Consider the following 56,186-nt stretch of genomic DNA (forward strand, 5'->3'; position numbering starts at 1 on the left):
GCGCAGCCGCTGCGAGACCGCCGATTGCGTCACATTCAGTCGCACAGCGGCCTTCTCGAAACCGCCTTCTTCAATCACGGCGGCCAGGCATTCCAGCGCGACCGGGTCCAGGTTGCTCATGGGGCTCCAGTATTAGTAGAACTGATGAATCCTGAAGAAGTTTAATTGCACTTTATGTTACAGCCAAGATGCCAGACACTGAGAGCCATGAAAGTCATCATCCTCGGCGCCGGCATCATCGGCACCAGCACTGCCTGGCATTTGCTGCAACTCGGCCACGACGTCACCGTCGTGGACCGCCAACCGGACGCGGCGCTGGAGACCAGCTTTGCCAATGCCGCGCAGATCTCGGTGAGCTACTGCGAGCCCTGGGCGAACAAGCATGCCCCGCTCAAGGCGCTCAAGTGGATGTTCGACAAAGAGGCACCGCTGCTGCTGCGCCCCCATGCCGATCCGCAGCAATGGCGCTGGCTCACCCAGTTTCTGGCCGAGTGCAATGACCGCTCCTTTGCCCGCAATGTGCAGCAGATCGTCGCGCTCGGTGCCTACAGCCACAGCGCGTTGAAGGCCGTGGTGGCGCAGACCGGCATTGAGTTCAACCGGCTCGAACGCGGCATTGCCCACTTCTTCACCAGCGACGAAGCGGTGCAGGATGCACAGATGGCCGTCGATCTGATGCGCGAGTACGGTGTGAACCGCCGCATGGTCAGCACCGAAGAGTTTCTGAAGATCGAGCCCGCCTTCAAGCCCTATGCCGCGCACATCAAGGGTGGCACCTTTACCGAGAGCGATGAAAGCGGCGACGCCCGCGTGTTCACGCAAAAGCTCGCCCAGCTCTGTGCCCAGGGCGGTGTGCAGTTTCTCTACAACCACCGGGTCGAGCGGCTGAATGTGGCGGGCGGCGCGATCGATTCCGTCACCGTGCGCGCCACCGCAGCGGGTGCAGACAGCCGCCCACGCACCTTGCAGGGCGATGCCGTCATCGTCGCCTGCGGCAGCTACACCGCGCCGCTGCTGCGTACCGTGGGCCTGAACGTCGCCATCTACCCCGGCAAGGGCTACAGCGCCACCTTGCCGATCCTCAAGCCCGAGGCTGCGCCCTTTGTCAGCTGCATCGACGACGGCAACAAGCTGGCGATGAGCCGGCTGGGCAACCAGCTGCGCGTGGCCGGCACCATCGAGCTCAACGGTTTTGACAGCTCGCTGGACAGCCCGCTGGCCAAGGCCCGCTGCCACATGCTGGCGCGCCGCATCGAGGAGCTGATGCCCGGCGTCTGCGATACCCGCCTGCCCGAGCAGGGCGGCAACCCGCAGTTCTGGACCGGCCTGCGTCCTGCCACCCCCACGAATATCCCGTTCATTGGCCGCACCAAGATCGGCAAGCTCTGGATCAATGCCGGTCATGGCACCCTGGGCTGGACCCATGGTGCCGGCAGCGGCAAGGCCATGGCCGAGCTGGTGAGCGGTCGCATGCCGGACATGCAGTTTGGTTTCTACGGCTTTGAGGGGGAGGCCCAGCAAATTGCAGCAGCCTATTAGTGCTAAAGGCAAATCCTGGCCGGTTGCCTGCTTACGCTTGCGGTCCTTTGTCTAAGGACCAGCGCAGTTGTCGTATCAGTGGCTCTTCTCCGCTGATGACGCTGATGCATAGATTGCCGGTTGCAACTAGCCACTCTCTCAGTCCGCATCCATAACCTGACAGGCTGTGGATTTCTGCAGACCAGCCTCCCGCCAAAACCTCCAGTACGTTGTAACCGTGAATGAATTCTGGAGAGGCCAGATAATCGGCTATATCTGACTCGTCAAGACATCGGAATTTTCGCGCGCCTGCGAATTCAACGATTAAGCCGGAAATGATGTCCTGATGGTCGCGCTCTTGAGCGATGTAGATACGTAAGCCATCTTGGTCGAAGTGCATAGCTTCAATATCAGAGCTGCCGCTTACCTCAATGCGTTCTCCAAAGCCTCGGGAGACGAACATGTGAATGGCTCCATCAAGATTCGCATGAAAAAACCCGCCTCAGCAAGTGCTGGGCGGGTGTGTATATGCGCGAATGAAACGCTTACGCGTCCAGACGCACCAGCCAGCCGTGGCGGTCCGGGGCGCGGCCGTACTGGATGTCGGTCAGCTCCTTGCGCAGCGCCATCGTGACTTCGCCAGCCGGTGCCGACAGGTCGCCCACCGAGAAGCCTTCGCCCTTGAGCTGGCCGATGGGGGTGATGACGGCAGCGGTGCCGCAGGCAAACACTTCGGTGATCTCACCGGAGGCCACGCCTTGCTTCCACTCGTCAACGGCGATCTTGCGCTCTTCGACCACCATGCCACGGTCGCGTGCCAGTTGCAGCAGCGAGTCGCGAGTGATGCCTTCCAGAATGCTGCCCGACAGCGCAGGCGTGACCAGCTTGTTTTGCTTGCCGTAGACCAGGAACACGTTCATGCCGCCCAGCTCCTCGAGGTACTTGCCCTCGGCAGGATCGAGAAACAGCACCTGCGAGCAGCCGTTGTCCTGGGCTTGCTGCTGGGGCAGCAGCGAGGCGGCATAGTTGCCGCCGCACTTGGCAGCGCCGGTGCCGCCCTTGGCCGCGCGGGCAAAGTCGGTGGACAGCCAGATCGCCACGGGCGCCACGCCCTTGGCAAAGTAGGGGCCTGCGGGGCATGCGATCACGTAGTAGGTGGCCTTGTGGGCGCTGCGCACGCCCAGGAAGACTTCGTCACCGATCATGAACGGGCGCAGGTACAGGCTGGCTTCGTTGCCGCTGGGCACCCAGTCCTTGTCCACAGCGATGATCTGCTTGAGCGATTCCACAAAGATGTCGACCGGCAGCTCGGGCAGGGCCAGGCGGCGGGCGGAGCGCTGCAGGCGCTCGGCATTGGCTTGGGGGCGGAAGGTCCAGACCGAGCCGTCCGCATGGCGGTAGGCCTTGATGCCTTCAAAGATTTCCTGGCCGTAGTGCAGCACGGCGGCAGCGGGGTCCAGCGCAATCGGGCCGTAAGGGGTCACGGCCGCATCGCGCCAGCCACCCTCTTTGTCCCAGTGCACCGAGACCATGTGGTCGGTGAAGTGCAGACCAAAACCCGGGTTGTCGAGAATCTTGGCGCGCTCTTGGACGCTGCGTGGCTGGCTCGATGGGGTGACGGCAAAGCTCAGGGAAGAGGGGGACACGGGACTAATCCTTCAGTTGGCAACAGGGACAGCAGCGTTCTGTGGGGGAGCCGCTGCCGGTCATGGTGGCCGTCCGCCAGCCTGGAGAGGCTCCAGGACAAAGTGACGGGCTGCACGCCAAACCCCATAGCATGCCAGTTTTTTGCCCCGGTGGCGCCAAGCAGGCTGCATTGCCAGCATGGCGAGTCAACCACCTGCAGAGGCAAACGGCCATCGCAGGCGGCCGGCTTACGGGTTTTTCCTAGTGAACCGTCGCACGCTGGGTCGCCAAAAAATCGAGCAGCAGGCCTTCGAAGGCATCCGGGCTCTCCAGCTGGGGCCAGTGGCCAACGCCTTCTAGGCTTTCGTGCCGGGCCTGGGGCAGCAGGTCTGCCAGCGCCTGCATGCGCTGGGGTGGCATGCACACATCCTGGCCGCCGCTCACCAGCAGGCAGCGCTGGCTGAGGTGGGGCAGGCGTTCGGCCAGGGTGCTGGGGCCGGCCAGCATCTCCAGCATGCGGCCATAGGCCAGCGGCTGGATCTGGGTGATCGCATGGCGCGCCAGCTGCAGGCCTTCGGGCAAGGCCTGCTGGCCCGATTGCAGCTGCACCAGCAGCTCGGCAAAACGCTGCATCTGCACCGGCTCGGTGCTGGCCTGCTGCTGGCACTGGGCCAGCAGTTGCTGGCGCGTCTGCACCCAGTGCTGCTGGCTGTCGGCCTCCAGTGCCGGGCCGCCGGCCACCAGGGTCAGGCTGCGCACGCGGGTGGGGTGGCGCAAAGCCAGCTCGGCGGCCACCATGGCGCCCATGCCATGGCCGACGATATGGGCGCGGCCAATCTTCAGCGCTTCCAGCAGGCCATCGGCCGTGGCAGCCAGCGCCTTCAGGCTGTAGCCGCCATAGGGCGGTGGGTTGGCGTGGTAGCCGGGCATGTCCCAGGCGATGGCGCGGTAGCCCTGGCTGGCGAGCAACTCCACCTGTGGGGCAAAGCCCAGATGGTCGGTGTCGGCATCGTGGAGCATCAGCACCGTCGGGCCGCTGCCAAGCATCGCAAAATTGGGAATCAGGGACATAGGTGTGCTTTTCGCCGAGTGTTTCCCTCGCAGATGCGGCCCGTCTGCCTTGTTTTCAAGCACCTACGCCCGCAGGGGCCTCGCCTGCTGGCCGATAATGGCCCTTATCCATGCTTTTGACGGCATGGCATCTGCCCCTGCCGTCTGCCTGCCCCGTGAACCGCTCCCTGCCTCCTGAACACCTGCAATCACCCGCTTCTGCCTCGTTTTCCGAACGTGAGTTTCGCAATGCGCTGGGCCAGTTCGCCACCGGGGTGGCCGTGGTGACAGCGCTGGCGCCCGATGGCAACAAGGTCGGGCTGACGATCAGCTCCTTCAATTCCGCATCGCTCACACCGCCGCTGGTGCTGTGGAGCCTGATGAAGACGGCCAGCTCGATGCCGGTGTTCGAGACCGTCAGCCACTACGCGATCAATGTGATGGGCGCGCACCAGAAGGCGTTGGCCTTGCAGTTCAGCCGCAAGGGCATTGACCGCTGGGCGGGCGTGGAGTTTGAGATGGGCGTCACCGGCGTGCCGCTGCTGGCCGGCGCCATTGCCAGTTTTGAGTGCCGCAACGGCCCCCACCATGATGCGGGCGACCATGTGATCCTCGTCGGCGAGGTGGCGCATTGCCAGCATGTGGCGGGCGTGCCGCCGCTGCTCTACCACGGTGGCAATTTCTACACCGAGCAGCTGATCTGAGCCACGCGTGCTGCAGGCAACAAAAAACGACCCGAGGGTCGTTTTTCATTGGGCGGGCGGGGCGCTGCTTACTTCTCGACGAAGGCGCGTTCCACCACAAAGTCGCCTGGCGTCGAGGTATTGCCTTCCTTGAAGCCCCTGGCTTCCAGCAGTTCCTTGAGCTCGGCGAGCATCGCGGGGCTGCCGCAGAGCATCACGCGGTCGGTGTCCGGGTTCAGTTCGGGCAGGCCGATGTTCTGCGGGAAGGTGCCGGCGGTGATCTGGTTGGAGATACGGCCCTGGTTGCGGAAAGGCTCGCGCGTCACCGTGGGGTAGTACACCAGCTTGTCCTTGACAATTTCGCCGAGGAACTCATGGTTGGGCAGCTCCTCTTCCAGCAGCTTCTGGTAGGCCAGTTCCTGGACCTGGCGCACGCCATGCACGACGACGACCTTTTCAAAGTGGTCATAGGTCTCGGGGTCGCGCGCCACCGACAGCCACGGCGCCAGGCCGGTGCCGGTGCCGATCAGGTACAGGTTCTTGCCAGGCAGCAGGTAGTCGACCAGCAAGGTGCCCGTGGGCTTCTTGCCGACGATGATGGTGTCACCCACCTGGATGTGCTGGAGCTTGCTGGTGAGCGGGCCGTCATCGACCTTGATCGACAGGAACTCCAGGTGCTCTTCGTAGTTGGGGCTGGCGATGGAATAGGCGCGCAGCAGGTTCTTGCCGTCGACCTTCAGGCCGATCATCGTGAAGTGGCCGCTGGAGAAACGCAGCGCGGGATCACGGGTGGTCGTGAAGGAGAACAAACGATCGGTCCAGTGGTGAACAGACAGGACACGTTCTTCGAGAAAGGCGCTCATAGCAGTGCAGTACTCAGTTAGTCTTGTGTATATCTATAAACGCTATTGTTCACTATTCATACAACTTAAACGTCATATGGACATATCGGCGCGTTGTGAACGGGGTTTTTCGGTGAACCAGTGCCTATTTTCGGTCTATCGCAATAAGACCCATGGCCTAGGGACCCTCTGCAAAACTCCCTGCCGTGGTCTGAACGCGGGCTCGGGCGATCCGCGTCCATCCCGCTTGGCGAGGGTTTTGCAGAGCATCCCTAGAAGTTATCCAGGATGTTGGAAATCGAGGTCGCCGCCAGCAGCACATGGGGCAACAGCTCGGCCTCGGCCTTCGCCGTGCCCCAGCGCGTGGAGGGGGCCGAGATGGTGATCGCGCCAATGGGCACACCGCCCCGGCCGGTGATGGCGGCAGCCACCGAGATATCGCCCACCACGGTCTGGTTCTGCACGATCGCATAGCCGTCGCGCTCGGCGTCTTCGATGCGGCGCAGCAGCTCTTCGGGGTCGGTCATGGTCTGGGCGGTGATCTTGACCAGCGGCGTCGATCCGATCAGGCGCAGGCGCTCGTCCACCGGCAGCTTGGCCATCATCGCGCGTCCCGATGCGGTATAGGCCGCAGGCAGGCGCGAGCCCACGGCAAAGTCCGAGTTGTAGATGTAGCGGCCCGGCACCTTGGCGATGAAGACCACCTCGTTGCCATCCATCTCCTGCAGGTTCGAGGTCTCGCCCAGGGTGTGGGTCATCTCGATCAGGTAGGGATAGGCCCGCTCGACGATGCGTTGCGAGCGCAGGTAGTTGTACGACAGGCGCAGCACCTCGGGCGCGAGTGTGTACTGGTTGGAGCCGGGCAGGCGGCGGATGTAGCGCAGGTTCTCCAATGTGAAAACAATGCGCTGGGTGGCGCTGCGGTCGAGCTGGGCGGCCCGGGCAATCTCGGCCAGCGACATCTCGCGGTGGGTGTCGCGAAAGGCTTCCAGCACCTGGAAGGCCTTGGCCAGGGAGCCCACGAACAATGAGGATTCACGGGCGGAGGGTTCAACGCTTGCTACGGGCTCGGCAATGCTGTGGGTGTTTTTAGGCATCGTAAAAAGCGGCTGTCTCGGGTCACTGTCTAATGGTCTTGCATGAAGGTCGCGTTCAGGCTTGTGGCCTGCGGCGCGCCCAGCAGTCTGAGGGTCGTCTCGAACTCGGTGCGCAGTATCTCCAGAACCTCGGCCACGCCCTGGGGGCCGCGTGCGGCCAGTCCGTAGAGCGGCGCACGCCCCAGCAGGACGGCATCGGCCCCCAGCGCCCGGGCTTTGGCGATGTCGCTGCCGCGGCGCACCCCGCCGTCGACAAAGATATGCATCTTGCCATGAACCGCGTCGGCAATCTGCGGCAATTGCGCCATCGGTGCGGGTGCGCACTCCAGCTGCCGCCCGCCGTGGTTGCTGACCACGATGCCGTCGGCGCCAGCCTGCAGCGCGCGCCGGGCATCATCGGCGCTGAGCAGGCCCTTGACGATGACGGGCCCCTTCCAGTGGCGGCGCACCCAGGCCAGGTCTTCCCAGCGCAGGCCCATGTCCATCTCGCGGCTCATCGCGGCGGCCTGCTTCTGGATATTGCTCTCGACCCCGGCGCTGCGTGCCAGGTTGACCAGCTGCGGCGAGCCGCCCTGGCGCAGCATGCGCAGGCACCAGCGCGGGTGGCTGAGCAGGTCGGCCAGCAGCCGGGGCGTCCAGGGCACGGGCATGCGAAAGCCGTTGCGCACATCGTGGTCGCGCTTGCCATGCACCATGGTGTCCACCGTCAGCATCAGCGCGCTGAAGCCCGCTGCCTGCGCGCGGGCCATCATGCTCTGCGCGATGCGGCGGTCCTTTTGCACATAGAGCTGCAGCCACAGATCGCCCGGGCTGGCGGCGCGCACATCTTCCAGCAAGGATGTGGAGGCCGTCGACATCACAAAGGGCAGGCCAGCTGCATGCGCGGCGCGGGCCAGCACCTGCTCGGCCTGGGGCCAGTACAAGCCGTTCAGACCGGTGGGCCCGACAAAGGCCGGCATCGCCTGTTGGCGGCCAAACAGGGTGATGCTGGTATCCACCTGGCTGACATCGACCATGGTGCGCGGCAAGAAGGTGACATCGCCCCAGGAGGCGAGGTTGCGCGCCATGCTGCGGCCGTCTTCCGCGCCGCCTTCGAGGTAGTCAAAAGCGAAGCGGGACAGGCGCCGGCGCGCCAGCTCCCGGTAGTCTTTGATGGCGGGCAGCATGGCGGGTGCTCGCTCAGGCCAGCGCGTGCTCAGCCTGCAGCTGGGCCGTCAGCACCTGGCGCAGGCGGGCGGACAGCTCGGGGTTGCAATCGACCAGCGGGGCCAGCAGGTGCGGCGCCTGCACGCCCACCAGGTCCCAGACCGACTTCATCGGGCCCGGGTTGGTCTCGGCAAAGGCCAGGTCCAACAGGCCGATCAGCTCCTGGTGCAGTGCCAGCGCTTCCTGGGTCTGGCCACTGGTCAGCAGCGCGTACATGCGGGTCCACGTCTTGGGCAGCAGGTTGGCCGTCACGATGATGCCGCCCTGGGCGCCGCAGAGCATCTGCGCGGGGAAGATGGTGTCCTCGCCGCTCAGCACGGCAAAGCTGGCATCCACGCCCTTGACCACCTTGAGGAAGTGGTACATGTCGGTGTTGCAGGCCTTCATGCCGATGATGTTCTCGTGGCGCGAGAGCTCATGCAGCACTTCGGGAGCGATGGAGATGCGGGTGCGGTAAGGGATCTCGTAGATCACCACCGGCAGCGGCGACGCATCCGCATAGCGCAGGAAGTAGTCGCGAATGCCCTGCTGCGACGGCGTGGTGTAGTAGGGCGTCAGCACCATCAGCGCGTCTGCGCCGGCATCGGCCAGCGCCTGGCCGGAGGCAATGGCGTCGTGGTAGCCGGGGTCGAGCACGCCAGCCAGCACCGGCAGGTCAGCGGATTGGTGCTCGCGCACGGTGGCCACCATGCGGGCCCGTTCGGTGCGCGACAGCGCGCCGTATTCGCCGGTGCCGCCCAGCGGCACGGTGCCGCTGATGCCGCTGCCTTGCAGGTGGTCCAGCAGCGCGCGCACGGCCTGGGTGTCGATCTGGCCGTCGGCGGTCACCGGCGTTGCCAGTGCAGGGAAGATGCCGCGGAGTTGCTCAGAGGTGATACGTGTAGTCATGGTTCATCAATTCAAAGAAGCGGCGGAGCGGCGACGCAGCCAGTCCGCACAGGTGATCAAAATGCCGATGAAGGCGAACAGGCAGGTCGAGACGGCGGCGATCACCGGCGAGATCTGCAGGGTCACTTCATCCCAGAACTGCTTGGGCAGGGTGGAGCTCAGGCCACCGGAGGCAAACAGCGAGATGGTCAGCTCGTCAAACGAGGTGGCAAAGGCAAACAGGAAGGACGAGGTCAGGCCGGCGGCAATGATCGGGAAGGTCACATAGCGCAGGGTCTGCCAGGGGCGGGCGCCCAGGCTCTGGGCGGCCATGTCCAGGCGCGTGTCGTAGTTGCGCAGCACGGCCATCATGGTCATCACCACATAGGGGATGGCGATGACGGTATGCCCCAGCACCAGACCCAGCGAGGTGCCCACCAGGCCCACCTTGGAGAAGAAATAGAACATGCCTACGGCAATGATCATGCGCGGGATGATCAGCGGCGACAGCACAAAGGCCAGCAGCAAGGCCTTGCCGCGCATCTGGCTGCGCACCAGCAAAAAGGCCACCGGCGTGCCCACGGCCATCGCCGCCAGCGCGGCAAAAAAGCCCACGACAAAGCTGCGCACCGTGGCGTTGATCCACAGCGGCGAGGCCAGCATGTCCTGGTAGTGCTGCAGGGTGAAGCCCTGGGGCGGCCAGTTCAGGCCCGATTTGTCGGCAAACGAGATCGGGATCATCAGCAGCGCAGGCACGCTCAGGAACACCAGCAGCGCCACCACGCTGGCGCGCAGCACGAACGAATCGCCTTGCTGCAGATCGCGTTTGCGCGAGCGGGGCACCAGCGCAATCAGGCGGTCGCTGATGCTGCCCAGCAGGCCCAGCACCGTCTCGGACAGCTGGCGCATGAAGCCGCTGCTGTGGTTGCTCTTGTCGGACTGCGCGCCCGTCATCGTCGACAGGCCCAGCACCTTGTCATAGACCGCAAACACGATCAGCACCACGATCAGCAGCAGCACCGAGATGGCGCCGGCAAAGCCCCAGTTCATCACCTGCATCACCTGCTCGATGATGAGCTGGGTGATCATGGTCTCCTTGCGGCCACCCAGCAGCTGGGGCACGATGAAGAAGCCCACAGCGGTGACAAACACCATGATGGCGCCCGCTGCCACACCGGGCATGGACAGCGGAAAGTAGACGCGCCAGAACGCGGTGCCTGGGCGCGCACCCAGGGTGAGCGCCGCGCGCGGCAGGTTGCGGTCGATGTTCTCCATCACCGACAGCATGGTCAGCACGGCCAGCGGCATCAGCGCATGGACCATGCCCACCAGCACGGCGCCAAAGCTGTAGAGCATGTTGGAGGGCGCATCCTGCAGGCCCAGCGCCAGCAGCAGCTGGTTGGCCAGGCCATTGCGGCCCAGCACCACGATCCAGGCAAAGGCGCGCACCAGAAAGCTGGTCCAGAAGGACAGCAGAATCCAGAACACCCAGCGGCTCTTCTTGTCCTTTTGCAAGGACGAGACCAGATAGGCAATCGGGTAGCCGCCGACGATGGACAGCAGCGCCGTGACCAGCGAGATCTTCAACGTGATCCACATCGTGTCCAGGTAGACCGAGGAGCTGAACAGCTGGCTGTAGTTGTTCCACTTGAAGCTGCCATCGCTGTAGATGCTCAGCAGCAGCAACTGGCCGACCGGGTAGACCAGCAGCACCAGAAACAGCATGACCAGCGGTGCGGCCATCATCAGCGGCCTTACCCAGGCCGCGCGGGGGGTGGCGGCGCTGTTCATGCGGGCTCCGGAACGGCGACGGCATCGCTGCTGGACCAGCCAAAGTCCACGGTGCTGCCCAGCGCATGGTCATGCTTGGCGATGGAGGTCGGGAAGGACAGCACCACCGGCTCGCTGCTGAGGGCAGGCGCCTTCAGGTAGAGCTTGGTGAGGCTGCCGGTGATCATCGTGTCGAGCAGCTGGCCGCTGAAGCGTTCGCTGGCGCCCTGGGCGGCTGCAGCGGCCGCCATGTTTTGCGGGCGCACCATCACGCAGACCTTGGCGCCGGTGGTCAGCGGCTGGTCGGCCGATGCCAGCAGTTCGGTGTTGGTGCCGTTCAAGGCCACGCGGGCCTGGCCGCCCTGGCTGGACACCACGGTGCCCTTGAACAGATTGCTCTCGCCCAGAAAATCGGCCACAAACGGTGTGCGCGGGCGGAAGTACAGGTCCGCCGGCGAGCCCAGCTGCTCGATGCGGCCGCCGTTCATCAGGCAGATGCGGTCCGACATGGTCATCGCCTCTTCCTGGTCGTGGGTCACATAGACGATGGTGGTGCCGGCCTCGCGGTGGATGCGCTTGATCTCCAGCTGCATGTGCTCGCGCAGCTTCTTGTCCAGCGCGCCCAGCGGCTCGTCCATCAGCACGATGGACGGCTTGTAGACCAGGCAGCGCGCCAGCGCAATGCGCTGCTGCTGCCCGCCCGAGAGTTCCTTCGGAAAACGCTGCGCCACATGGGGCAGGTGCACCAGCTCCAGCGCCTCCAGTGCGCGCTTCATCGCGGTGGCGCGGTCCAGCTTGCGCATCTTCAGCGGAAAGGCGATGTTCTCGGCAATCGTCATGTGCGGGAACAGCGCATAGTTCTGGAACACCATGCCGATGTCGCGCTCATAGGGCGCGCCATAGGTCACGTCCTTGCCGTTGATCAGCAGCTGGCCGCCATCGGGCACGGACAGGCCGGCGATCATGCTCAGCAAGGTGGTCTTGCCCGAGCCCGAAGGGCCCAGCAGGGTCAGGAACTCGCCCTCAGGCACTTCCAGGTTGGTGGGGTGCAGCGCGACAAAGGAGCCGTAGCGCTTGGTCAGACCCGCAATCGACAGTTTTATGTTCTTCATTTCAATGGACTCCATTGCACCGCGGTGCAACGAATGAACCTGGGGGTGCCTGTGCGGAGGCCGGCGTGTTGTGCCGCCGCTCCGCAGGGTTCGTCATCAGTGGCGGGCAGTGCTTACTTCAGCACCCAGCCGTTGAACTTCTCGATCACCGCAGCCTGGTTGGCCACCCAGTACTTGGCATCGATCTGCACGCCGTTCTTGATGTTGTCGGGATAGGTGGGCGAGTCCTTGGCCAGCTCGGGCTTGATGTACTTGAAGGCCTCGGGCTGGGTCACGCCAGCGGCAAAGTACTGGCTGAGCGAGCCCATGCGCTGGGGCTCGGACGCGAACTTGATGAACTCGCGGCAGGCGTCTGCATTGGGCGTGCCCGCCAGGATCGACCAGCTGTCCACGCCCCAGATGTTCTGGTTCCAGACGATGCCGATCTTGGCGCCATCGGCATTGGCCGACTGCGGGCGCGACACCCAGGTGGCGATCATGTCCACTTCGCCGGACTTGAGCATCTGCTCGACCTGCGCACCGGAGTTCCACCAGACGTCGATCTTGGGCTTGATCGCATCGAGGGCCTTGAAGGCGCGGTCCAGGTCCAGCGGGTACAGCTGCGCGGCCGGCACGCCCGAGGCCATCGCGGCCTGCTCCAGCGTGTCGAACGGGTGCTTGCGGATGCCACGGCGGCCGGGGAAGTCCTTGACGTTCCAGAAATCGGCCCAGGACTTGGGCGCGGCGCGGCCCTTGAAGGCCTCTTCGCGGTAGGCCAGCACGGTGCTGTAGACATTGGTGCCCACGCCGTAGGGCGACATGTACTGCGCCGGGATGGTCTTGACGAAGGGGTCGTTCTCCAGGCCATGCTTTTCCAGCAGCACCTTGCCGCCTTCGGTCAGCAGCAGGATCGCGGGCTGGCTGATCTTGGCCATGTCCCAGGTGTAGTTCTTGGTCTCGACCATGCTGCGGATCTGCGCCACGGGCTCGGCCGTTGCCTGCACCCCCACCACTTCGATGCCGGTCTTCTGCGTGAATGGCTTGTAGTACACCGCGCCATAGGCCTTGGTGTAGATACCGCCGTCATCACGCACCACGATACGCTTGGACGTGGCACGGGCATAGCGCAGTACGGCAGGTGCAGCAATCAGGCCTGCGCCAGCCACAGCCGCCTTCAGTGCGGTGCGACGGGAGGTAGTGATCTCAGTCATAAAGTGTCCTTTCGAAGGAAGAGGCAGGAGAAGTCAAGGGAGGGAGGGGGTCAGGGAGCGGGCGGCAGCAGGCGCCCGGGGTTGAAGCGCTGCTGCGGATCGATGGCGCGCTTGATCGCATGCATCAAGTCCAACTCGACGGCGGGCTTGAACAGCGCCATCTCGTCGGTCAGCACCTGGCCGATGCCATGCTCGGCGCTGAAGGTGCCTGCCAGCGCGCAGGCCACTTCGTTGACGGCCTGCTTGACGCGGTGCGAGAGCTGGTCCTGCTCGGCGGGGCTGAGCGCCTGCCACTGCGCAAACTGCATCTGCGGGATGAAGTGCACATTGCCGTCGCCCAGGTGGGCGACGATGATGATGGGCGCGCCCGGCACGATGCGGTGCGCGGCAGCCGTGGCCTGGCTGATGAACGCGGGGATGGCCGACAGCGGCACGGCCGGGTCGGTGTTGATGCCGATGCCGGCCTTCTTGTTGCCTTCGGAGACGCTGTGGCGCACCTCCCACCAGTCGGCCTGCTGCTTGCCGTTGGTGGCGATGGCCGCATCCAGCAGCATGCCCTCTTCGGCGGCGGCCGACAGGGTCTCTTCCAGCGCGGCGGCCAGCAGGGCCTCGTCGCAGGTGTCGGTCAGCTCCACCAGCACATGCCAGGGGTAGCCGGGGCTCAGCGGCGCGCGGCGGTCGGCCACATGGTTCAGCACAATGTTCAGCTGTACATCGTTGAGCATCTCAAAGGCCGACAGCGAGGCACTGCAGCGGCTCTGGAAGCGGGCCAGCATGGCTATGGCTGCCTGGGGCGATTCCACCGCCAGCCAGGCCATCGCACGCGCCGTGGGCAGTGGGTGCAGCTTCAGCGTCGCGCCGGTGATGATGCCCAAGCTGCCTTCGGAGCCGATGAACAAATGCTTGAGATCGAAACCGGTGTTGTTCTTGCGCAGGCCGTAGAGCCCTTCCCAGATGCGGCCATCGGGCAGCACCACTTCGAGGCCCAGTACGTTCTCGCGGGTATTGCCATAGCGCAGCACGCCCGTGCCGCCGGCATTGGTCGCAATGTTGCCGCCGATCTGGCAGGAGCCTTCGGCACCCAGGCTCACCGGGTAGAGCCGGCCATGGCTGCGGGCGGTCTCCTGCACGGTCTGCAGCACGCAGCCCGCATCGACCACCATGGAGTTGTTGGCCGGATCGACCGCACGCACCTGGCGCATGCGGCCCAGGTTGATGACCACGGTCTCGGGCAAGTCCGCGCGCGGAATCGCGCCTTCGCAGAGGCTGGTATTGCCGCCCTGGGCCACCACCGGCACCTGCGCGGCATGGCAGAGCTTGACCACCTCTGCGACCTGCGCCGTCGTCGACGGGAACACAACGCACTGGGCCTGGCCCTGGTAGCGCCCGCGCCAGTCGGTCACATGGCCGGCCAGGTCCTGCTGGCTGCGGAGAACTGCGCTATCGCCAAGCAACGCGATGAAGGTCTGAATCAATGCCATATGCCCACGGGTCCAAAGTCTGGGGGAGAGGACTCGATGATGGCTAATTCTTAATAAGATTAGTATTAGATGAAATACGAATACATGTGATCGAATAGCAATTAATACATCGCAGCATACGCCGCCCAGCCTGCCGCAAAACCTGTCGCACCATGCGGTCAAAACTGCGTTGGCATCCATGTGCAGACAGCCCTTTGCCGCCCCGGCTGCGGGCAGCGCGCGGAAGCCGTCACAATAGCGGCCTGAATATCAGCGCCTGCCTCCGCTGCGAGGCCGGTCTCACCTGGAGACTTTTGCATGCGTATTTCTGCCCGCACCCCCCTGTTGTCGCGCACTGTCAGCGCCTTGGTGCTCGCTGGTCTGGGGGCCTCGGCTGCCCAGGCGGCCGGTGTGATCAAGATCGGTGAGATCAACAGCTACAAGAACCAGCCCGCGTTTCTGGAGCCCTACAAGCGGGGTATGGAGCTGGCGGTGGACGAGGTCAACCGCGCGGGCGGCGTGAATGGCAGGAAGCTCGCGCTGATCACCCGCGACGACAACGCCAACCCGGGCGATACGGTGCGTGTGGCCGAGGAGCTGATTGCGCGTGAAAAGGTCGATGTGCTGGCCGGCGGTTTTCTGTCGAACACCGGCATGGCGCTGACCGACTTTGCCAAGCAGCGCAAGTTCTTCTACCTGGCCACCGAGCCGTTGACGGACAAGATGGTCTGGAGCAATGGCAATGCCTACACCTTCCGCCTGCGCCCCTCCACCTACATGCAGGTGTCGATGCTGGTTGAAGAGGCGCTCAAGCTCAAGAAAAAGCGCTGGGCTCTCGTCTACCCCAACTACGAATACGGCCAGTCCTCGGTCGCCACGTTCAAGGCCAAGATGAAGGCAGCCCAGCCGGATGTGGAGTTCGTCACCGAGCAGGCCACGGTGCTGGGCAAGGTCGATGCCGGCAGCGTTGTGCAGGCGCTGGCCGATGCCAAGCCCGATGCGATCTTCAACGTGCTGTTTGCCACCGACCTGACCAAGTTTGTGCGCGAAGGCAATACGCGCGGCCTGTTCAAGGGGCGGGATGTCGTCAGCGTGCTGAGCGGCGAGCCCGAGTACCTCGATACCCTGAAGGCCGAAACGCCCAATGGCTGGATCGTCACCGGCTACCCGGTGCACAGCCTCAAGACGCCCGAGCACAAGGCCTTTTTTGACGCCTACCAGGCGAAGTACAAGGACTACCCGCGCCAGGGCTCGGTCGTTGGCTATGCCGGCATCAAGTCGCTGGCCGAGGGCATCAGGAAGGCCGGCAGCACCGACACCGAGGCGCTGATCAAGGCCTTTGAAGGCTTGCAGGTGGTGTCGCCCTTTGGCCCGATCACCTGGCGCGCGCAGGACCACCAGTCCACCATGGGCGCCTATGTGGGCAAGCTCAAGAACGTGGGTGGCAAGGGCGAGCTGGTGGACTATGTCTACCGCGACGGCAAGGACTACCTGCCCAGCGACGACGAAGTGCGCAAGATGCGCCCCCAATAAGGTGATGGAACGCTGTCTGGCCCCCGCACGCGCCGCCAGCCTGCGGGTGGCGCTGCCCGTTTGGCGGGAGCGGCATGACGGCCAGGCATGGCCACAAGCGCAGGATGCCGCATGAGTTTTTCCGGTCTGCTGGTACAACTGCTCAACGGCCTGGCCGGCGCCTCGTCGCTGTTCCTGGTGGCCGCCGGGCTGTCGCTGATTTTTGGCGTCTGCCGCATCGTCAACTTTGCGCATGGCTCCTTCTACATGGTGGGCCTGTATGCGGCCTATGCGCTGGCCGAGGCCATGGCGCCGCTGGGCGGTGGCTGGGGTTTCTGGCTGTCGCTGCCGTTGTCGGCCATCGCCGTCGGGCTGCTGGGCGGCCTGGTCGAGGTGCTGCTGCTGCGCCGCATCTACAAGGCGCCCGAGCTGTTCCAGCTGCTCGCCACCTTTGCGCTGGTGCTGGTGATCAAGGATGCGGTGCTCTGGCTGTGCGGGCCCGATGAGCTGCTGGGCCCGCGCGCGCCGGGGCTGGGCGGTGCGGTCGATATTCTGGGCCGCGCCTTTCCGAGCTATGACCTGTTCCTGATCGCGGTCGGCCCGCTGGTACTGGGCGCCACCTGGCTGCTGCTGCACCGCAGCCGCTTTGGCATGCTGGTGCGCGCCGCCACGCAGGACCGCGAAATGGTCGGCGCGCTGGGCGTGCGCCAGGCCTGGCTGTTCACGGCCGTATTTGCGCTTGGCGCCGGCTTGGCCGGGCTGGGCGGCGCGCTGCAACTGCCGCGCGAGCCCGCCACGTTGGAGCTCGATCTGCAGACCATCGGCTCGGCCTTTGTCGTCGTGGTCGTCGGCGGCATGGGCTCGCTCACCGGTGCCTTTGTCGCGGCCCTGCTGGTGTCCACCGTCAAGGCGCTGTGCATCTGGCTCGGCGTGGTGCAGATCGCCGGCATCGACATCGCGTTTCCGCAGCTCACCCTTGCCGCTGATTTTCTGGTGATGGCCGTGGTGCTGGTGCTGCGCCCCTGGGGCCTGCTGGGCCAACCGCAGGCCACCAGCCGCAGCCATGGCCTGCGTGAGCAACCGCTGCGTGCGCCGCCGCCCGCTTTGAAAGCGGTGGGCGCCGCCGTGCTGCTGGCCCTGCTGGCGCTGCCCTGGGCGGTGGATGCGCAGTCCTACACCCTGGTGCTGGTGGTGGACCTGGTCATTGCCGCGCTGTTTGCCACCAGCCTGCATTTCCTGATGGGGCCCGCTGGCCTGCATTCCTTTGGCCATGCGGCCTTCTTTGGCCTGGGCGCCTATGGCGCGGCGCTGCTGCTGAACGCGGCCGGCCTGCCGATGCTGTGGGCGCTGTTGCTGGCACCACTGCTGGCCGCCTTGGGCGGCGTACTCACGGGCTGGTTTGCGGTGCGGCTGACGGGCGTGTATTTCTCGATGCTGACCCTGGCCTTTGCGCAGATCATCTGGGCCACCACCTTCCAGTGGGATTCGGTCACCGGCGGCAGCAATGGCCTGACCGGGGTCTGGCCCGCTGCCTGGCTGGAGGATAAGCGCTGGTTCTACCTGCTGACCCTGCTGCTGGCCACCGCCGGCGTGCTGGCGCTGTGGCGGGTGCTGTATGCCCCGCTGGGCTATGCCTTGCGCGCCAGCCGCGATGCGCCGCTGCGCGCCGAGGCCATCGGCATTGCGGTGGCCAAAGTGCAGTGGATGGGCTTTGTGCTGGCCGCGTCGGTGGCCGGGCTGGCGGGCGCCTTGTTCGCGTTCTCCAAGGGCAGCATCTCGCCGGAGACCATGTCGGTGGCCAAGTCGGTCGATGGCCTGGTCATGGTGCTGCTCGGCGGTGTGCAGACCTTGGTGGGCCCGATTCTGGGCGCCTTCAGCTTTACCTGGCTGCACGATGCCGTGGCGCGCAACACCGATTACTGGCGTGCCACGCTGGGCGCGGTGATTCTGTTGCTGGTCTTGCTGTTCCCGCAGGGCATTGCCGGTTACGGCAAGCGCTGGTGGCAGTGGCTGCTGCAGCGGCGCGGAGCGTAAAAAAACCCCGCCAAGGAGCGCGGGGTGGAGTGTGTTGGAGCGGGCCTGATCAGCTGTTGCAGGCCTTGCTGCCCTTGGCGGGCTGGATGCCCTTGGCCTTGGCATCTGCCAGGGTCATGTACTCGCCTTGCTTGGTGGTGCCGTAGTAGCGGTCGCCTTGGCAGTGGTAGATCTTGGAATTGGTATTGGCCCAGACCTTGCCGGCACCGCCGCCTGGGGCGGCGGTCTTGGTCTTGGTTTTGTCTGCCGCCGCTGCAGGCGCTGCTGCAGCAGCAGCGGGGGTCGCTGGCGCGGCCTTGGCGGCGGGTGCCGGTTTGGCGGCCGGAGCCGTGCCTGCTGCCGGTGTTTGGGCAAAGACGGCCGCCGTGCCGCACAGCGCGATACCGCTGATCCAGGCTTTCCAGGTGTTGCGCATAAAACTCTCCTGTCTTTATGTTGGTCGGGTGCCAGGCCTGCGGGGCCCTGGCATCTCCATGCTGCGGCGGGCGTGCGCAAAAAACAAGCGGGTCAATGCGAATTGAAGTTTTATATCGTTGGTTATTTTGTAATTTGTTGTTTTTATTGAGTATTTGTATCAGCACTGGTTGCCGGTCGATCCATGCCGGGGTAGAGGCGGTCCAGCGCCTCGTGCAGGCATTCACCCAACTGCAGCTGCAGCGCCTGCAAGTGGGCGGCGCGCGCCTCGTCGCTCAAGGCGGCGTCGGGCGCCAGGCTGCCCAGCGCCTTCCACTGCTGCTGCCACTGTGTGGCGCGGTGCTGCACGGCAGCCTGCACCGCCTCGCTCCACTGCGCCGGCGCGCTGGGGCTGGTGTAGCGCCCGCGTCCCCGGCCAAAGTGCGAGATCACCAGGTACTTGAGCAGCAACTGGCCGGTCAGCGCGCTCAGGTACTCCGGCGACAGGTGAAAGCGCTGGGCCTGCTGGTCGAACATCTTGTTCGCGCTCCAGGCGGCACCGGCAAAGGTGACGGCGCCCACGAGTGCACCCACCAGCGCACCGGCGCCCAGCGTCATGCCGCCGGCGACCATGTCGGCCCCCAAGCCCGTGGCTGCGCCGGCTGTCAGCGCACCCCAGAGGCTGGCCGTCTGCGGGTCCAGTGGTGTGCTGGTTTTCAGGTGATCCTTGAGCTGCTGCTGGATCTGGCTGGCCGCCTGGCCATCGAGCTGGTGCAGCTCCAGCAGCGCCTGGGTGCTGGCCAGGTCGGCCTGCTGCAGCGCCTGGGTCAGCCGCTGCATCGCGGCGGTCTGCTCGGGGCTGAGTTCGGCGCCCTCAGCACCGCTGCCCCGGATCGCCTGCGCGACCGAGCCGCTGACCTTGTTCCAGGCGCGCTGCCAGAGCTTGTTGTCACTGGCCTGCACGGTCTCCTGCGCGGTGGCTGCCAGCAGCAATTGCTCGGCCAGGGCCTTCAAGCTGGCCGCTTCGCGCTGCTGCTGGCGCGCGGCGCGGCTCTGCAGCAGGCGCTGGTAGGCGGGCTGCTTGGCATCGGGCAGCAGCGGCGCGATGGACTGCATCACCTGCTTTTCATGCCACCAGCTGCGGGTAAAGGCGTCGAGCACCTGCACCGAGCGGACGGTGCCGGCAAACTCGGCCGTCGCGCTGCGCCAGCGCTGCAGGTCGGCGGCGGTCTGCGCGGCGCTGGTGTCGCTGCCAATCTGGTTGAGCAGCACCAGCACCGGCTTTTCCATCCACTGCAGGATGCGCATCTCGCTGGCCCAGTAACCGGCGTCGGCCGGGTCTTCGGCGGCATTGACCAGGTAGAGCATCACATCGGCATGGTCGCGTGCAGCCTGCAACGCGCGCTGGCTCATGTAGAAGGGCTTGTCGCGCCAGCGGTCCCAGACGTTCGACAGAAACCAGCCCAGCGGGTTGCCCTGCTGCTTCAGGCGGTTGTAGAGCCGTACCGAATCGCCAAAGCCCGGCGTGTCCCAGAGCCATAGTTCGTCGCCTTGCTCGGTGCGCTGCAGCAGATAGCGCTGCGATTGGCTGGTGACATGGGCGGCATCCTGCACTTCGCCAATGTCCTCGGCCACCAGGGTGCGGGCCAGGGTGGTCTTGCCGATGTTGGTGTGCGACAGCAGGCACCAGGCAATCGACTGGTCGCCGGCACCGGCGGCATCGGGTGCCAGTGCGGCGGAATGCTGGAGGTCGTTCGTGGTCTCGGTCATCGTGCGGATCTCGTCAGGTGCCGGTGGTGATCAGCTGGGCATGGATGCCATGCTGGCGGGCAAACTCCTGCCACAGCGCTTCGCGCTCCTGCAGGCGGCGGGGGGCGCCGGCATTGCGGGCGGCAAAATCGCTGCCCCAGAGCCAGAGCTGGCCGTTGGCGCCGTGGCGGTTGTGCAGCTGGGTGAGCAGCTCGCCATGTACCTCGGCCTCGGGCGTGGCCGACAGGCTGACCAGTAGCACTGCCTGCGCGCCTGCGGGCACATCGATGCCGGGCAGCGCCGCGCCATAGGCCAGAGTGGGCAGCCAGTCCACATGGGCGCCTGCGCCATAGAGGCTGATCGCATGGTGGCCGATCGCCGCGCGGCGCTCGGGCGTCACATCGATGCTGAAAGGCAGCAGCACCAGGCGCGTGGCCAGGCCGCCAAAGTCGCGCTGCAGGCGGGCAAAGTAGGCCTGGTTCAGCGGCAGCTGCAGGTGCTGGCGGCGCCAGCGTGCGCGCAGCCCCTGCCACAGGGCCAGCAGCAATCGCGGTAGCACCACGGTGGCGCCCAGCAAGGCGGTATAGGCCCAGACCCAGCGCTCGCCCACATAGGTGACCGGCGCGCTGAGCACACCGGGCTGCGGCGCCTGGGCCGCTGCCGATTGGTACTGCGCCGGCATGCTGCTGGTCACCCAGCCTTGCAGCGTCTGGATGTCGGCCAGGCTCCACGGCGTTGTCCACTGCAGCCACTGGGTGGGGGCAAACAGGATGTTGAGCCAGTGCTGCACCTGCGCGGCCGACAGGAAGGTGCTCTCCCAGCCGACCTGGTATTCCTTGGTCAGGCCGGTGAGCCACAGCGAGGCCAGTGCGCCGGCTGCCACCAGCGCCGCACCCAGGTGCAGCCACTGCAGCCACTGGGCGTTGCGCACGCCTTCGCTGGCCTGCCACCAGTTGCGCTCAAAGCGCAGCGCCATCTTGCGCAGGCCGCTGCCGCGCAGCGCGGGCATGGCCTTGCCGCGCAGGCGTGCCAGCCAGCCGGGGTGTTCGTCGGCGGTTGCGGTGGGTGTGTCTTGGCCGCCAACGGGCAGCTGGGCCGGCTCCCAGAGCGCCACCCGGGCGGGCTGGCGCCGCGCCAGGCCCACCATGCTGCGTACCAGCAGCACCGCATACATCAGCAGGTTCCACAGCACGATGCCCATCAGCGACAGCGACAGCAGATCGACCCGGTGCGGATCGGTGATGCGGTGGCTCGCAAAGCCCAGGCACAGCGCCAGCAGGCCGATGGCCAGCGGCGTCCAGCGCGCCAGGCCCGGGGCATGCTGCCACAGCTGGCGCACATCGGCGGGCAACTGGCTGGCCTGGATGATGCGCTGGGCGCGCAGCTGCAAAAACTGGGCAAAGGCGGCCTGGCCGGCCTTGCCACCCAAGGCGGGCTTGCCCAAGGTGTGCAGCACCTCCTGCGTGATGGCCTCGCAGCGCGCAGCGCTGGGCAGGGCCTCATGGGGCGGCGAGGTTTCGATGGCATGGGCCAGGGCGATGTCACGAACGGCGTCAGCTTTCATGGCAGCTATTGTGGCACCGGGAAAACCTGCAAGCTGTAGCCGGGGACGCTGTGGTATCAACGAAGCTTTGCGTTCACAGAGACACCACAGATGACAACAATGATGAACTTTGCTGAGATGCCCGATGCCAACGGTTTCTTCGGTGACTACGGCGGCCAGCTGGTGCCCCCGCATCTGAAAAAGGCGATGGACGATATCGCCGAGGCCTACGAGCAGATCGTGCAACGCCAGGATTTTCAGGACGAGCTCCAGCATCTGTTCCAGGACTATGTGGGCCGCCCCAGCCCCATCTTCCATGCCCGGCGCCTGTCGCAGCAGCTTGGCGGAGCGCAGATCCACCTCAAGCGCGAAGACCTCAACCACACCGGCGCACACAAGATCAACCACTGCCTGGGTGAGGCGCTGCTGGCCAAGTTCATGGGCAAGACCAAGGTGATCGCCGAGACCGGCGCCGGCCAGCATGGCGTGGCCTTGGCAACCGCCTGCGCGCTGGTGGGCATCCCCTGCGAGATCCACATGGGCCAGGTCGATATCGAGAAGGAGCACCCCAACGTCACCAAGATGCGCATCCTGGGCTGCAAGCTGGTGCCGGTGACCTTTGGCCAAGCGACGTTGAAGGAAGCCGTCGACAGCGCGTTTGAGGAATACCTCAAGGACCCGACGAACTACCTCTATGCGATCGGCTCGGTGGTGGGCCCGCACCCGTTTCCGAAGATGGTGCGTGACTTCCAGTCCATCGTCGGGCGCGAGGCGCGCGAGCAGTTCCAGACCCGCCATGGCAAGCTGCCCGACTATGTCGCGGCCTGCGTGGGTGGCGGCTCCAATGCGATGGGCATCTTCAGCGCCTTCCTGGCCGATGCCGGTGTCAAGCTGGTCGGTGTCGAGCCGGCGGGCGAGGGCGTGGACCAGCCGGGCAAGCATGCCGCGACCTTGTCGGTGGGCAAGCCCGGTGCCATCCATGGCATGAAATGCTATGTGCTGGAGAACGCCGATGGCAGCCCTGCGGCCGTGCATTCCATCGCCTCGGGCCTGGACTACCCCGGTGTGGGCCCGCAGCACAGCTACCTCAAGGACCTGGGCCGGGTCGACTACCAGGCGGTGGACGACCAGGCCTGCCTCAACGCCTTCATGACCCTGTCGCGGGTCGAGGGCATCATCCCGGCGCTGGAAAGCGCCCATGCCGTCGCCTGGGCCATGCGCATCGCGCCCCAGCTGGACAAGGGCGTGAACATCCTCGTCAACCTCTCGGGCCGGGGCGACAAGGACGCCGATTACGTGGCCAGGAAGCTGGGGCTCTGAGCGGGCACAGCGCCCACCCAGGCCGAAAGCCAGCCAAAGGGAGCGCAAGCTCCCTTTTTTTGCGTCCGCATTGCGCTGCCGGCGGGCTGCCGCCGCCCCGGTACCCGGGTAAATACGCTTCTGCTATTTGGATATGTCTATTTAGTATTTGTAGATTGCATACTCAATAGCTCAGAATGCGGTTTTCGCATTCAATACCCATGGAACTTCGCCAGCTTGAGGCCTTCGCGGCCGTGATCTCGACCGGCAGCGTGACGGCCGCCGGCCGCATGTTGGGCCGTTCGCAGCCCGCGATCAGCCGCCTGGTGCAGGAGCTGGAGCAAGAGATTGGCTATGCGCTGTTCAGCCGCAACGGACCGCGCATCACCCCGAATGAGCAAGGCTTTCTGCTGTACGAGGATGTGGCCCATGCGCTGCACAGCCTGCAGCAGATCCGCCAGCGCGCCCGCGAAATAGCAGGCGGCAGCCAACGCCCGCTGAACCTGCTGGCCACGCCGGCGCTGGCCGCGGGCCTGGTGCCTGCGGCGCTGGCGCGGCTGGAAGGCGCGATGGCGCAGAGTATTTCGCACATCCAGCTGCGCAGCGCGTCGCCCGAGCAGGTGGCCCAGGGTGTGCTGACCGGTGCCGCCCAGCTGGGCGTGAGCAGCCTGCCGCTGGAGCACCGCGGCCTGCAGGTGCACTGGATTGGCCGCGCCGCCTGCGTGGCGGTGCTGCCCGAGGACGATCCGCTTGCCGCACTGGACGTGGTGCCGCTGGCCGCGCTGGCCGAGCGCCGCATCATCACCATGGCCAACCCGTACCGCTTGCGCGGCCGCCTCGATGAGGCCTTTGCCGCCGCCCGCCCGGGCGCGCAACCCGGGCAGACCCAGTTCATGGAAACCAATGCCTCGGTGAACGCGATGGCTGCGGTGCGCGCGGGCCTGGGTGTCTCGGTGCTGGAGCCGGTGACGGCGCTGGGCCTGCCGCTGCAAGGCGTGGTGGTGCGCCCGCTCGATACCGACATCCCCTTTTTGTTTGGCGTGGTCAGCCAGCAGGCCACGCCTTGCACGCCGGCGATGGATGCGCTGTGCCAGGCCTTGACCGAGGTGGCGCAGGCGCTGCTGCCCGGCTTTGTACTGCATGACGCGCGAGAGCACGCCGCGCTGCTGGAAGAAATGCTGCCAGAGGGCCAGCGGCCCGCTGCTGGCGCGCAAGAACCTTGAGAGAACCACGCATGAACGACGACCGCCAATTGCCGCCCGCCGGGCTGGCTGCACTCGAAGCACGGGTGCGCCAGGACCTGGCCTGGCTGGACCTGCCCGCCAAGGACTGGGTGCCCGAAACCGCGCTCGAGGGCGAACCGGTACTGCCCGTTGCCATCATCGGCGGCGGCATGTCGGGTCTGGCCGCGTGCGCGGCGCTACGCTTCATGGGCGTGCCGGCCGAGATTTTTGACCAGTCGCCTGCCGGCTTTGAAGGCCCCTGGGCGACGACGGCGCGCATGGAAACCCTGCGCTCGCCCAAGCAGCTCACCGGCCCGGCGCTGGGCAAACCGGCGCTGACCTTCCGCGCCTGGTTCGAGTCGCAGTTCGGCCTGGAGGCCTGGGAGGCGCTCGACAAGATCCCGCGCCTGCAGTGGATGGACTACCTGCGCTGGTACCGCCAGGTGCTGGCGCTGCCGGTGCACAACGGCCACAAGGTGCTGGCCGTGCGCCCGCGCGGCGCCGATGGCGTGGTGCAGCTCGATCTGGAGACCCCCGACGGCGCACGCAAGGTGCTGGCGCGCCATGTGGTGCTGGCCACCGGCCGCGACGGCCTGGGCGGCGCCTATGTGCCCGAGATGGCGCGCAGCCTGCCGCGTGACCGCTGGGCCCATTCGTCGGACAGCACCGATTACGCCCAGCTGGCCGGCAAGCGCATCGGCGTGGTGGGCGCCGGTGCCTCGGCGATGGACAGTGCTGCCACGGCGCTGGAGAGCGGCGCTGCCAGCGTTGATCTGCTGATCCGCCGCAGCGATATTCCGCGCGTCAACAAGGGCAAGGGCGCCGGCAGCCCGGGCCTGACCCATGGCCATCTGCACCTGCCTGACGACTGGAAATGGAAGATCCGCCACTACATCAATGTGCAGCAGGTGCCGCCGCCCCGGGGCAGCACCTTGCGCGTCTCGCGCCATGCCAATGCCCGCTTCAACCTGGGCTGCGCGATCGAGCGCATGGAATGGACCGGCGACGAGATCCGCGTGCACACCTCCAAGGGGGTGTTCCACCTGGACTTTGTCGTGTTCTCCACCGGCTTTCGCATCGACTGGAATGCGCGCAGCGAATTTGCCCCCTTTGCCGCCCATGTGCGCAACTGGGGCGACCGCTTCCGCCACCCCGAGGGCGAGGACGACCAGGAGCTGTCCGACTCGCCCGACCTGGGCCCGGCCTTCGAGTTGCAGCCAAAGATTCCCGGCGCCTGCCCGGGGCTGGAGCGCATCCATGCGTTCTCGTATCCGGCGGCGCTGACGCATGGCACCGTATCCGGCGATATTCCTGCGATCAGCGTGGGCGCCGAGCGCCTGGCCCAGGGCATCAGCAGCCGCCTGTATGCGGAAGATGTGCAGTGGCACTTCGAGAAGCTGCAGGCCTTCAGCGACCCCGAAGTGTTTGGCGATGAGTGGACGCCGGCCGACCCCCCCGGCCAGACCGCTGCGTTGCTGGACAAGGCGGACGCACCATGATCGGCTGGCTGTTGCGCCGCCTTGCGCAGGCCCTGGTGGTGGTGCTCTTGATGACGGTGATCGTCTTCGTCGGCCTGCATGCCATCGGCAACCCGGTCGATATCCTCATCGGCCAGGACGTGGACCAGGTCGAGCGCGCGCGCATCATCGCCCAGCTGGGCTTTGACCAGCCGCTGTGGCGCCAGTACCTGGGCTTTGTCGGCGGTGCGCTGCAGGGCAACCTGGGCGTGAGCTTTGTCTACAACGTACCGGCGATCGAGCTGATTTTGCAGCGCCTGCCGGCCACCCTGGAGCTGGCGATTGCCGCGCTGGTCATCGCCGTGGTGCTGGGCGTGCCGCTGGGCCTGCTGGCCGGCCTCTACCCCGAGAGCTGGTTTTCCAAATCCATCATGGCCGGCAGCATCGTGGGCTTTTCACTGCCCACGTTCTGGGTCGGCCTGATGCTGATCATGACCTTCAGCGTCTCGCTGGGCATGCTGCCGTCGAGCGGGCGCGGCCAGACCGTGGAGTTTCTCGGCGCGCAGTGGTCGTTTCTGACGGCTGACGGTCTGCGCCACATGCTGCTGCCGGCGATCAACCTGTCGCTGTTCAAGATCTCGCTGGTGATCCGTTTGACGCGCGCCGGTGTGCGTGAAGTGCTGCCGCTGGACTATGTGAAGTTCGCCCGCGCCAAGGGCCTGTCGCCGCTGCGCGTGGTGGGCCTGCATGTGCTGCGCAATACGATGATTCCGCTGGTCACCGTGCTGGGCCTGGAGCTGGGCTCGACCATCGCCTTTGCGGTGGTGACCGAGAGCATCTTCTCCTGGCCGGGCGCCGGCAAGCTGATTCTGGACAGCATCAATGCGCTGGACCGTCCCGTCATCGTCTCCTACCTGGTGGTGGTGGTCTGCCTGTTCGTCACGCTCAATCTGATCGTGGATATCTTGTACAAGGTGCTCGACCCCCGCGTGCGCCTGGAGGGCGCAGCATGAGCGGCACCAACACCCCTGCGAACACCCCCGTGGGCACGGCCCCGGCAGCGGCGCTGCGCCAGCCTTCGCCCTGGCGCGCGCATGTGGCGGATTTCATGGCCTCGCGTCTGGCGCTGTTCGGCCTTGTCGTCGCCGTGGTGCTGATTCTGGCGGCGCTGGTGGCGCCCTGGATCACGCCGCAGAACCCCTATGACCTGCAGCAGCTCGACGTGCTCGATGCACGCCTGCCGCCAGGCTCGGCCAATGGCATGGACAGCTTCCACTACATGCTGGGCACCGACGGCCAGGGCCGCGATCTGTACTCTGCGATTCTCTATGGCCTGCGCATCAGCCTGCTGGTGGGCGTGGGCTCGGCGCTGATTGCCGGCGTTGTGGGCACCTTGCTGGGCCTGCTGGCCGCCTATGCCGGTGGCAAGACCGACACGATCATCATGCGCGTGGTCGATCTGATCCTGTCCTTTCCCTCGATCCTGGTGGCGATGATGATCCTCGCCTACCTGGGCAAGGGCGTGGGCAATGTGGTGCTGACCCTGGTGATCCTGGAATGGGCCTACTACGCCCGCACCGCACGCGGCCAGGCCCTGGTCGAGCGCCGGCGCGAGTATGTCGAGGCGGCGCGCTGCCTGGACATCCCCAACTGGCGCATCATGGTGCGCCACATCCTGCCCAACTGCCTGCCGCCGCTGATCGTGATCGGCACCCTGCAGATCGCCCGCGCCATTACCTTGGAGGCCACCTTGAGCTTTCTGGGCCTGGGCGTGCCGGTGACCGAGCCTTCGCTGGGCCTGCTGATCTCCAACGGCTACCAGTTCATGCTCTCGGGCCAGTACTGGATCAGTTTTTACCCCGGCATTGCGCTGTTGGTCACCATCGTGGCGATCAACCTGGTGGGCGACCGCCTGCGCGATGTCCTGAACCCGAGGAACACCCGATGAGCAGCGTGCCCACCTTGCAGGTGCGCCATCTGCGCACCGAGTTTGCGACCCGCGCCGGCACCCTGCGCGCGGTCAACGATGTGTCCTTCACCCTGGAGCGCGGCCGCATCCTGGGCCTGGTCGGCGAGTCCGGCTCGGGTAAGTCCGTCACCGGTTTTTCCATCATGGGCCTGGTCGATGCACCGGGCCGCGTGACTGGCGGTGAGGTGCTGTTCCAGGGCCGCGACATCACCAAGATCAAGCCGCGCGAGCTGCGCCAGCTGCAGGGCAACCGCATCGCGATGATCTTCCAGGACCCGATGATGACGCTCAACCCCGTGTTGCGCGTGGACACGCAGATGATCGAAGCGGTGCGCGCCCATACCTCGGCCAGCAAGGCCCAGGCACGTGACCGTGCCCGCGAGACCCTGGCGATGATGGGCATTGCCAGCCCCGACGAGCGCCTGCAGGCCTACCCGCACCAGCTGTCGGGCGGCATGCGCCAGCGCGTGGCCATTGCCACGGCGATGCTGCACCGGCCCGATCTGATCATTGCCGACGAGCCCACGACGGCGCTGGATGTGACCATCCAGGCGCAGATCCTGTCCGAGGTGCAGAAGCTGGCGCGCCAGCAGGGCACCTCGCTGATCTGGATCACGCACGACCTGTCGGTGGTGGCCGGTCTGGCCGACGAAGTGGCCGTGATGTATGCCGGCCGCATCGTCGAGCAAGGCGGCGTCGATGCCGTGCTGGACAGCCCGCTGCACCCCTATACCGCCGGCCTCATCGGCAGCCTGCCGGCCAACAACCGGCGCGGCAGCCGCCTGCAGCAGATTCCCGGAATGACGCCCAATATGCTGCAGCTGCCGCCGGGCTGTGCCTTTGCCGCCCGCTGCGCCCGCGCCACCGCTGCCTGCCAGGCCCAGCCCGAGCAGACCGAGCCGCTGCCCGGCCGCCTGGTGCGCTGCTTCCACCCGGCGCTGGCCGCCAGCGCCCCCAGCAACCTGGGTACCACCGCGCCGCAAGGCCTGGAGGCCCGCCCATGAACGAGATGATGAACACCCCAGCGGACAGCGCAGCAGTCACCCCGGTCGTCGAGCTGCGCCAGGTCAGCAAGCGCTTTGGCGAGCACAAGCCCGGCCTGGGCGGCCGCCTGCTGCAAAGCCTGGGGCTGGAAAAGCCCCACCCGGTGACCCGTGCGGTCGACCAGGTCGATCTGCTGGTGCGCCCCGGTGAGGTGGTGGGCCTGGTCGGCGAATCCGGTTGCGGCAAGTCCACCCTGGGCCGCATGGCGGCCGGGCTGTTGCCACCGTCCGATGGCGAAGTGCGCTTTTCCGGCAAACCGCTGGCTGCGCTCACGCCGGCCGAGCGCCATGCCGAGCGCCTGCGCATCCAGATGATCTTCCAGGACCCGTACGCCAGCTTGAACCCGCGCCTGCGCGTGGACGAGATCGTTGGCGAGGCGGCCCGCATCCATGGCCTGGTGGACCAGGCCGGTTTTGATGACTATGTCTGCGCGCAGATGGAGCGCGCCGGGCTCGACCCCGCTTTGCGCAGCCGCTACCCGCACCAGTTCAGCGGCGGCCAGCGCCAGCGCATCGGCATTGCCCGCGCACTGGCGGTGCAGCCGCACATGCTGGTCTGCGATGAGGCGGTGGCCGCGCTCGATGTGTCGATCCAGGCGCAGATCCTGAACCTGTTCATGGACCTGCGCGAGCAGCTGCACCTGACCTATCTGTTCATCAGCCATGACCTGGGCGTCGTCGAGCACATCTGCGACCGGGTGGTGGTGATGTACCTGGGCCGCGTGATCGAGACTGCGCCGGTCGAAGAGCTGTTTGCCCGGCCCAACCACCCCTATACCCAGGCCTTGCTGGCCGAGGTGCCCAACATGAACGCCCGCCACAAGACCTACTCGGCCATCCAGGGTGAAATCCCCAGCCCGCTGAACCCTCCCAGCGGCTGCCACTTCCATCCGCGCTGTCCGCGTGCGATGCCGCGCTGCACGGTGGAGGCGCCCCAGCTCAAGGGCATCGCCATCCAGCACCAAAGCGCCTGCCATTTGAACGACGCCTGAACGCTCAGCTGAGCGCCACCTTTTATCCGCATTCTTTGCACCGTTTTCACAGTTTCACCAGGAGTTCGCCATGAAACGCATCATCGTCTCTTCCCTCACCGCTGCCCTGATGGGCGCTGGCCTGGCTGCCCATGCGCAGACCTTGAACATCGGCTTTGCCGACCCGGTCTCGTCGATGGACCCCCAGCTCAACAACCACGCCGGCGACCGCTCGGTGGACCTGCACTTCTGGGACCTGCTGGTCCAGAACAACTACAACAAGCTGCAGCCTGGCCTGGCCGCCAGCTGGAAGAACCTGGACCCCAAGACCTGGGAGTTCAAGCTGCGCACCGATGTGAAGTGGCAGGACGGCAAGGCCTTCAGCGCCGAAGACGTCATCTACTCCTACCAGCGCGCGCGCGCCGTGCCCGGCAGCGTGGCCACCTTTGCCGGCTACCTGCGTACCGTCGAATCGGTGACCGCCAAGGACCCGCACACGCTGATCATCAAGACCAATATCCCCAACCCCGATCTGCCGCTGAACCTGGCTTCGGTGCACATCGTCAGCAAGCATGTGGGCGAGAAATCGGCCACCGAAGACTACAACGCGGGCAAGGCCATGGTTGGCTCGGGCCCCTACAAATGGGTGTCCTACACGCCGGGCGACCGCGTGGTGATGCAGCGCAACGATGGCTACTGGGGTGACAAGCCGATCTGGGAGAAGGTCAACTACCGCTACATCAACAATGCCGCATCGCGCACCGCCGCGCTGCTGGCAGGCGATGTGGACGTGATCGACAAGGTCTCGGTCTCCGACCTGGCGCGCCTGAAGAACGCGCCCAACGTCACCGTCTACCCCTACGACGGCCTGCGTGTGATGCTGCTGCAACCGAGCTTCAACCCGGCGCCCAATGCCTTCATCACCGACAACGCTGGCAAGCCTTTGCCCAAGAACCCGCTGCTGGACCAGCGCGTGCGTGAGGCGCTGAACCTGGCGATAAACCGCGGCGCCATCGTGGACCGCATCCTGCAGGACGCAGCCACCGAGGCCAACCAGTGGATGCCCAAGAACACCTATGGCTACAACCCCGACATCAAGAACATTCCGTTTGATGCTGCCAAGGCCAAGAAGCTGCTGGCTGATGCCGGTTTCCCCGAAGGCTTCAAGCTGACCATGCATGTGCCCAACGACCGCTACCCGCAAGGCCCGGAAACGGCCCAGGTGGTGGCCCAGTTCTGGACCCGCATTGGCGTCAAGACCCAGGTGGAGGTGGTGCCATGGGCCGTGTACTCGGGCCGCGCCAACAAGAACGAATATGCGATGAGCATGCTCGCCTGGGGCAATGGCACCGGCGAGGCCAGCTATGCGCTGGTGAACGTGCTGGCCACGGTCGATGCCAAGAAGGGCCTGGGCGCTTCCAACTGGGGCCACTACAGCAACCCGGCGGTGGACAAGGCGCTGACCGAATCCACCGAAGAGTTCGACATGGCCAAGCGCGAGAGCATTCTGCGCCAGTCGGCCAAGGTGGTGTCCGATGATGTGGGCATCATCCCGCTGTTCCACTACCGCAATATCTGGGCCGCGAAGAAGGGCCTGAAGGTCACCCCGTTCAGCAGCGACCGCACCACCGCATCGATGGTGACCAAGGTGGCACCCTGATGGCCCAGCTGTCCATCACGGTTGACCAGGCGGACGCGCTGATCGATGTGGCACGCCACATCCGTATCGAAGGCGCCCAGCCCGGTGAGGCGGTAGAGATCCGTGCCGAGACCCCGCGCAGTGGTGTGCTGTGGCGCGCGCAGGCGCGCTTCATCGCCGATGCGCAGGGGACCGTGGATCTAAACCGCGATGCCCCCGTCTCCGGCAGCTATGCCGGGGTCGATGGCATGGGTCTGGTCTGGTCGCAAAGCCCGGTGCAATCCTCCAGCCGCGAGCTGTTCAACCAGCCGGTGACCGATGCGCTGGTAACGACCTTGCAGGCCAGTTCTGGCACTGCGCAGGCGCAGGCCCGCTTCAGCCAGCAGCTCGCTGCGCCCGGCGTGACCCGCCGCGAGGTGCGCGAGGACGGCCTGGTCGGCACCCTGTACCTGCCCGCCGGCCCCGGTCCGCACCCGGCGGTGATGATCGTCAATGGCTCGGGCGGCGGCATCAACGAGCCGCGCGCCGCGCTCTATGCATCGCACGGCTATGCGGCCTTTGCACTGGCGTATTTCAAGGCGCCGGGGCTGTCGCCCTACATCTCCAACACCCCGTTGGAGTATTTTGAAAAAGGCCTGCAATGGCTGCGCCGCACGGTGCAACCGGCGCATGACTTTGTCGCGCTCAGCGGCCAGTCGCGCGGCGGTGAACTGGTGCTGTTGCTCGGGGCGACCTTTGCGCAGCAGGTATCGGCCGTGGTGGGCTATGTGCCCAGCGCCTTTGTGCACAGCGGCCAGAACGCCTGCGACCCGCAGGTGGGCCGCGAAGGCCCGACCTGGCTGCTGGACGGTCAGCCGCTGACCCACATCTGGGAAAACAACCGCACCGCCAGCTGGGCCCCGTTTGACGAAGGCCCATCGCCCCACCGCCATGAGCGCGCGATGCGCACCGCCTTGCTCGATGCCGAGGCCGTCGCGCGTGCGCGCATCCCGGTGGAGCGCATCCAGGGCCCGGTGATGCTGCTGTCGGCCACCGACGATGGCTCCTGGCCGTCGAGCGTGTATTCGCAGATGGTGCGCGACAAGCTCGCCGAGGTGCAGCACCCGCATGATGTGCAGTGGCTGGACTTCGAGCGCGCCGGCCACGCCATCCTGTTCCCCTATGTGCCGACCACGCAGCTGGTCTATGCGCACCCGGTCTCGGGCAAGGTCAGCACCGGCGGCGGCAACCCGGCCGACAACGCCCATGCCGATGCCGCGTCCTGGCAGGGCGTGCTGCAGTTTCTAGCACGTGCGGTGGCGGCCCATGCCGGCGCTGCAAAAACATAACCAAGGAGTCTTGCATGTCCACATCCCCCAGCGATGACCTGATCGACCGGCTGGTCGGTCTGGCACCGGGCAGCCGCACCTACGCGGCCCGCCACCAGCGTGAAAAGGTGGTGGCTGCCACCCAGGGCAGCTACCAGGCCCTGTTTGACCCGGCGCTGCCGGGCATCAGCCTGGCCGAGCGCCTGCTGGTCGCGCTCTATGCCTGCCGCCTGACCCCCGCCCCCGAGCTGGTTGCCCACTACCGCGAACGCTTGCAGCAGCTGCCGGTGGATGCCGCACTGATCGCCGTGGCCGAGACCGGCCAACCCCAGGATGCGCAAGACCCGCGCCTGGCGGCCATGCTGGCCTTTACCCGCACCCTGATCGAAAACCCGATCGACGGCGACAAGGCCGCGCTGGAAACCCTGCCAGCCGCAGGCATCAGCACGCCAGCCGTCGTGGCGCTGTCGCAGCTGATCGCGTTTCTTTCGTATCAGGTCCGCCTTGTGGCCGGCCTGCAAGCCATGAAAGCATCCGAGGAGGCCACCGCATGAGCACGCCCGCCGCATTCCAACCCGCCCAGGTCATCCGCGCCCACGGCTTCACCAACGAATCGCTGGAGTGGAAGGCCTGGCTCGATGTGGTCCAGCTCGACCAGGCCACGCCCGACCAGATGGCCGTGCTGGAAGAGAGCCACCCCAAGGCCAAGACCTCGGACTACTACCTGTTCCTGGTGCACCAGCCGCAGATCCTGCGCGAGCGCTCCACGGCCTTCAACGCCATCATGTATGCGCCCGGCGGCCTCTCGCGTGCCGAGCGCGAGCTGGGCTCCACGGTGGTATCGCGCATCAACGGCTGCGTCTACTGCGCCTCGGTCCATGCGCAGCGCTTCGAGCAGCTGGCCAAGCGCAGCGACACCATTGCCCAGGTGTTCGAGCAGCCTGCCACCGCCGGCACCACCGCGCGTGAAAAGGCCATCGTGCAGTTCTCGATCAAGATCACCGAGCAGCCCGCCGCCATCAACGCCGCCGACATCGACGCGCTCAAGGCCGAGGGCCTGAACGACGGCGAGGTGCTGGACCTGCTGCATTCGGACGCGATCTTTGCCTGGGCCAACCGCCTGATGCTGAACCTGGGCGAGCCGCTGATGCCGGAAGCCTGAAGCGGCTTAGTGCGCTGATGTAGCAACCCCCATCGCTCTTTGCCGGGCGATGGGGGTTGTTTTATCTGTGGAAGCAGCCTTTGTTCAGGTTGCAAAAGCCTGTGATGACCCAGCAGCGCCCCCGGTTCTGCCCAACCTCGGCCACTGGAAACATGGCCGGGTCGATGTTTGACTGGTTTGAGTATAAAACTTAAAATATTAGGTCTTAAACGTCATTATTGTACTTAAAGAGAAAAATAATGAATCTTGGGCTTTATGCTCCGGCACAAATCGCTGCTGAACTCGCAGGGCGCTTGCGCAAGCATCGCATTGCCCAGGGCTTCACCCAAGCCGAGCTCGCCAGCCGGGTAGGCGTGTCAAAAGCGACCGTGCTGAACCTGGAGACGGGAAAAAACGTTTCCTTTGAGACGGTCATCGCGGTTGTACAAGTGCTTGGCCTCGCCATACAGTTAGAGAACCTGTTCGTCTACCAACCACGGACGATTGCCGAGCTTGAAAAAGCTGCCGCGCTGCCGCTTCGCGTCCGACATCCGAAAGGATCCTATGGTGCAAAAGATTAATGTGTTCTACGAAGGCTGGGGAGAGCGCTTCCACTGGGCCACCTTGGGTGCCGCCGACCTTCGCAGTCCCGTTATCTTCGAGTACACCGAGGCGGCTTTTCAGCGCGGGCTTGAGCTATCTCCGTATCTGCTGCCGTTACAGCGGGGGAGGGATTTCTCCAAAGTGCTGTTTCAGCACCAAATGGGACTTCCCGGGCCCGCCTACGATTCCTTGCCAGATGGCTGGGGCTTGCTGCTGATGGACAGGCTCTTCCGCCAGCGGGGGCTGGAGCCTTCTAAGCTGTCGGTCCTGGACCGGCTGGCTTACATCGGAAACACAGCCATGGGCGCAATGGCCTTCGAGCCGGCGAGCGGCCTGGATGCGTCAGAGGCGGCACCTATCCCCTTGGAGCAATTGGCGCGAGAAGTGCAGCTTGTCTTGGAGGACAAGGACACAGCGCTTCTGAAGCAGCTTGCGCTGGTGGGCGGCTCTCCCCACGGAGCGCGACCCAAGGCACTGGTGTACATCGACACGAAGCATCAAAGAGCAAGCACCGTACCCATGCAAGAGGGCAGCCCCTGGCTGGTCAAGTTCCCCGCCATGCATGAGCCCAGCGAGGTTTGCGCGATAGAGGACCTCTATTGCAAGTCAGCACGTCGCTGTGGGATAGATGTGCCTGAAACCCTGTGGATGGACTTGGGCGGAGATCTGTCGGCCTTCGGCATCCAGCGATTTGACAGGGAAGGGGGTCATAAGGTCCCCATTCATACGCTCGCGGCCTTCGTGGGGGCAGATTTTCGGCAACCCGCAAGCATTGGCTACAGTGCGCTCATCCAGGCCACAAGGATCTTCACCAAGGATGTGCGGGAGGTCCACAAGGCGTTTGAGCGTGCGGTGTTCAATGTCATTTTTAACAACCGCGACGACCACGGGAAGAATTTCTCCTATCGAATGCGCCAGGACGGCACCTGGAAGCTTTCACCCGCGTACGACCTCACCTTCAACAGGGGACCTAACGGCTACCACCAGATGGATGTGGCGGGGGAAGCTTTGACCATCAGGCGCTCGCATCTCCAGCGTTTGGGGGCGGAGGCGCAGTTGAGCAGCATCGAGGTCGATACCACCATTGACCGAGTGGCGCAGGAGGCGTCAATGTTTCTGGCTCGGGTGGGCGGCTACCAGGGCATCATCAGTACAACCAAAGCGAGAGACATCGCTGCGGCCATCGACGCCAATACCAAGGCCGCTCGCTCTTAGCTCGTATGCCGAGTGCCATCTTTGCCCCATGGTGGTCTCTCGCGCGCCCATGGTTGTGTTTGCTGCGCCTCGGCGCATGCTTCTGCGCTGAAGTGCCAAGCCCCATTGCACTGCAAAAATCAACGCCGGTAAGCAGCCCCCGGGTGGCTGGCCGGCAGCAGCTTGCCCCCTGCGGGGAACAGCTTTTCGCGCAAGGTCCCTTGCGCATAGCGCGTCTTGAACATGCCCCGGTTTTGCAACTCGGGGATCAGCAGGTCGACGATGGCATCCAGGCTCTCGGGCATGACGGTGCGCACGAGGTTGAAGCCATCGATATCGCTCTCGGCGACCCAGTGGGCCATCTGGTCGGCGACATCGGCCGGCGAGCCGATGAAGACCGGCGCCCGCGCACCGACCGGGCTGAAATCGAGCAGATCGCGCACCTTGGGCGGCTGTGGCGTGTTGCGGGTCAGGTGCTCCACGGTGGACTGGATGGCATTGGTCTTTGCGAAGGGCAGCACATCGTCCAGGGCGAGCCGGGACAGGTCCATGCCGGTCCAGCCCGAGACCAGCGCCAGCTGGCCGGCACTGTCCAGGTAGCGGCGGTACTCGTCGCGCAGGTCCTGGGCCTCGGCGTTGGTGGGCGCAACGATCACGGTGGCGCCCAGCAGGGCGAGCAGATCGTAGGGATCGCGGTCGGCGTCGCGTGCCGAATCGCGCAAGGCCTTCACCGACTTGGCTGCTGCTGCGGGTGTGGGGCCGTTGATAAAGCAGGCCTCGGCATGGCGGCCGGCAAACTGCTGGCCGCGCGCGGAGCTGCCGGCCTGGTACAGCAGGGGGGTGCGCTGGGGTGAGGGTTCGGCCAGTGCCCGGCCATGCACGCGGTAGTAGGGGCCGTCATGCGCCACCGCATGCACGCGCTCCGGGTGGGTGAACACGCCGCTGTCCTTGTCGCGCACGGCAGCACCGGCCTCCCAGCTGCCTTCCCAGAGCTGGTAGATCGCGGCCATGAAGTCTTCGGCCACCTCGTAGCGCTCGTCATGGTCGCGCAGGCTGTCGCGCCCCAGGCCGCGCGCGCCGCTCTCCAGGTAGCCGGTGACGATGTTCCAGCCCAGGCGGCCATGGGTCAGGTGGTCCAGGGTGCTGAAGCGCCGCGCAAAGGAGAAGGGGTGGTCGTTGCTCAGGCTCGATGTCACGCCAAAACCGATGTGCTCGGTCACCAGCGCCATCGCCGAGATGAGCATCGTCGGGTCCAGCTGCGGGGACTGGGCGCCGGCCGCCAGGGCCGCATCGGCATTGCCTGCGTAGACGTCGTAGATGCCGAACACATCGGCAATGAAGATGCCGTCGAGCAGGCCCCGCTCTGCGGTGCGGGCCATATCCGCCCAGTAGCGCAACTGGTGGTATTGCGCCTGGTTGTCGCGCGGGTGCTTCCACAGGCCCGCCCAGTTGTGGGAGGGCGCAGCCATCTGGAAGCTGTTGAGGCGCAGTTCACGCCGGGGCTGTCTGCTCATGCGATGGGATCCGTCACGGTGCTTCCGGTGCTCAGGCCTGTGCGGCGGTTTCGCTGGCTGCCGGGCTGGCCAGGGGCGCGGTCTGCACTTGCAGGATGTCGTTGAAGCGGTTGAAGGCGCCGCACAGCGCGGTGCGCCAGGTCAGCTCGACAATCTGCGCTTCGCTGAAGTGCTGGTGCAGGCGCACAAAGATCTCGTCGCGCGTCTGGCTCCAGTTCCGGGTCACCGCGATCGCGTACTCGACCACCAGGCGGTCCACCTCGTTCAGCTCGGGGTGGCTGGCGTAGTCCAGCAGCGTTCGCACGCCGTCCGCCGACAGGCCTTCGACCTGCAGCTTGGGGCCGTGGTGGTCGATGCAGTACTCGCATTCGTTGAGCAGCGAGACGGTGACGATGGCCAGCTCGGTGTAGCGCTTGGGCAGCACCGCCTCCTGGCCCAGCTGCAGCAACAGCGCCCAGGTCTGCGAGAAGATCGGCAGGCGCTGCGCCATGACGCCGGCCTGGTCGGCAAAATCGCCAGCGGCCAGCATGCGGTCCCACAGCGGTTGCTCTGCAGCGGGCAGGTCGTCGCGGGATTTGCGGGTGATTCGGGTCATGGTGAGGTTCCTTGAGAGCGGGGGCCCAGCCGGTATTCCGGCAGCAAGCCGTTGGGTTTGAAGATCAGCATCGCCAGCAGCAGCACGCCGACCAGCGACAGGCGGATGGCGGCCAGCTGCGCGCCATCGAGCCAGGGGATGACGCCGGCCAGCATGCGGCTGCCCTCGAGCAGCAGGATCACCGTGAAGCCGGCAACGAGCACGCCGGCATGGCTGCCGCGCCCGCCCAGGATCACCGCCATGAAGGCATAGGCGGTCAGGATGGTGGTGAACTGGGTCGGGTCGATATAGGTGTAGTAGAACGCGTGCAGGCTGCCGGCAATGCCCAGGATGGCGCCGCCCAGCGCAAAGCTGCGCGCCCGCACCCAGAGCACGTTCTTGCCCAGTGCCTCGGCCACGCCCGCGTCCTCGCGCGTGGCACGCAGCAGGCGGCCGAAGGGCGAGCGCGCCAGGCGCTGCAGCACCACAAACACCAGCGCCAGCCAGACCAGGCAGAAGCCCAGAAAGAACAGGTCCCGCCAGGCCGTGGGCACCAGGTCGGCAAACGGCCGCACGATGTTGGGGATGCCCAGGGTGCCCCGGGTCAGCCACTCCTCGTAGCTGATGAAGAGCCGCAGCGATTCGGCAAAGCCCAGGGTGACGATGGCCAGGTAGTCCTCGCTCAGCCGCACCGAGATCAGGCTGACCAGCGCACTGGCCGCTGCCGTCAGCAGCAGCGCCAGCAGCATGGCGGTGAGAGGCGGCACACCCTGCATCTCCAGCAGGCTGCAGGCATAGGCGCCCAGCATGTAAAAGCCGAACAGGCCAAAATTGACCAGGCCGCCCAGGCCCCATTGCAGGTTCAGCGCCAGGCCCGACAAGGTGGCAATGACCACCAGCACCAGGGTTGCAATCAGATAGCTTGTCATTTGCGCACCCACTTGGCGCCAAACAGGCCGTGCGGCCGCAGCAGCAGTAACAAGGCCATGACCACAAAGGCCACCACCGTGCGGTAGTGGGGCGCCAGGAACAGGGTCGCCAGCTCTTCGGTCACCCCCAGCAGCAGCGCGCCGGCTACTGCCGCCATCGGGCTGCCGATGCCGCCCAGGATCGCGGCGGTGAAGACCGGCAGCAGGTAGTTCCAACCCATCTGCGGGTCCACATTCGAATCCAGGCCGATCAGCACACCCGACAAGGTCGCCATCGCGGCGGCCAGCGCCCAGACGGCGGCCGTCACCTTTTTGCGCGAGATCCCGCGCACATCCGCCAGATCGGGGTTGTCGGCCACGGCCTGCATTGCCCGGCCCAGGCGCGAGAAGCGGAACACCAGCCACACCAGCGCCAGCGCTGCCAGCACGCAGGCCAGGGTGATGAGCTGCTCCTGGTTGACGCGCAGACCGAGCAGACGTGCGGGCCGGGCGATCTCGACACCAAAGCCGCGCGGCGCATTGCCGGCGACCAGGCGCACCAGGTTCTCCAGCACCAGGCCCAGGCCGATCGAGGCCACCAGCAAGGTGACGCCCGAGCGCCCACGCAGCGGCGCAAACACCAGCCTGTCGAGCAGCAGCGCCAGCGCAATGCTGAGGGCCATGCCGGCAGCCACTGCCAGCGGCAAGGGCCAGTTCAGCGGGCCGTTGAAGGCATAGACCAGGTAGGCGCCGGTGGTCACCATCGCGCCAATGGCGTAGTTGGCAAAGCGCAGCACGCTGAAAATCAAGGCCAGCGACAGCGCCGGCAACGCAATGAGCAGGCCCGAGACCAGGCCGTTGAAGATGAGCTGCGCCAGCATCAGTGCGCCCCCAGATAAAGACTTTGAAGTTGGCCGTTGGCCAGCAGCTCCTGGCTGGGCGCGCGCGCCCTGACCTGTCCGGCCACCAGCACCAGGCCCTGGTCCGCAGCGGCCAGACCCAGGCGGGTGTTCTGCTCGATCATGAACAGGGTGACGCCGGTTTGCGCCACGCGCTGCACCACCTCAAACAGGCGCGATGCATTCAAAGGCGACAGACCTGCCGAGGGCTCGTCGAGCGCCAGCAGCCGGGGCGAGGGCATCAGCGACGCGCCCATCGCCACCATCTGCCGCTGGCCGCCGCTGAGCAAGCCGGCCGCCACGTTCAGCTTGGGAACGATCTCGGGAAACAGCGCCAGCACCGCATCGAGCCGCTGGCGCAAGGCCTTGGCGCCACCGCTGGCGATGAACTCATGGCCGAGCTTGAGGTTGTCCAGCACCGAGAGGTTGCGGAACACATTGGCCTCCTGCGGCACATAGCCCAGCCCCAGGCGCGCGCGGCCCGGTGCGTCGATGGCGGTGATGTCGCGGCCGTCCCAGAGCACGCGGCCCGACTGCGGGCGGATCAGCCCGGTGACCACGCGCATCAAGGTGGATTTGCCCGAGCCGTTGGGGCCGACCACCACCTGGCTGGAGCCGGGTGCGACATCCAGGCTCACGCCATGCAGCACGGCGCGCGCGCCGTAGCCGGCCACGATATTGTCCAGACGCAGTTCGGCGCTCATGCCACACCTCCGAGGTAGGCTTCGACCACCTGCGCATGGGCAGAGACCTGCGCAAAGCTGCCCTGGGTCAGCACCTTGCCCTGCGCCAGCACATACACCGGGTCGCAGAGGGCGGCAATCATGTCCATGTTGTGTTCCACGATGGCAAAGCTCATGCCCTCGGCCTGCAGGCTGCGGATAAAGTCCGCAATCTCGCCGACCAGCACCGGGTTGACACCGGCTGCCGGCTCATCGAGCAGCACCAGCCGGGGCTTGAGCATCAGCGCGCGGCAGAGCTCCAGCAGTTTCTTCTGGCCGCCCGAGAGGCTGTCGGCCCGCTCATGCGCCAGGCGCCACAGGCCCACGCGCTCGAGCAGGGCCTGCGCCTGCGCCATGGCCTGGGCTTCATGCTGGCGCGCGGCAGCGGTGTTCAGCAGCGCATGCCAGAGCTTTTCTCCGGGCTGCCGGGGGGCGGCGAGCAGCAGGTTTTCCAGCACGGTGAGCGCGCCCATCTCGCGCGATATCTGAAAGGTACGTGTGAGGCCGGCCTGGGCGCGGCGGTGCACGGACCAGTGCGTGATGTCCTGCCCGTCGAACAGCACCCGGCCGCCCTGGTGCGCCTGCTGGCCGCCCAGCACATTGAATAACGTGGACTTGCCCGCGCCATTGGGCCCCACCATGCCGGTGATGCCACCGCGCGCAATGCGCAGGTGGGCACCGTCGAGGGCGGTGAATTCGCCGAAACCTACATGAACATCCTGAACCGTGAGCAGATCGTCTGTCTGCAGGCTCATTTGGTGGTGCCCACCAGCTTGCTCACGCCATTGAGCACGCGGTAGTGGCCATAGTCCAGGTCCACCTGGTCGCCATTGGGCGCAAAGCGGAAGTCCGCCGTCGCGCCGGAGTAGCGGAAAGGCTTGCCTGCGCGGATCAGTTGCAGGCCCTGCACAGGGTCGTGCACATCGGGGCCCTTGGTGTTGACCACGTTGGCGATTTCCTTGCTGAAGTCGGCTGCCTTGGCACTCTTGGCCTTTTCGATGGCCAGCGCCAGCACATTGATCTCGTCGAACACATTGGCGCCAAACGCGACGATCGTGCCTTCGGGCTGCTGGGTCTGCTTCAGGTAGAGCTGGTAGCTGGCGTTGTTGCCCACCGGCGTGGCCTGCACATGGTTCACGCCCTCTGCGGCGGCCTTGCCCACGTTCTGCACAAACTTGCCGCCGCTGTCGGCCGCATGGCTGAAGGTGTAGAGCTTGCTTTCGTAGCCGCTGCGGTAAATCTCGCGCACGATGGCGCTGAACTCGGGGATATAGCTGGGCAGGAAGACCGCATCGGGCTTCTTGCTGAAGATCTTTTCCACCTCGGCCCGGTACGAGGGCTGGTTGGGGTTGAAGTAGAGGGTGTCGAGCACCTTGCCGCCCTGCTGCGCAAAGCGGTCGGCAAAGGGCTTGACGGTGCTGAGCGTGAAGGGCGTCTGCAGCACCAGGATGGAGGCCGTCCTGGCGCCATCCTTGTAGGCCACATTGGCAAAGGCCTGGCCCCAGTTCTTGCCATTGGTCTGGAAGCGCCAGACCAGGCCCTTGTTGTCACCTTCGGTCAGCTCATCGGCCGAACCCACGGGCAGCAAGGCCACGCTTTTCTCCAGCGCCACCGGGCGCACGGCCAGCGCCACGGCACTGCTCCACACGCCGGTGATCGCCACCACGCCATCCACATCGATCAGCTTGCGCGCGGCGGACACCCCGGCGGTCGGTGTGGTCTCGTCATCGGCCACCACGATCTCCAAGGGCCGGCCCAGCACACCGCCATGGGCATTGATATGGGCAGCGGCGGCCTTGGCGGCCGTTTCCTCTTCCTTGCCATAGGCGCCGCCCGATCCGGTCAGCGGCGCCAGCAGGCCGATACGGATGGGAGCACCGCTGGGGGCGCTGGCTGCGCCTGCAGCACTGGCACCGGCCACCACACACATCGAGGCCATCGCCACGCCCAAGACTCGCCACTGGCCCAATTTGCTCACGCCCATATCCGCTTTCAAAAACCCGCCAGTCGCAGCAGGGCTGCGCGGCGCAAAAGGGGGGATTGTGCAAAGGCAGCGTTGCGGGAGGAACTAATTTTTCTGACTTAGCAAACGCGTTTTTTGCATAAGGGCGGGGATGAGCATGGGCATGCGCTGCCTACATGCCGCTCGTACCCAACAATGCCCGCCGGTACTGCACCGCCTCGGCCACATGGGCCGGGCTGATGGTCTCCGACTGCGCCAGGTCGGCAATCGAGCGGGCCACGCGCAGGCTGCGGTGGATGCCGCGTGCAGACCAGGCCAGCTGGGCGGCGGCGGTTTGCAGCAGTTGCAGCGCGGCGGGCTCGGCCTGGCAGTGGGCATCGAGCGCCTGGCCTTGCAGCTGCTGGTTGTGCATGCCCTGGCGCTGCAGTGAGCGGGCGCGGGCGGCGGTCACCCGCTCGCGGATGGCGGCGGTCGATTCGCCGGCCGGGGCGGTGAGCAGTTCATCGGCCGGCAGGGGGCTGACTTCCAGGTGCAGGTCGATGCGGTCGAGCAGGGGGCCGCTGATGCGGGCCTGGTAGCGGCTGACCTGGTCGGGCGAGCAGCGGCAGGCGCGCTGGCGCGAGCCCCGAAAACCGCAGGGGCAGGGGTTCATCGCGGCGATCAGCTGAAAGCGGGCGGGGAAGGTGGCCTGCTGCGCGGCGCGGGCAATGCTGATCTGGCCGGTCTCCAGCGGCTCGCGCAGCGCTTCCAGCGCGCTGCGCGGAAATTCTGGCAATTCGTCCAAAAACAGCACGCCGCAATAGGCCAGCGATATCGCACCGGGCCGGGGCGGGCTGCCGCCGCCCACCAGGGCCACGGCGCTGGCGGTGTGGTGGGGCGCCATGGTGGTGCGCTGGCCCCAGCTGCGGGCATCAAAGGCGCCGACCAGGCTGTGCACGGCGGCGTTCTCCAGGGCCTCGGCCACGCTCAGCGCAGGCAGCAGGCCGGCAAAGCGCTGGGCCAGCATCGATTTGCCGGCGCCCGGTGCGCCCAGCATCAGCAGGTTGTGGCCGCCGCAGGCGGCGATCTCCAGCACCCGCTTGCTGGCGGTCTGGCCTTTGACGTCGGCCATATCGGCGCCGGGCGCCTCGGGCGGCCGGCTCTGGGCGGGCATGCGCTGCCACTGGCTGGGGGCTGCATCGGGCTCGGCGCTGGCGGCCTGCGGCGCAAAGTGCTGCACCACGTCCATCAGGTGGCTGGCGCGGTAGACCTCGGCATCGGGCACCAGCGCCGCATCTTCTGCACTGCCCGGGGGCAGCACCTGGCGCACATGCTGGCCGCGCTGGTGCAGATCCATGCTCGCGGCCAGCGCGCCGCGCACGGGCCGCAGTGCGCCGGACAGCGACAGCTCGCCGGCAAACTCGTAGTGCTGGAGCCGGTCTGCATCGATGGCGCCGCTGGCCGCCAGAATGCCGACCGCGATGGCCAGGTCGTAGCGGCCCGATTCCTTGGGCAGGTCGGCCGGGGCCAGGTTGACGGTGATGCGCTTGTTGTGCGGGAACTCCAGTCCGCTGTTCTGCAGCGCCGAGCGCACGCGCTCGCGAGCCTCTTTCACTTCCAGATCGGCCAGGCCGACCAGGGTGAAGCTGGGCAGGCCATTGGCCAGATGGACTTCGACGCTGACGGGGTGGCCGGTGAGCCCGACCAGGGCCCGGCTGTGCACCACGGCGAGACTCATGGGCTGGCTTCCTTGTGGTTGTGCACCGTTTTGGTGCATTGCGAAGCACCTCTTGGAGGCACGGCTGCAGCCAGCATCGCAAAAGTCGGTTTTCGGGACAAGGGGCGCCAGCCCGCAGCGGCAGCGCCGCTGGCACCCAGCCTGCGCCGTTTGCCCCGCACAGCCCGGTGGCGGCTGAGAACGTAAGCATTTGCAAAAAAACATAGCGGGCGGCGCTTGTCTGGTGCGCACAACGCGCGGGGTGGTGCCAGGTTTGGCACGCTCTGTGCATTGTGCTTGCCACCAACGGATGGGTCGAATTCATCAACAAGGAGTGTGGCAATGGCGATGAGCAACAGAGGCTGGATGGTGGTGGCGGGTGCAGCGTTCCTGGCGCTGCCGGTGGTGGCGAGCGCGCAGCTGACCGCCAACGTGAGCGTGACCACGAACTACAAGTTCCGCGGTCAGGACCAGAAGTCCTCTAGTGCCAAGTGGGTCAAGCCCGCACTCCAGGGAGGGGTCGACTACGCCTTTGGCGACAGCGGCTTTTATGTGGGTAACTGGAACTCCACCGTCGACTGGCTCGACAACAACAAGGTGGAGATGGATTTCTACGGTGGCTACAAGTTCAAGGCCGCCGATGTGGATTGGGACCTGGGTCTGCTGACCTATGTCTATCCCGGCAACACGCTGGGCAACACCACCGAACTGTACGGCTCGGGCACCTACGGCCCGGTGACCGTGAAGTACTCGCACACCGTATCGAAGGATTACTTTGGCTGGGCCGGCACCAAGTACGACAGCACGTACAAGGGCCGCAACACCGGCTACCTGAATGTGGCGTTTGCGCAGGAAGTGGCGCCCAAAACCACGTTGAAGCTGGCCGTGGGCTACACCCGCTTTTCCAGCGACATCAAGGACCTGGGCGTGCCCAACTACCTGGACTACAGCGTGGGCGGTGCCTATGACCTGGGTGACGGTTTCTCGCTGAGTGCCGCCTGGGTGGGTGCCAACAAGACAGGCGCCTTCGGCTTTGTGAACAAGGGTCGTGCGATCGTGTCGCTGACCAAGGCTTTTTGATGCAGCGCCGCTGCAATAAGTGACGACAGGAGAACCTATGAACATGAAACTGGTAGTGGCGGTGATCAAGCCCTTCAAGCTCGATGAAGTGCGTGAGGCGCTGTCCGATATTGGGGTGCAAGGCATCACGGTGAGCGAGGTCAAGGGCTTTGGACGTCAGAAGGGCCATACCGAGCTGTACCGAGGCGCCGAGTACGTGGTGGATTTCCTGCCCAAGGTGAAGCTGGAGATCGCGGTGGCCGAGGACCTGGTGGACCGGGTGATCGAGGCCATCGAGAACGCCGCGCGCACCGGCAAGATCGGCGACGGCAAGATCTTTGTCTCCCCGCTGGAGCAGGTGGTGCGTATCCGTACCGGCGAAACCGGCCCGAACGCAATCTAAAAAAAAGGCGCTCCGCGCTGGCAAGGCGCGCGCTACAAGCCAATTTATCTTGAAGGTGTGAACAACATGAGACGACTACTTTCCTTGGCAGGGCTGGCGGCGGTGGCAGTGGCCACTGCGGGCAACGCGGCTGCGGCTGATGCGGCAGCTCCCGTTCTGAGCGCGGGCGATACCGCCTGGATCATGACCTCGACCATGCTGGTGATCCTGATGGTCATCCCGGGTCTGGCGCTGTTCTACGGCGGTCTGGTGCGCAGCAAGAACATGCTGTCGGTGCTGGCCCAGGTGTTCACGATCTTTTCGCTGATCACCGTGCTGTGGACCATCTACGGCTACTCGCTGACCTTCTCCGGCGAAGGCAACTTCTTTGGCGACTTCGGCAAGGTGTTCCTGATGGGCATCACCCCGGATACGCTCTCTGGTGCGATGGCCACTGTGCCTGAGTATGTGTTCGTCTCGTTCCAGGCCACGTTCGCCGCCATCACCGTGGCGCTGATCGTCGGTGCCTTTGCCGAGCGCATCAAGTTTGCTGCCGTGATGATCTTTGCGGTGCTGTGGTTCACGTTGAGCTACCTGCCGATTGCCCACATGGTCTGGGGCGGTGGTCTGCTGGGCAAGGATGGCGCACTGGACTTTGCCGGCGGCACCGTCGTGCACATCAACGCCGGTGTGGCCGGTCTGGTGGGCTCCTATGTGCTGGGCAAGCGCCTGGGCTTTGGCCGCGAAGCGCTGGCGCCCCACAACCTGACTCTGACCATGGTGGGCGCATCGCTGCTGTGGGTGGGCTGGTTCGGCTTCAACGCCGGCTCGGCAGGTGCTGCCAACGGTATTGCCGGTCTGGCCTTCATCAATACCATCGTGGCCACCGGCGCAGCTTGCGTGAGCTGGTTGGTCTGCGAAACCCTGCACAAGGGCAAGCCTTCGATGCTGGGTGCCGCTTCGGGTGCCGTCGGTGGCCTGGTGGTCATCACCCCGGCAGCCGGTTTTGTCGGCCCCATGGGTGCCATCGTGATGGGTCTGCTCGCCGGTGCGCTGTGCCTGTGGGGTGTGTCCGGCCTCAAGCGCCTGCTCAAGGTCGATGACACCTGCGACGTCTTCGGTGTGCACGGCGTGGGCGGTATCCTGGGTGCCATCCTGACCGGTGTGTTCTGCGCCTCCAGCCTGGGTGGCGTCGAGCCGGAAGGCTACAACATGGCCCACCAGATCTGGGTGCAGACCAAGGGCGTGCTGATCACCATCGTGTGGTCTGCGGTGGCAGCGTGGATCTCGTACAAGGTGGCAGGTCTGCTGACCGGTGGCCTGCGGGTGACGGAAGAAGCCGAACGCGAAGGCCTGGACATCACCTCCCACGGCGAAGCGGCCTACGGACGTTGATTCTTGCGGATACTCCTTGGGGGGCCGGACGGGTGTACAACCCGGCCGGCCTTTTTTTGTGCGCCGTGCTGGCGCTCAGAACCTGTCTACGATCTGCTCCTGAAACACGGCTTAGACCGATGCCGGGGCGCGCTCTGGCCACAGCGCCAGGCCACCGGCGACGCTGAAGGCCTGGTGGTGGCCCAGCCGGCGCAATGCATGGGCCGCCTGGGCACTGCGGTTGCCGCTGCGGCAGTAAAACACCACGGGGGTATCGGCCGGCAAGGCCAGCCACTGCGGCAGTGCATTGAGCAGGCCGGACAGCGGCACGGCCTGGCTGCTGGCGCCCTCGTCCATGCCCGGCGCCTGGCCCAGTTGCTGCTCATAGGGCTCGCGCACATCCACCAGCAGCGCGGCGCTGCCGGCCTGCTGCAGTGCCTGGGCACGGGCCACCGGCAGCTCCACACACACGGCAGGCGTGGCGGCCTCCACGCGGGCGCCGCAGGCCATGGTTTGGTAGGCGGTGGGGGCCAGGTCCTGCTCCAGTGCAGCCTTGGCAGCGGCAAAGGCGGCGGCATCCAGCTGGCCCTGCAGCACGCCGGCCAGCAGCGGCTGGGCAGCAGCCTCGACGGCCAGGGTGCAGGCAAAGCGGTGGTCGTAGTCATGGCCGGGCAGCAGCAGGGTCTGCGGGCCCACGGTCTCCGCCAGCAGGCGCAGGCTGTCCGCATAGGCGAGCGGCGCGCTCTGCGCAAAATCGCTGCGGCCCAGCGCGCCAGGCAGCACGGTATCGCCGACCAGCGCCAGCTGCAGCTGCGTGCCTTCATGCAGCAGATAGGCGGTGGAGTCGGCCGTGTGGCCGGGCAGCGCCAGCCGGCTCAGGCGGTAGGCGCCCAGGTCGATCTGCGTGGCGCCTTGGGGCCAGCCCAGCGCATCTACCGCGCCAGCGGCCTGCAGCGCAGCGGGCACGGCCGCGCGCAGCTCGGCCGCCGATGAGGCATGGTCGCCATGGCTGTGGGTGTCCAGCACGGCGGCCAGCGTGAAGCCCCGGCAGCGCAGCCATTGCGCCAGACGCCCAACCAGCTCGGGCAGCGGATCGACCACCACGCAGCGCTGGCTGGTGGCATCGGCCAGCAGGTAGCAGCAGGCGCCATCGACGACAAAGCGCGTCAGCAGCGGGGCAGTGCCGTGGGCGGTGTCTTCAGGCGCTTCCACCAGGCAGTTGGCGCGCAGTGCGGCGCCGCAGGCGCGGATGCGCTGGCAGGCCTCGGCGATCATCTCGGCCGAATCGGCAGCGCCAAAGGACATGCGCACCGCAGCGGCCGTCTGCCAGGCGGGCAGGCCCATGGCTTCGAGCACATAGCTGGGCTGAGCCTTGCTGGCGCTGCAGGCGGAGCCACCGCTGACCCGCAGGCCGGCGGCATCAAACAGATCGAGCAGCAGTTTGGCGCTGAGGCCCGGCACGGAGAAGTTCAACGTGGTGGGCAGGCACAGCGCGGGCGGGGCGTTGAACACCAGACCGGCAAAGGCATCGCGCAGCGCCGCTTCCAGCTGGCTGCGGTGGGCGGCCATCGTGGCGGCGTTGGCAAAGCTGCTGCCGTCCTGCAGCGCGCGCAGCACCGCGCCGAGCGCGGCAATGCCAGCCATGTTTTCGGTACCGGCGCGCAGCGCGCCTTCCTGGCCACCGCCGGCCAGCAGCGGCGTAAAGGGCGCGCCCTCGCGCACATAGAGCATGCCTACGCCCTTGAGCGCATAGAGCTTGTGGCCGGAAAACGGTGCGTAGTCGATGCCGCGCTCCACCGGTTGGAGCGCCAGCTTGCCCAGCGCCTGCACGCCGTCGACCAGCCACAGCGCCGGGCTGCCGCGCAGCGCATCGGCAATGCCATCGAGGTCGCTGACCACGCCGGTTTCGTTGTTCGCGGCCATCGTGCACACCAGGCCGGCCGAGGGGGCCTGCGTGCGCAGCCAGGCCAGGTCATGGCGGCCATCGATGCCCACGGGGATGGCGGTGACCGGCAGGTGCAGGCCGAGCACGGCATTCCAGTGCTTGAGGGCCTCGGGCACGGCCTTGTGTTCGGTCGCGCCGTAGAGCAGCTGCATGGGGCTGCTGTCGCCCGACTCGCGGCGCTGGCGCAGCGCGCTCAGCGCGGACAGCACGGCCGTCTGGATGCCCTCGGTCGCGCCGCTGGTGAACAGCAGCTGGCCGCTGGGCACCTCCAGCACCTGGCGTGCGGCAGCGCGCGCCTCGTCGAGCAGCGCACGGGCCTTGAGGCCGCTGCCATGGATGCTGCTGGGGTTGCCATAGACATCGGCCATGACCGCCAGGGCAGCGGCGCGGGCCTGGGGAAGGACGGGGGTGGTGGCGTTGGCGTCGAGGTAGATTTCCATGCCCACATTGTCGAGGCCGGGCCAGGGAATACAGCCGCAAAATTCGCCAGGTATTGGATAATATTAGATTCTTATTCTAAAAATCTCTTAAAAAATGAAACTGGATTCCATTGACCGCAAACTGCTGGAGTTGCTGCAGGCCGATGCGGAGACCCAGGTCGCCGAACTGGCAGCCCAGGTCGGGCTGTCGGCCACTCCCTGCTGGCGCCGTATCCAGCGGCTCAAGGAGGCCGGGGTCATCAAGCGCCAGGTGGCACTGGTGGACCGCGACAAGGTCAATGTGGGCGTGACCGTGTTTGTCGCGGTGCGCACCAGCACGCACAGCCAGGAATGGTTTGAGCGCTTTCGCGCTGCGGTGGCCGCTATTGCCGAGGTGGTGGAGTTCTACCGCATGAGCGGTGAGGTGGACTACCTGCTGCGCGTGGTGGTGCCCGATATCGCCGCCTACGACAAGGTCTACAAGCGCCTGATTGCCGATACCCAGTTGCTGGATGTGTCGTCCAGCTTTGCGATGGAGGAGCTGAAGTTCACCACCGCGTTGCCGCTGTCCTATATTCCATAAGCCAGTTTCTCGGCAAGCCAGGTGGCACAGATAATGCTTAGGGTTTTCCATGCAATTCATTTTTAAAGGAACGCCATGATCTGGCATACCGTGGTCAGCCAGCCCTTTGCGTTGGGGGAGTCTCCTTTCTGGCAAGCCAGCGGTGGTGTTCTCTATGGCGTTGATGTGGCTGGCAAGCAGCTGTGGCGCACGATGCCCGGATCGGGCTATATGGACCGCTGGGACATGCCTGCCGAGCCCGGCTGCATGGCACCGGCCCGCAGCGGCGGCGCGCTGGACGGCTGGATCGTCGTGCTGCGCGACCGCATCTGCCGCGCCACCCACTGGGGCGGTACCTTGCACGACATCGCGCGCCTGCCGATCGACCCCGCCACCGAGCGCGGCAACGATGGCCGCTGTGATGCCCAGGGCCGCTTCTGGGTGGGCACCATCCACGAGCCGGCCAGCGGCCCGCGCGAGCCGGTAGCAGCGCTCTACTGCATCGATGGCCTGACAGGCACCACGACGGTGCGCAAGGTGCTCGATGGCGTCTCCAACGCCAATGGCCTGGCCTGGTCGCCCGACCGCCGCACGATGTACTGGGCCGATACCCCCAGCCACACGGTCAAGAAATTTGCCTGCGACGTGAGCGGCTATCCGCAAGGCGAGGGCGAGGTCTTCATCCGTTTTGACAGCAAGCCCGAGGGCTGGACACCGGGCGAGCCCGGCTACGGCGGCCGGCCCGATGGCGCCGCTGTCGACGTCGAAGGCAACTACTGGTGCGCGATGTATGAGGGCGGACGCGTGCTGCAGATATCCCCGCAGGGCCGCATCCTCGCCAACCACTACACCCCGGCGCTGTGCCCCACGATGCCCTGCTTTGGCGGCAGCGATGGCCGCACCCTGTACGTCACCTCCGCCCGCCACGGCCGCAGCCGCGACGAGCTGGCCCAGCTGCCGCTGTCAGGCTGCGTGTTCGCGATGCGCGTCGGCGTAGCCGGCCTGCCGACCCAGCCCTGGCGGGAAATCGGGCATGGGTTCTGAGAACCTGCGCAAAGTCCCCCATCTAACTTGAGCGCCGTACGCCGGGCGCAACTGTCGCTACCATGGCGCCATGGACCAAGCTGTGGCTGCCTCTCTTCCCCCCACCGTGCTCGACTGGCAGGAGCGCGTTCGATCCGCCCATGCCCACAAGACGCCGCTGCGCATCCGGGGCGGTGGCAGCAAGGATTTTTATGGTGCACGCCTGGGCGGCGAGGTGTTCGATACCCGCAGCTACAGCGGCATCATCAGCTACGAGCCCAGTGAGCTGGTCGTGACCGTGCGGTCCGGCACGCCGCTGGCGGCGCTGGAGCAGGCCTTGGCCGAATGCGGCCAGTGCCTGGCTTTTGACCCGCCGCATTTTGGCCCCGGCGCCACGGTCGGCGGCATGGTGGCGGCGGGCCTGTCCGGCCCCTCGCGGGCAGCAGTCGGCGCCGTGCGTGACTACATCCTGGGCCTGGAGCTGATCAATGGGCAGGGCGAGCTGCTGCGCTTTGGCGGCCAGGTGATGAAGAACGTCGCGGGCTATGACGTGTCGCGGCTGATGGCCGGTGCCTGGGGCACCCTGGGCCTGCTGACCGACATCAGCCTCAAGGTGCTGCCGATGCAGCGCGCGCAGGCCACGCTGTACTACGAATGCACAGCGCAGCAGGCGCTGGACAAACTCTCGGCCTGGCGCGCCAAGCCGCTGCCCATCAATGCCAGCCTGTGGCAGCAATCCGGCGAGGGCGAGCAAGGCCATCTGCTGGTGCGGCTGCGCGGTGCGGTCGCGGCGGTGCAGTCGGCCCTGGATGGCATGGGTGGCACGATGCTGGACCACGGCCAGGCCGATGCCGCCTGGCTGGCCTGCCGCGAGCAGCAACTGCCCTGGTTCAGCGACATGGACCCGAGCCATGCGCTGTGGCGCCTGTCGCTGCCGGCCACCACGCCGGTGCTGCCCTGCACCGAAGCAGGCCTGCAGCCGCTGATGGAATGGGGCGGCGCACTGCGCTGGGTGCAGGCCCCCATGCAGCATGCCCAGGCCTTGCAGGCGCTGGCCGCCAGTGTGGGCGGCAGCGCCGTGTGTTTCCGGCCCGGCCCCCAGGTGGGCCTGGCCGCATCCGATGATTTTGGTTTCACGCCCGCCTCGCCCGCGCTGCGCCAGGTGCAGCAGCGGCTCAAGCAGGCGTTCGACCCCCATGGCATCTTCAATCCCGGCCGCCTGGGCGACTGGGCGTTGAGCTAAGCTGAGCTCAGCTAATCGAGGCACCCCTGCACCATGCAAACCCAATTAGCCCCCGAATTCAAAGACACCCCCGAAGGCCAGGAGGCCGAGGCCATTCTGCGCAAGTGCGTGCATTGCGGCTTTTGCACCGCCACCTGCCCCACCTACCAGCTGCTGGGCGATGAGCTCGACGGCCCGCGCGGCCGCATCTACCTGATCAAGCAGGTGCTCGAAGGGCAGGAGCCCACCCGCAAGACCCAGACCCACCTGGACCGCTGCCTGACCTGCCGCAACTGCGAATCGACCTGCCCCAGCGGCGTGCAGTACGGCAAGCTGCTCGACATTGGCCGCCACATCGTCGACCAGAAGGTGGAGCGCCCGGCGGCCGAGCGCCTGCAGCGCTGGGCGCTGCGCAAGGGCATGGTGTCCAAGGCCTTTGGACCGGCGCTGGTGCTTGGGCGGCTGGCCCGCCCGGTGCTGCCGGCGGCGCTCAAGGCCAAGCTGGCGCGCGTACCGCGTGCCGGCAAGTGGCCCACACGCAGCCATGCGCGCAAGGTGCTGATGCTGGCCGGCTGTGTGCAGCCGGTGATGCTGCCCAATATCAATGCGGCCGCTGCGCGGGTGCTCGATGCCGTGGGCATCCAGACCTTGGTGACGCCAGCCGCCGCCTGCTGCGGTGCGGTGCAGCAGCACCTGAGCGACCCGCAGGGCGCGCTGGCGCAGGCGAGAGCCAATATCGATGCCTGGTGGCCCCATGTAGAGAGCCAACAGGTCGAGGCCATTGTGACCACGGCCTCGGGCTGTGGCGTGATGGTGAAGGACTACGGCCATCTGCTGCGCCATGACCCGGCCTATGCGGCGCGGGCCGCTGCGATTGCTGCGCTGGCGCGTGATTTGTGCGAGCTGCTGCCCGATATGCTGCCCGAGCTGGAGCAGCGCCTGCAGGGCCAGCTGAACCTGCCCGAGGCCCCATTGGCCTACCACCCGCCCTGCACCTTGCAGCATGGCCAGAAGCTGCGCGGCGGGGTGGAGACCAGCCTGCGCCGCCTGGGTTTTGACATCCGCGTCTCGCGGGTGGAATCGCACCTGTGCTGCGGCTCGGCCGGCACCTATTCGCTGCTGCAGCCCGAGATTGCGCACCAGCTGCGCGACCGCAAGATCGGCACCCTGAACCAGGCCTGCAGCGATGCACCGCCCGCCGCGATCCTGTCGGCCAATATCGGCTGCATCTCGCATCTGCAGTCGGGCACCGATGTGCCGGTGCGCCACTGGATCGAGGTGATCGACGACGCGCTGGCGCCCGCCAAGGCGCCGCGCTGAAGCGCCTTAGACGGCCAGCGCCAGGCCGTCCTTGCGGTGGTCGGATGCGCCGCAGAGCTGGCCATCGGCCAGGCGCCAGATGCACTGCGCGCCACCAAAGTCGCTGCGCCCGCCCAGCTCGCCTTCGCCACTCGGCTCGCGGTAGCCCTGGGCCCGCAGCGCAGCGGTGATCGCAGGCGGCATGCCTGCCTCCACCGCCAGCACGCGGCCGCCTTCCAGGCGCCAGCGCGGCTGGTTCAACGCGGGCTGCGGCGCCTCGCCGCCGGCCAGCATGCGGCACAGCAGCTGCACCTGGCCTTGGGGTTGCATCGCGCCGCCCACCACGCCAAACACGCCGAGGAATTGGCCATCGCGCGTGGCAGCGCCAGGCACCACCGTGTGGTAGGGGCGTTTGCCCGGCGCCGGTCCGTTGATATGGCCGGGCTGCGAAAAACCATGGCCCCGGTTCTGCAGCACAAAGCCGCCCTCGGCCACACCAATGCCCGAGCCAAAGCGCTTGAACACGCTGCTCATCAGGCTGATGGCCAGGCCGTCGCCATCCACCACGGTGGTGCAGACGGTATTGCCGGCCGGGTCGGCCACGGTCTGCTGGGCATGGGCCATCGCTGCCTCCATTGCCTGCACCAGCGCGACCTGGGTGGCCGCGCTGGCCATATCGATGGCCTGGTCCTGCATGGCGGCCAGAGCATGGAGCACGGCCACGCCATGGGTGTTGGGCGGGCATTCGTAGATGGTGGCGCCGCGAAACGAGGTGCTCACCGGCGTGCAGAAGTTGCCCTGGTGGGCGCTGAAATCTGCCGCGGCCAACACGCCGCCGGCTGCCTGCACCGCAGCGGCGCAGGCAGCGGGAATGGCGCCGGCATAGAAGGCCTGCGGCCCCTGCGCAGCCACCGCCTGCAGCAAGCGGGCGAGGGCCGGGTTGTCAAAGCGCTCGCCTGCGCGGGGCGGCGCATCGGCGCGGTACAGCGCGGCGCTGGCTGCATCGCGGGCTATCACCGGTTGGAACAGCGCCCATTCACGTGCAGCGACCGGGGCCACCGCAAAGCCCTGGCTGGCGGCCTGCACGGCCGCATCGAACAGCTGCGCCCACGGGCGTTGGCCAAAGCGCTGGTGCAGGTCCCACCAGCCTTGCACCACGCCGGGCGTGGTGACCGACAGCGGGTGGCGCTCCGGGATGCGGCGTTGGGGCAGGGCCTCGACCAGATCGGCTGTCAAAGCCTGCGGCGCACGCCCGGTGCCGTTGTAGGCCAGTGGGGCCTGGCCCGGTGGCACCAGCATCGCCAGCAGGTCGCCGCCCACACCGGTAGCCATCGGCTCGACGACGCCCAGCACCGCATCGGCAGCAATCGCGGCATCGACGGCCGAGCCGCCTTGCTGCAGCTGGGCCTGCGCGGCCGCCGCAGCCAGCGGGTGGCCGGTGGCCACCATCGCGCCCCGGCCCAGTACGCCTGCTGCGCCTGGCGCGTCCTGGCGGTGCAGCTGCGCCATCTCAAGCGCCCCAGAGAGCGACAGCGGTGAACACGGCTGCCATCAGACCCAGCACCACCGGAATCAGCAGCGCGCGGGCCAGCTCCAGCACATTCACCCGCGCAAAGCCTGCCACCGCGATCAGCGAGGACCACGCAATCAGGGTGCCACCGCCGGTCCATACCGCGCCCATCTGGCCCAGGGCAGCCAGCGCCGACACATCCATGCCGGAGGCCGGGCCCAGCGCGCCGGACAAGGTGCCGGTCAGCGGCAGGCCGGCAAAGCCCGAACCGTCAATGCCGGTGATCATGCCCATCAGCAGCACACCAAAGGACACCAGCAGCTGGCTGTCGGGAATCAGGTGCTGGCTGGCCTTGACCAGCTCGAACAGCAGATCGGGCACCGGCTGGCCGGCGGCAATGCCCAGGATGGGACCGGCGGTCTCATGCGAGCCGATGAAGAAGAAGCCGGCAATGGGCAGCACCGCGCCCATGGCCTTGAACGCGAAGACAAAGCCATCGGTGATGTGGTCCGCCGCGCCGTCGAGCATCTTGCGAAAGCCGCGCGCCGCCGTGGTGGCCCAGATCATCAGCAGCGCAGCCACGCCGCCGATCAGCATGGCCGCGTCGCCGCCCTTGAGCTCGGGCACGCTGGTGGTGAACTTGGGCGCCACCATCACCAGAATCACCACCAGAAAGGCCAATGGCGTGACCACGGCAAACAGCCTGGAGGCCGAGGCCAGCGGTTGGGTCTTGCGCAGCTCCGCTTCCAGCTCGGAGTTGGTGCCCAGGTCGTTTTCGTGGGCCGTGCCCTTGGCAATCTCGGCCTTGTCAAAGGCGCCAGCGCCTTCGATCTGCGCGCTGATGCCGGCGGGGTTGAGTTCCCAGCGCTCCAGCAGTGCGTTGTCACTGGGCACGATGAGCTTGCGCACCTTGAAGTACGACAGGAACAGCGCAATCATGCCGACCACCCAGGACAGCAGCAGTGCCTTGTCGGCCACCGCCACAGCGCTGATGCCGCCGGCGGCCTTGGCGCTGATGCCTGGTGCCACGCCAATCACATAGTCCGACGACAGCGCCATGCCCTGACCGGCAATCGCAATGGCCATCGCCCCTGCGATGGGCGGCAGGCCCGCTGCAATCGCTGCCGGCAGCAGCACGGCCGCCACCAGTGGCACTGCGGGCGTGGGCCAGAAGAACAGCGAGATCAGGTAGGTGACCAGCGCCAGGATGAAATAGGCCATATGGCCGTTTTTCATCACCGCGCGAAAGGGCTTGACCATGCGGATGTCCGAGCCCAGGTCCTTGAGCGCATTGAGCAAGGCCGTCATCAGCGCAATGATCAGAAAGATGTTGAACAACTCCTTGGCGGCCACCATGCTGGCACTGAATATGCTTCCAATGCCGGTGATGAAGCTGCCGCTCCAGGCGAGGGCCACGACGACGGTGGCCAGTATCGATGGCACCACCACATTGGCACGGAAGGCCATGGTCAAGATGATGACCAGCACCCCGGCGAGGTAGGCCCAGTGCGCAGGGCCTATAGAGACTGACGGATCCATCGTGGCTACTCCTTGGTATGTTGATACAGCCAATTTGTATACTAAATACAATGAATCAAAAAATCATCAGGGAATACC

Annotated in this window: 50 protein-coding genes (1 of these 50 cut by a window edge); 24 read left to right on the forward strand and 26 right to left on the reverse strand. The window is 66.1% G+C overall.

Features of this window, described 5'->3' with window-relative positions; genetic code table 11:
- Positions 1-120, reverse strand: partial view of a LysR family transcriptional regulator ArgP gene (locus ACCQ08_RS07360; RefSeq protein WP_230773667.1) — the 5' portion only. The gene continues 825 nt to the left of window position 1, outside the view; the window shows 120 of its 945 coding nt (coding positions 1-120); its start codon is at positions 118-120; the stop codon falls past the left edge of the window.
- Positions 121-174: 54 nt separating this feature from the next.
- On the opposite strand from ACCQ08_RS07360, the gene ACCQ08_RS07365 reads away from it, so the two are divergent.
- On the forward strand, positions 175-1,539 hold the full coding sequence (locus ACCQ08_RS07365; protein ID WP_373449352.1) for a D-amino acid dehydrogenase: 1,365 nt from the start codon (positions 175-177) through the stop codon (positions 1,537-1,539).
- Positions 1,540-1,570: 31 nt separating this feature from the next.
- Here the strand turns inward: ACCQ08_RS07365 and ACCQ08_RS07370 are convergent, their stop codons facing one another.
- The 3 genes from ACCQ08_RS07370 to ACCQ08_RS07380 form a co-directional block, all read right to left on the reverse strand.
- The gene (locus ACCQ08_RS07370) at positions 1,571-1,981 is read right to left on the reverse strand and encodes a hypothetical protein (RefSeq protein WP_312461872.1); all 411 of its coding nucleotides are present in this window, start codon (positions 1,979-1,981) and stop codon (positions 1,571-1,573) included.
- Between the two features lie 82 nt (positions 1,982-2,063).
- Positions 2,064-3,164, reverse strand: coding sequence for a branched-chain amino acid aminotransferase (locus ACCQ08_RS07375; RefSeq protein WP_239810167.1), 1,101 nt, complete (start codon positions 3,162-3,164; stop codon positions 2,064-2,066).
- Positions 3,165-3,405: 241 nt separating this feature from the next.
- Positions 3,406-4,215: an alpha/beta fold hydrolase gene (locus tag ACCQ08_RS07380; protein ID WP_239810168.1), complete on the reverse strand. Its 810-nt coding sequence runs from the start codon at positions 4,213-4,215 to the stop codon at positions 3,406-3,408.
- 155 nt (positions 4,216-4,370) lie between these two features.
- Between ACCQ08_RS07380 and ACCQ08_RS07385 the strand changes: the two genes are divergently transcribed.
- Positions 4,371-4,898 carry a flavin reductase family protein gene (locus ACCQ08_RS07385; RefSeq protein WP_373449353.1) on the forward strand — a complete coding sequence of 176 codons (528 nt, stop codon included), beginning with the start codon at positions 4,371-4,373 and terminating at the stop codon, positions 4,896-4,898.
- A 68-nt stretch (positions 4,899-4,966) separates the two neighbouring features.
- On the opposite strand, the gene ACCQ08_RS07390 is transcribed toward ACCQ08_RS07385, so the two are convergent.
- The 8 genes from ACCQ08_RS07390 to ACCQ08_RS07425 all read right to left on the reverse strand — a co-directional run bounded on the left by ACCQ08_RS07390 (position 4,967) and on the right by ACCQ08_RS07425 (position 14,442).
- The gene (locus tag ACCQ08_RS07390) at positions 4,967-5,740 is read right to left on the reverse strand and encodes a ferredoxin--NADP reductase (RefSeq protein ID WP_239810170.1); all 774 of its coding nucleotides are present in this window, start codon (positions 5,738-5,740) and stop codon (positions 4,967-4,969) included.
- A 251-nt stretch (positions 5,741-5,991) separates the two neighbouring features.
- The gene (locus ACCQ08_RS07395) at positions 5,992-6,816 is read right to left on the reverse strand and encodes an IclR family transcriptional regulator (RefSeq protein WP_312414140.1); all 825 of its coding nucleotides are present in this window, start codon (positions 6,814-6,816) and stop codon (positions 5,992-5,994) included.
- A 29-nt stretch (positions 6,817-6,845) separates the two neighbouring features.
- On the reverse strand, positions 6,846-7,982 hold the full coding sequence (locus tag ACCQ08_RS07400; RefSeq protein ID WP_239810172.1) for an alpha-hydroxy acid oxidase: 1,137 nt from the start codon (positions 7,980-7,982) through the stop codon (positions 6,846-6,848).
- A 13-nt stretch (positions 7,983-7,995) separates the two neighbouring features.
- Positions 7,996-8,910 carry a 4-hydroxy-tetrahydrodipicolinate synthase gene (gene dapA / locus ACCQ08_RS07405; protein ID WP_312526099.1) on the reverse strand — a complete coding sequence of 305 codons (915 nt, stop codon included), beginning with the start codon at positions 8,908-8,910 and terminating at the stop codon, positions 7,996-7,998.
- Between the two features lie 6 nt (positions 8,911-8,916).
- Complete coding sequence (locus ACCQ08_RS07410; protein WP_312461869.1) at positions 8,917-10,680, reverse strand: ABC transporter permease subunit; 1,764 nt, start codon at positions 10,678-10,680, stop codon at positions 8,917-8,919.
- Positions 10,677-11,771: an ABC transporter ATP-binding protein gene (locus ACCQ08_RS07415; protein WP_312414134.1), complete on the reverse strand. Its 1,095-nt coding sequence runs from the start codon at positions 11,769-11,771 to the stop codon at positions 10,677-10,679. The genes ACCQ08_RS07410 and ACCQ08_RS07415 overlap by 4 nt, the downstream gene beginning before the upstream one ends.
- A 113-nt stretch (positions 11,772-11,884) precedes the next feature.
- Positions 11,885-12,961 carry an ABC transporter substrate-binding protein gene (locus ACCQ08_RS07420; RefSeq protein WP_239810176.1) on the reverse strand — a complete coding sequence of 359 codons (1,077 nt, stop codon included), beginning with the start codon at positions 12,959-12,961 and terminating at the stop codon, positions 11,885-11,887.
- A gap of 50 nt (positions 12,962-13,011) precedes the next feature.
- Positions 13,012-14,442: an FAD-binding oxidoreductase gene (locus ACCQ08_RS07425; protein WP_373449354.1), complete on the reverse strand. Its 1,431-nt coding sequence runs from the start codon at positions 14,440-14,442 to the stop codon at positions 13,012-13,014.
- A 297-nt stretch (positions 14,443-14,739) separates the two neighbouring features.
- Between ACCQ08_RS07425 and ACCQ08_RS07430 the strand changes: the two genes are divergently transcribed.
- Positions 14,740-15,954 carry an ABC transporter substrate-binding protein gene (locus tag ACCQ08_RS07430; RefSeq protein WP_373449355.1) on the forward strand — a complete coding sequence of 405 codons (1,215 nt, stop codon included), beginning with the start codon at positions 14,740-14,742 and terminating at the stop codon, positions 15,952-15,954.
- Between the two features lie 111 nt (positions 15,955-16,065).
- A complete protein-coding gene (locus ACCQ08_RS07435; RefSeq protein WP_373449356.1) occupies positions 16,066-17,967 on the forward strand; it encodes an ABC transporter permease in 1,902 nt (633 codons plus the stop codon).
- A 49-nt stretch (positions 17,968-18,016) separates the two neighbouring features.
- On the opposite strand, the gene ACCQ08_RS07440 is transcribed toward ACCQ08_RS07435, so the two are convergent.
- The 3 genes from ACCQ08_RS07440 to ACCQ08_RS07450 form a co-directional block, all read right to left on the reverse strand.
- Positions 18,017-18,382 (reverse strand): signal protein, encoded by a 366-nt coding sequence (locus tag ACCQ08_RS07440; protein ID WP_373449357.1) that lies wholly within the window; start codon positions 18,380-18,382, stop codon positions 18,017-18,019.
- Between the two features lie 143 nt (positions 18,383-18,525).
- Positions 18,526-20,130 carry a DUF3482 domain-containing protein gene (locus ACCQ08_RS07445; RefSeq protein WP_373449358.1) on the reverse strand — a complete coding sequence of 535 codons (1,605 nt, stop codon included), beginning with the start codon at positions 20,128-20,130 and terminating at the stop codon, positions 18,526-18,528.
- Positions 20,131-20,143: 13 nt separating this feature from the next.
- Positions 20,144-21,673 carry a DUF2868 domain-containing protein gene (locus tag ACCQ08_RS07450; RefSeq protein ID WP_373449359.1) on the reverse strand — a complete coding sequence of 510 codons (1,530 nt, stop codon included), beginning with the start codon at positions 21,671-21,673 and terminating at the stop codon, positions 20,144-20,146.
- A 99-nt stretch (positions 21,674-21,772) separates the two neighbouring features.
- Here ACCQ08_RS07450 and trpB point away from each other — a divergent pair, with 99 nt between their 5' ends.
- The 13 genes from trpB to ACCQ08_RS07515 all read left to right on the forward strand — a co-directional run bounded on the left by trpB (position 21,773) and on the right by ACCQ08_RS07515 (position 35,519).
- Entirely contained in the window at positions 21,773-22,972 is a 1,200-nt protein-coding gene (gene trpB / locus ACCQ08_RS07455) for a tryptophan synthase subunit beta (RefSeq protein ID WP_373449360.1), read from the forward strand.
- Between the two features lie 200 nt (positions 22,973-23,172).
- Entirely contained in the window at positions 23,173-24,174 is a 1,002-nt protein-coding gene (locus ACCQ08_RS07460) for a LysR family transcriptional regulator (protein ID WP_373449361.1), read from the forward strand.
- Positions 24,175-24,185: 11 nt separating this feature from the next.
- Positions 24,186-25,673 carry a SidA/IucD/PvdA family monooxygenase gene (locus ACCQ08_RS07465; protein WP_373449362.1) on the forward strand — a complete coding sequence of 496 codons (1,488 nt, stop codon included), beginning with the start codon at positions 24,186-24,188 and terminating at the stop codon, positions 25,671-25,673.
- Positions 25,670-26,644, forward strand: a complete 975-nt coding sequence (locus ACCQ08_RS07470) for an ABC transporter permease (protein WP_239810185.1) — start codon at positions 25,670-25,672, stop codon at positions 26,642-26,644. Before ACCQ08_RS07465 ends, ACCQ08_RS07470 begins: the two co-directional genes overlap by 4 nt.
- On the forward strand, positions 26,641-27,579 hold the full coding sequence (locus tag ACCQ08_RS07475) for an ABC transporter permease (RefSeq protein WP_133856797.1): 939 nt from the start codon (positions 26,641-26,643) through the stop codon (positions 27,577-27,579). Before ACCQ08_RS07470 ends, ACCQ08_RS07475 begins: the two co-directional genes overlap by 4 nt.
- Positions 27,576-28,604 carry an ABC transporter ATP-binding protein gene (locus ACCQ08_RS07480; protein ID WP_373449363.1) on the forward strand — a complete coding sequence of 343 codons (1,029 nt, stop codon included), beginning with the start codon at positions 27,576-27,578 and terminating at the stop codon, positions 28,602-28,604. The genes ACCQ08_RS07475 and ACCQ08_RS07480 overlap by 4 nt, the downstream gene beginning before the upstream one ends.
- A gap of 5 nt (positions 28,605-28,609) precedes the next feature.
- A complete protein-coding gene (locus tag ACCQ08_RS07485) occupies positions 28,610-29,635 on the forward strand; it encodes an ABC transporter ATP-binding protein (RefSeq protein WP_239812812.1) in 1,026 nt (341 codons plus the stop codon).
- 70 nt (positions 29,636-29,705) lie between these two features.
- Positions 29,706-31,274: an ABC transporter substrate-binding protein gene (locus ACCQ08_RS07490; RefSeq protein WP_312462281.1), complete on the forward strand. Its 1,569-nt coding sequence runs from the start codon at positions 29,706-29,708 to the stop codon at positions 31,272-31,274.
- The gene (locus ACCQ08_RS07495; RefSeq protein ID WP_239810189.1) at positions 31,274-32,581 is read left to right on the forward strand and encodes an acyl-CoA thioesterase/bile acid-CoA:amino acid N-acyltransferase family protein; all 1,308 of its coding nucleotides are present in this window, start codon (positions 31,274-31,276) and stop codon (positions 32,579-32,581) included. The genes ACCQ08_RS07490 and ACCQ08_RS07495 overlap by 1 nt, the downstream gene beginning before the upstream one ends.
- A gap of 14 nt (positions 32,582-32,595) precedes the next feature.
- Positions 32,596-33,114: a CMD domain protein gene (locus ACCQ08_RS07500; RefSeq protein WP_312414092.1), complete on the forward strand. Its 519-nt coding sequence runs from the start codon at positions 32,596-32,598 to the stop codon at positions 33,112-33,114.
- Entirely contained in the window at positions 33,111-33,722 is a 612-nt protein-coding gene (locus tag ACCQ08_RS07505; protein WP_239810191.1) for a peroxidase-related enzyme, read from the forward strand. Before ACCQ08_RS07500 ends, ACCQ08_RS07505 begins: the two co-directional genes overlap by 4 nt.
- A 239-nt stretch (positions 33,723-33,961) precedes the next feature.
- Positions 33,962-34,282 carry a helix-turn-helix transcriptional regulator gene (locus tag ACCQ08_RS07510; RefSeq protein ID WP_373449364.1) on the forward strand — a complete coding sequence of 107 codons (321 nt, stop codon included), beginning with the start codon at positions 33,962-33,964 and terminating at the stop codon, positions 34,280-34,282.
- Complete coding sequence (locus ACCQ08_RS07515; protein WP_373449365.1) at positions 34,266-35,519, forward strand: type II toxin-antitoxin system HipA family toxin; 1,254 nt, start codon at positions 34,266-34,268, stop codon at positions 35,517-35,519. The genes ACCQ08_RS07510 and ACCQ08_RS07515 overlap by 17 nt, the downstream gene beginning before the upstream one ends.
- Positions 35,520-35,638: 119 nt before the next feature.
- Here ACCQ08_RS07515 and ACCQ08_RS07520 read toward each other — a convergent pair whose 3' ends face one another.
- The 8 genes from ACCQ08_RS07520 to ACCQ08_RS07555 all read right to left on the reverse strand — a co-directional run bounded on the left by ACCQ08_RS07520 (position 35,639) and on the right by ACCQ08_RS07555 (position 43,795).
- Complete coding sequence (locus tag ACCQ08_RS07520; protein ID WP_373449366.1) at positions 35,639-37,012, reverse strand: LLM class flavin-dependent oxidoreductase; 1,374 nt, start codon at positions 37,010-37,012, stop codon at positions 35,639-35,641.
- 31 nt (positions 37,013-37,043) lie between these two features.
- A complete protein-coding gene (locus tag ACCQ08_RS07525; protein WP_373449367.1) occupies positions 37,044-37,607 on the reverse strand; it encodes a carboxymuconolactone decarboxylase family protein in 564 nt (187 codons plus the stop codon).
- Positions 37,604-38,515: a branched-chain amino acid ABC transporter permease gene (locus ACCQ08_RS07530; protein WP_239810193.1), complete on the reverse strand. Its 912-nt coding sequence runs from the start codon at positions 38,513-38,515 to the stop codon at positions 37,604-37,606. Before ACCQ08_RS07530 ends, ACCQ08_RS07525 begins: the two co-directional genes overlap by 4 nt.
- Entirely contained in the window at positions 38,512-39,375 is an 864-nt protein-coding gene (locus ACCQ08_RS07535; RefSeq protein ID WP_373449368.1) for a branched-chain amino acid ABC transporter permease, read from the reverse strand. The genes ACCQ08_RS07530 and ACCQ08_RS07535 overlap by 4 nt, the downstream gene beginning before the upstream one ends.
- Complete coding sequence (locus ACCQ08_RS07540) at positions 39,375-40,097, reverse strand: ABC transporter ATP-binding protein (RefSeq protein WP_373449369.1); 723 nt, start codon at positions 40,095-40,097, stop codon at positions 39,375-39,377. The genes ACCQ08_RS07535 and ACCQ08_RS07540 overlap by 1 nt, the downstream gene beginning before the upstream one ends.
- On the reverse strand, positions 40,094-40,870 hold the full coding sequence (locus ACCQ08_RS07545; protein WP_312462272.1) for an ABC transporter ATP-binding protein: 777 nt from the start codon (positions 40,868-40,870) through the stop codon (positions 40,094-40,096). The genes ACCQ08_RS07540 and ACCQ08_RS07545 overlap by 4 nt, the downstream gene beginning before the upstream one ends.
- Entirely contained in the window at positions 40,867-42,093 is a 1,227-nt protein-coding gene (locus tag ACCQ08_RS07550) for an ABC transporter substrate-binding protein (protein WP_373449370.1), read from the reverse strand. The genes ACCQ08_RS07545 and ACCQ08_RS07550 overlap by 4 nt, the downstream gene beginning before the upstream one ends.
- 157 nt (positions 42,094-42,250) lie before the next feature.
- Positions 42,251-43,795 (reverse strand): YifB family Mg chelatase-like AAA ATPase, encoded by a 1,545-nt coding sequence (locus ACCQ08_RS07555; protein WP_373449371.1) that lies wholly within the window; start codon positions 43,793-43,795, stop codon positions 42,251-42,253.
- A gap of 327 nt (positions 43,796-44,122) precedes the next feature.
- Here ACCQ08_RS07555 and ACCQ08_RS07560 point away from each other — a divergent pair, with 327 nt between their 5' ends.
- The 3 genes from ACCQ08_RS07560 (at position 44,123) to ACCQ08_RS07570 (ending at position 46,610) form a co-directional block, all read left to right on the forward strand.
- A complete protein-coding gene (locus ACCQ08_RS07560) occupies positions 44,123-44,854 on the forward strand; it encodes a TorF family putative porin (protein ID WP_239812814.1) in 732 nt (243 codons plus the stop codon).
- A gap of 43 nt (positions 44,855-44,897) precedes the next feature.
- Positions 44,898-45,236 (forward strand): P-II family nitrogen regulator, encoded by a 339-nt coding sequence (gene glnK, locus ACCQ08_RS07565; protein WP_027010591.1) that lies wholly within the window; start codon positions 44,898-44,900, stop codon positions 45,234-45,236.
- 66 nt (positions 45,237-45,302) lie between these two features.
- Positions 45,303-46,610, forward strand: a complete 1,308-nt coding sequence (locus ACCQ08_RS07570; RefSeq protein WP_312462266.1) for an ammonium transporter — start codon at positions 45,303-45,305, stop codon at positions 46,608-46,610.
- Positions 46,611-46,721: 111 nt separating this feature from the next.
- On the opposite strand, the gene ACCQ08_RS07575 is transcribed toward ACCQ08_RS07570, so the two are convergent.
- Positions 46,722-48,974 (reverse strand): aminotransferase class V-fold PLP-dependent enzyme, encoded by a 2,253-nt coding sequence (locus ACCQ08_RS07575; RefSeq protein ID WP_373449372.1) that lies wholly within the window; start codon positions 48,972-48,974, stop codon positions 46,722-46,724.
- A 100-nt stretch (positions 48,975-49,074) separates the two neighbouring features.
- Between ACCQ08_RS07575 and ACCQ08_RS07580 the strand changes: the two genes are divergently transcribed.
- The 4 genes from ACCQ08_RS07580 to glcF all read left to right on the forward strand — a co-directional run bounded on the left by ACCQ08_RS07580 (position 49,075) and on the right by glcF (position 53,080).
- Positions 49,075-49,536 carry an Lrp/AsnC family transcriptional regulator gene (locus ACCQ08_RS07580; protein ID WP_166656524.1) on the forward strand — a complete coding sequence of 154 codons (462 nt, stop codon included), beginning with the start codon at positions 49,075-49,077 and terminating at the stop codon, positions 49,534-49,536.
- Between the two features lie 75 nt (positions 49,537-49,611).
- Positions 49,612-50,559 (forward strand): SMP-30/gluconolactonase/LRE family protein, encoded by a 948-nt coding sequence (locus ACCQ08_RS07585; RefSeq protein ID WP_369460668.1) that lies wholly within the window; start codon positions 49,612-49,614, stop codon positions 50,557-50,559.
- Positions 50,560-50,641: 82 nt separating this feature from the next.
- Complete coding sequence (gene glcE / locus ACCQ08_RS07590) at positions 50,642-51,781, forward strand: glycolate oxidase subunit GlcE (protein ID WP_373449373.1); 1,140 nt, start codon at positions 50,642-50,644, stop codon at positions 51,779-51,781.
- Between the two features lie 33 nt (positions 51,782-51,814).
- Complete coding sequence (gene glcF, locus ACCQ08_RS07595) at positions 51,815-53,080, forward strand: glycolate oxidase subunit GlcF (RefSeq protein ID WP_373449374.1); 1,266 nt, start codon at positions 51,815-51,817, stop codon at positions 53,078-53,080.
- Between the two features lie 6 nt (positions 53,081-53,086).
- Here the strand turns inward: glcF and ACCQ08_RS07600 are convergent, their stop codons facing one another.
- Positions 53,087-54,568 carry a gamma-glutamyltransferase family protein gene (locus ACCQ08_RS07600; RefSeq protein WP_369460670.1) on the reverse strand — a complete coding sequence of 494 codons (1,482 nt, stop codon included), beginning with the start codon at positions 54,566-54,568 and terminating at the stop codon, positions 53,087-53,089.
- A gap of 1 nt (position 54,569) precedes the next feature.
- Entirely contained in the window at positions 54,570-56,108 is a 1,539-nt protein-coding gene (locus ACCQ08_RS07605) for a hypothetical protein (protein ID WP_369460671.1), read from the reverse strand.
- Positions 56,109-56,186 lie beyond the last annotated feature (78 nt).

The sequence above is a fragment of the Comamonas sp. SY3 genome (assembly GCF_041730275.1).
Lineage (GTDB): Bacteria > Pseudomonadota > Gammaproteobacteria > Burkholderiales > Burkholderiaceae_C > Comamonas > Comamonas sediminis.

Coding starts and splice junctions, on each gene's coding strand:
- ACCQ08_RS07365 (WP_373449352.1), top strand. CDS start 175: ATGTTACAGCCAAGATGCCAGACACTGAGAGCCATGAAAGTCATCATC.
- ACCQ08_RS07370 (WP_312461872.1), bottom strand. CDS start 1,981: ATGTTCGTCTCCCGAGGCTTTGGAGAACGCATTGAGGTAAGCGGCAGC.
- ACCQ08_RS07380 (WP_239810168.1), bottom strand. CDS start 4,215: ATGTCCCTGATTCCCAATTTTGCGATGCTTGGCAGCGGCCCGACGGTG.
- ACCQ08_RS07390 (WP_239810170.1), bottom strand. CDS start 5,740: ATGAGCGCCTTTCTCGAAGAACGTGTCCTGTCTGTTCACCACTGGACC.
- ACCQ08_RS07395 (WP_312414140.1), bottom strand. CDS start 6,816: ATGCCTAAAAACACCCACAGCATTGCCGAGCCCGTAGCAAGCGTTGAA.
- ACCQ08_RS07400 (WP_239810172.1), bottom strand. CDS start 7,982: ATGCTGCCCGCCATCAAAGACTACCGGGAGCTGGCGCGCCGGCGCCTG.
- dapA (WP_312526099.1), bottom strand. CDS start 8,910: ATGACTACACGTATCACCTCTGAGCAACTCCGCGGCATCTTCCCTGCA.
- ACCQ08_RS07410 (WP_312461869.1), bottom strand. CDS start 10,680: ATGAACAGCGCCGCCACCCCCCGCGCGGCCTGGGTAAGGCCGCTGATG.
- ACCQ08_RS07415 (WP_312414134.1), bottom strand. CDS start 11,771: ATGAAGAACATAAAACTGTCGATTGCGGGTCTGACCAAGCGCTACGGC.
- ACCQ08_RS07420 (WP_239810176.1), bottom strand. CDS start 12,961: ATGACTGAGATCACTACCTCCCGTCGCACCGCACTGAAGGCGGCTGTG.
- ACCQ08_RS07425 (WP_373449354.1), bottom strand. CDS start 14,442: ATGGCATTGATTCAGACCTTCATCGCGTTGCTTGGCGATAGCGCAGTT.
- ACCQ08_RS07430 (WP_373449355.1), top strand. CDS start 14,740: ATGCGTATTTCTGCCCGCACCCCCCTGTTGTCGCGCACTGTCAGCGCC.
- ACCQ08_RS07435 (WP_373449356.1), top strand. CDS start 16,066: ATGAGTTTTTCCGGTCTGCTGGTACAACTGCTCAACGGCCTGGCCGGC.
- ACCQ08_RS07440 (WP_373449357.1), bottom strand. CDS start 18,382: ATGCGCAACACCTGGAAAGCCTGGATCAGCGGTATCGCGCTGTGCGGC.
- ACCQ08_RS07445 (WP_373449358.1), bottom strand. CDS start 20,130: ATGACCGAGACCACGAACGACCTCCAGCATTCCGCCGCACTGGCACCC.
- ACCQ08_RS07450 (WP_373449359.1), bottom strand. CDS start 21,673: ATGAAAGCTGACGCCGTTCGTGACATCGCCCTGGCCCATGCCATCGAA.
- trpB (WP_373449360.1), top strand. CDS start 21,773: ATGATGAACTTTGCTGAGATGCCCGATGCCAACGGTTTCTTCGGTGAC.
- ACCQ08_RS07460 (WP_373449361.1), top strand. CDS start 23,173: ATGGAACTTCGCCAGCTTGAGGCCTTCGCGGCCGTGATCTCGACCGGC.
- ACCQ08_RS07465 (WP_373449362.1), top strand. CDS start 24,186: ATGAACGACGACCGCCAATTGCCGCCCGCCGGGCTGGCTGCACTCGAA.
- ACCQ08_RS07470 (WP_239810185.1), top strand. CDS start 25,670: ATGATCGGCTGGCTGTTGCGCCGCCTTGCGCAGGCCCTGGTGGTGGTG.
- ACCQ08_RS07475 (WP_133856797.1), top strand. CDS start 26,641: ATGAGCGGCACCAACACCCCTGCGAACACCCCCGTGGGCACGGCCCCG.
- ACCQ08_RS07480 (WP_373449363.1), top strand. CDS start 27,576: ATGAGCAGCGTGCCCACCTTGCAGGTGCGCCATCTGCGCACCGAGTTT.
- ACCQ08_RS07485 (WP_239812812.1), top strand. CDS start 28,610: ATGATGAACACCCCAGCGGACAGCGCAGCAGTCACCCCGGTCGTCGAG.
- ACCQ08_RS07490 (WP_312462281.1), top strand. CDS start 29,706: ATGAAACGCATCATCGTCTCTTCCCTCACCGCTGCCCTGATGGGCGCT.
- ACCQ08_RS07495 (WP_239810189.1), top strand. CDS start 31,274: ATGGCCCAGCTGTCCATCACGGTTGACCAGGCGGACGCGCTGATCGAT.
- ACCQ08_RS07500 (WP_312414092.1), top strand. CDS start 32,596: ATGTCCACATCCCCCAGCGATGACCTGATCGACCGGCTGGTCGGTCTG.
- ACCQ08_RS07505 (WP_239810191.1), top strand. CDS start 33,111: ATGAGCACGCCCGCCGCATTCCAACCCGCCCAGGTCATCCGCGCCCAC.
- ACCQ08_RS07510 (WP_373449364.1), top strand. CDS start 33,962: ATGAATCTTGGGCTTTATGCTCCGGCACAAATCGCTGCTGAACTCGCA.
- ACCQ08_RS07515 (WP_373449365.1), top strand. CDS start 34,266: ATGGTGCAAAAGATTAATGTGTTCTACGAAGGCTGGGGAGAGCGCTTC.
- ACCQ08_RS07520 (WP_373449366.1), bottom strand. CDS start 37,012: ATGAGCAGACAGCCCCGGCGTGAACTGCGCCTCAACAGCTTCCAGATG.
- ACCQ08_RS07525 (WP_373449367.1), bottom strand. CDS start 37,607: ATGACCCGAATCACCCGCAAATCCCGCGACGACCTGCCCGCTGCAGAG.
- ACCQ08_RS07530 (WP_239810193.1), bottom strand. CDS start 38,515: ATGACAAGCTATCTGATTGCAACCCTGGTGCTGGTGGTCATTGCCACC.
- ACCQ08_RS07535 (WP_373449368.1), bottom strand. CDS start 39,375: ATGCTGGCGCAGCTCATCTTCAACGGCCTGGTCTCGGGCCTGCTCATT.
- ACCQ08_RS07540 (WP_373449369.1), bottom strand. CDS start 40,097: ATGAGCGCCGAACTGCGTCTGGACAATATCGTGGCCGGCTACGGCGCG.
- ACCQ08_RS07545 (WP_312462272.1), bottom strand. CDS start 40,870: ATGAGCCTGCAGACAGACGATCTGCTCACGGTTCAGGATGTTCATGTA.
- ACCQ08_RS07555 (WP_373449371.1), bottom strand. CDS start 43,795: ATGAGTCTCGCCGTGGTGCACAGCCGGGCCCTGGTCGGGCTCACCGGC.
- ACCQ08_RS07560 (WP_239812814.1), top strand. CDS start 44,123: ATGAGCAACAGAGGCTGGATGGTGGTGGCGGGTGCAGCGTTCCTGGCG.
- glnK (WP_027010591.1), top strand. CDS start 44,898: ATGAAACTGGTAGTGGCGGTGATCAAGCCCTTCAAGCTCGATGAAGTG.
- ACCQ08_RS07570 (WP_312462266.1), top strand. CDS start 45,303: ATGAGACGACTACTTTCCTTGGCAGGGCTGGCGGCGGTGGCAGTGGCC.
- ACCQ08_RS07575 (WP_373449372.1), bottom strand. CDS start 48,974: ATGGAAATCTACCTCGACGCCAACGCCACCACCCCCGTCCTTCCCCAG.
- ACCQ08_RS07585 (WP_369460668.1), top strand. CDS start 49,612: ATGATCTGGCATACCGTGGTCAGCCAGCCCTTTGCGTTGGGGGAGTCT.
- glcF (WP_373449374.1), top strand. CDS start 51,815: ATGCAAACCCAATTAGCCCCCGAATTCAAAGACACCCCCGAAGGCCAG.
- ACCQ08_RS07600 (WP_369460670.1), bottom strand. CDS start 54,568: ATGGCGCAGCTGCACCGCCAGGACGCGCCAGGCGCAGCAGGCGTACTG.
- ACCQ08_RS07605 (WP_369460671.1), bottom strand. CDS start 56,108: ATGGATCCGTCAGTCTCTATAGGCCCTGCGCACTGGGCCTACCTCGCC.